The organism is Polymorphum gilvum SL003B-26A1 (assembly GCF_000192745.1).
GTDB lineage: Bacteria > Pseudomonadota > Alphaproteobacteria > Rhizobiales > Stappiaceae > Polymorphum > Polymorphum gilvum.
Genome location: NC_015259.1, coordinates 4026252 through 4081416, shown reverse-complemented (window position 1 = coordinate 4081416; position 55165 = coordinate 4026252). Strand labels below are relative to the sequence as shown.

The following is a 55165-nucleotide window of genomic DNA, read 5'->3' as shown; positions in this document are numbered from 1 at the left end:
CGATACCAGAGATCGGCACGCGAGATCCCACTGACCAGGCATGATGTGGCGGCCCCGCGCCGACCACGGACGGAAGCATGATACCGGCGAAGCGGCCCCGAAAGCGAAGACGGGGAACAGCACGAACCACCAGATGACGCCGCGATGACAGACCGCGGCGGTGCATCGTCGCGTGCCGGATCATGCCTCGATGGAAGTCAAGTCCATGTATTCGCTCGGAAACCAGATTGTTGACTTCACTACGCCCATTACGGAAGCGAACGTCCCTCCAACGAAGCGATGCAACTCACCAAGGAGCCACCCCGATGACCCGCCGCGCACAGGACAACACGAAAGCCCTCGACGCCTTCATCGCCGCCAAGACCGAGATCGACGCGATGCTCGCCCGCCTGCAGGCGCTCAGCGACGACCATTTCGAGACCAGCCCCGACGAGATCAACTGGGGCCATGTCGGCACCCTGAACCACTACCGCGCCAAGCTGCGCGAGATCACCGACATGGCCTTCCATGAAGGCGAACACGCCGAGTGAGATGACCCGCTCCCGGTCCCGCCCGCCGACTGGCGGGCTCGACCTCGTAGAAGGGCCCGCATTCCGCGCGCCCCGATACAGGAGACGACGATGACCCAGCTTTCCGACACTCAAGCAATCATTCTCAGTGCCGCCGCACAGCGCGAGGACCGCATCGCCCTGCCGCTGCCCGAGAGTCTGCGCGGCGGCGCCGCCGCCAAGGTGGTCGGCGCAATGCTCGCCAAGGGCTTCCTCGAAGAGGTCGACGCCGAAATGCGCAAGGGCGAGCCGATCTGGCGCGAGACCGGCGACGGCCACGGCGTCACGCTGGTCGCCACCGACGCAGGCCTCGCCGCCATCGGCATCGAGCCCGAAGACGCGAACAGCGCGCCCACGGGCGCGACGGACGCGCCGAGCGACGCGCCCGCAACGGACACCCCCACCGAGACCGAAACCGCGCCCAAGGCGCGCACGCCGCGCGAGGGGACGAAGCAGGCCACCCTGATCGCCATGCTGCGCGCGCCGGACGGCGCGACCATCGAGGAGATCAGCGCCGCGACAGGCTGGCAGTCACACACCGTGCGGGGCGCGATGGCCGGGGCCCTTAAGAAGAAGCTCGGGCTCGAGGTGACATCCGAGAAAGTCGAGGGGCGCGGACGGGTCTACAGGCTTCCGGCAGCCTGACTCCGTGAGACGATTGCTACGCCGCCGCCCCGACCGGGCGGCGGTTTCTCATTGCCACGAAAGCAGATCTCGGGCGGCGGCCTGCAGGATATCCTGTGCCATGCGCGGCTCGCAGGTGTAGATGCCGCCCGGTTCAGGTTCGCCGACATGTTCCGCAAACCAGTCCCGTCCCTCGTCCGAAATCGGACGCAGGATAACGATGGTCCCGTGATCGTTGATCTCGATATGTTGCCAGCCTTCGGACATGCGCCAAGGCTACCAGCGGGATGGCCGATCTGCCAGCGGCCGCATCAGACCCGCCGCAGCCGCTCGAACAGCCGCCGCAGGACGTAGGACCGTGCGATGCTCACCACGGTGAACACCGCGCCCATCTTGAGGTTCTGCGCCAGCGTCGTGTGCAGCCCGAAGACCGGGAAGATCAGGATCTGCGTGATGACAGCGATGCCGTAACCGACGATCACATTGGCGACCGCTTCGACCAGCGACATGAGGCGCGACTGTTTCATGTCGGTGCCTCATCCTTCGGCCAACAGTTCAGCTGCCAGAGTTCTGAGCGCATGCGCCGCAACCAGGGGGACCACACCGTTGCCACAGAGGCGAAGCCGGTCCACCCGATGGGCCAGCCCATCAGCGCCTCGACGAACAGCGGGTTCAAGGTCTGGCGCGGCTCGGAGGTATCGCGCCCAGCCATCGGCGTCACCAGGACCTGGCGGCCAAGCAGGCCGTTCACCGGCGTGTTGGCAAGGCTCGTCGCCCCGTCCTTGTGATCGCGCGCCGTCGGCGTCATCCACAGCCCCGCCGAATGCGTCAGGTCGGCCGAGCGACGGTTGCCGGCGCTCGGCTTGCAGCCGTCGTTCGCCATGGGCGTCGGCCAGAGCGCCGCCGTCGTCGCCAGGTTCATCCCATGCTGCCCCGCTTCCTGCGACGGCGTGGGTTTCGTCTGCCGGTTCTCGTTGGCGCTGGCTCTCGGCGTCGGCCATAGCCGCAGCAGTTCCGTCCGGTTCCCGCCACTCGACCGGGTGCCAGAGCAGGCGCGCGGGGTCGGCCAGCTCGTCCCCCACTCGGACGGCGAGGATGAACAGCCGCTCGCGCTTGTGGGGCGCGCCGACTTCCGCCGCAGTGAAGAGGCCTGCCGCAAGCTTGTAGCCCATGCCGACCAGTCCGCTGGCGACTTCGGGGAAGCCGAGGCGGAGATGATGGGCGACGTTCTCGAGGAAGACGAAGGGCGGCTCGACCTCGCCGATGATGCGGGCGACATGGGGCCAGAGGTGGCGCGGGTCGTCGGCACCCCGGCGCTTGCCCGCGACGGAGAACGGCTGGCACGGATAGCCCGCAGTGACGATGTCCACCGCGCCGCGCCACGGGCGGCCATCGAAGGTTCCAACGTCGTCCCAGACAACAGCCTGATCCAGGGACGCGTCTTCCATCCGCGCCACGAGAGTGGCTGCGGCAAAGGTTTCCCGTTCGACATGGCCCACAGCACGATATCCGGGGATGGCGATGGCGAGCCCGAGGTCGAGACCGCCCGCGCCGGAGCAGAGCGAGAGGCCGAAGAGGCATGCGTCTCCGGCTCCGGAAGCGACTCCGGAGGAAGGTAAAGCCAGGTCATGCATGTCACGCGGCGGTCTGGCGCTTTCGCGCGGGTTCGGGGGCGGCGTCCGGGTTCGGCGTATCCGTGTCGTCGCGCAGCCGCTCGGTTCTCACCTGCCCAAAGGTCCGACCGTCACCGTCGAGGATCGCGTCGCGGCCGGTCTCGGCCTGCCAGCGCTCGACGGCGACATCGACATAGGCCGGGCTGATTTCCATTGCGAAGACGCGACGGCCATTGGCCTCGCCCGCCATGATCTGCGAGCCTGAGCCTGAGAACGGCTCGTAGCAGAGGCCGCCTCGGGCAACGTGCTGGCGCATCGGGATCCCGAAGGCGTCGAGCGGCTTCGGCGTCGGATGGTCGGGCCGGTCGTCTTTTGCGAAGCTGGGCAGCGCCCATGTCGATGGCAGCGTTTCCTCGGCCACCTTCGGCGGGCGGTTCGGGCGGCGCCAGCCCATGAAGCAAGGCTCGTGCTTCCAGAGGTAATGCGACCGTGTCAGAACCCCGCGGTCCTTCACCCAGATGATCTGTTGATGGACGAAGGCACCCGCCTTTTCCCAGCAAGCCTCCAGCATCGCCTGGCGGCGCGAGGCGTGCCAGCAGTACCAGGCGGCGTCCTCGGCGATGGCCTCGGCCACGGCCGCCGCGATGAAACCGTCGTAGAGTTCCGCGCCCTGCGAACTGTCGTCCCACGTGGTGCCGTAGGACGCAGACCAGTCCTTGTTCCGGGTCGGATGGTTCGAGCCATCGTAATCCACCAGGTATGGCGGGTCGGTGGCGAACAGGATCGCCCGCTCGCCATTCATCAGGCGGCGCACGTCGGACGCGCTGGTGCTGTCGCCGCAGAGCAGCCGGTGGTCGCCAAGGATCCAGAGATCCCCGGTTCGTGATGCTGGATTGCGCGGTGGCTCGGGGATGGTCACCGGCGGCACGGAGCCCCCGGCGCCACCTTCTTCCCCGTCCCCCTCCGGCGCGAAGGTCAGAAGCTTGTCCAACTCGCCGTCGGAGAAGCCGACAAGCGACAGGTCGAAATCCTCGGCCAGCAGGTCGTTCAGTTCCGCAGACAGAAGCGCCTCGTCCCAGGTGCCAAGCTCCGTCAGCTTGTTGTCCGCGATACGGTACGCCCGGCGCTGCGCCTCGGTCAGATGGCCCAGAACTATCACCGGCGCCTCAAGCAGCCCCAGCTGCGTCGCGGCCAGCACCCGGCCATGACCCGCGATCAGTTCGCCATCCTCTGCCACGAGGCAGGGCACCGTCCAGCCGAACTCCGCCATGCTAGCGGCGATCTTCGCGACCTGGTCCGCGCCATGCGCCTTCGCATTGCGGGCGTAGGGCTGGAGTTTCGCCAGCGGCCACATCGCGATCCGATCCGGGGCAAAGCTCAGCGTCATCGGCGGGTCATTCCTCGGATCAAGGTGGATACCCCCGGCTTTCGGACTCCGGGGTCCAGACTGGACTCCAAGCGGGGTCCAGCGGCCACCAGGGGTGTCCAGAATCAAGGGTTTGAATTTGCAGTGTTTCAGGCGGGTCTAGTCGGCGCTGGCTTCCGGGTGGCTTCCCAAAAATCCGGCCCTGTCGCTAGCGATGTGCCGCGCTGCGCCCTCCCGTATACGGAATAGCGCAGAAGGAACCAGAAACTTCAACGGGTTGGCGGGTGGACCCCGTCTGGACCCCGGTGCGGAGTCCGGGGTCCAGCATGGAATCCGGTCACCGCTCCCGCGCGTCAGGATCGCGATTTCTCGGCCCGTACAGCTTCTCGCCCAGCTGTCTTATCAATTCCCGCTCGGGCCAGCTCAGACGCTCGTCGTCGATGGAGACGGCGAGCACGCCCTGATCCCGCCAGCCGTCGCGTTTGACGCGGTCTGCGTCTCGCCGCTCACCTCCATAGCCCGGGGGATGCCACCGCATGGTTTTCATGTCCGCCCTCCTTCCGGCTTGTCCTTTTCTGACTTAAGCGATCGGGGGCGAGCGTCTGCCGGCTGCCTCACCCCATCGGAAGGTGAGCCGGAGCTTTCGTCCTTTTCGGCAAATGCATCGGCGAGATCGGCGGCACGGCGAAGGCCGAGGCGCCGGCCATGCTCGCGGCGTGCCTCGCTAACCGGCCCGGCCCACGGATTCTTTCCCATCCGGAACGGCCAGCTCGGGCAGTCCACGGCGGTGCAGAGCCGCACCTCCCGCGCCGAGCCGTTGCAGCAATCGAGGCATTTCAGCCGCAGGGCGCGCAGGGGCGAGATACGGGCGTGACCGAGCCGCTCCAGGTCGTCGGTGGAAAGCCCGCGAGGATCGCGGCCGACGTCGTAGCCGTCCTGGCGCTCGAGGCCGATATGGCGATGCTGGCTCATGTCCGCCCCTCCCGCCGTTCGCGTTCCATCACCGCGCGGGCCTGCTGGGCGCGGCGACGGTCGCGGTCATTGGCGAGGTCGATCCGGCTCTCGCCCGTTTCGCGACCGATATGGGTGCCCTTGCCGTGGCGCGCCCAGGCGATGAAGGCGTTGCCGATCCTGCCGTGGAGCGCGATCAGGGAGCTCTGGTTGGCGACCCCGATGAGCGGCGCGAGATGGCGCGAGAGGAAGGGCAGCCAGTCGGCCGGGTTCGGGACGACGACCTGCTCGACGAAGGCCAGTGGGGTCTCGATCAGCACGAAGAAGCCGTGGATCTCGCTCGGCCAGAACCGGATCTCGAGCGCACCGCCCAGCAAGCCCTCCTCGGTCAGCAGCGTGTATTCGCAGTCGAGAACACGCTCGAGCGCGCGATGCCAGTCCACGCGTTCGGTCTCGCTGATGCGCACGGCCGCATGATACCAGTCGGGCAACTCCGTGTCGTGGAAGCGGCCGGCGTCGTAGAGGCGCATCCTGTCAAAACTCATGCCTCGGTCTCCTCTTCTGGTTGGGGGTGGTGGGTGCGGCGCAGGGCGGCGGGCTTCGCGGCGTCTAGCCGCGCAGACAGCGCGTCGAGGGCCAAGCGGCGCGCGTCGAGCACGGCCTGCATGCTGTCGGTCAGGCGGGATGCGAGGGCGTCGAGGCGCGCGGAAGCGGAGGCACCAGGCGCGTCGATGTCGGCGCCCTCGACGCGCCGCATCTCGAAGCTGGCGAGCGGCCCGAGGCGGTTGGTGAGCCAGGTTTCCGGATCGGGAATGCGGGAGAGATCGACGCGGGCGGTGCGGGCGCGATGGCCGGGACCCTCCGGGCGATAGGTCACCTCCGCCGAGGATGGGGACATTCTGCTATTATAGAGGTCTCTATAATAGCCATTTGTCCCCTTCCTCTGGCCGTCCTTCTTCGCGGCCTCGCGGGTCGGCCAGAACTCCGGGAAGCAGGCGGCCATATCGGCGGCGTTCTCGAGGACGATGCCGGTAAGGGACATCAGGTCGCGTCGGGTCGGGCGCAGGTCGGACCAGGGAACGAGCGCATCGACGGTGACCGGCAGGACCACGTCCGTGAGCAGGTCGATCTCGAGCGGCGTGGCGGCGGTGCGGTTGACGCCGCGCCCGCGCCCCGTCGCCTGGATGAGCTCGCCCTCGCAGATGCTCCAGCGCACGGACTCGGCAATGGGATCGGCATGTTCCTCCATCGTGAGCGGCGCGGTCCGGTCGCCCGCGAGCCGGATGCGGCGTTCGACCATGGGATACCACCAGCCCGCGTCCTCCGGGTTCGATGCGGGCATCCGGCCGGTCAGCGCCATGGCGATCAGTTCGACCGTGTGAGGCGCAGGCAAAGTGCGGCCGAGGATCACCATGCCGCCGATCCCGCCCCAGCGGTCGAGCCCGCTCAGCGCGTTGAAATGCACCGCCTCAACCCGCGGCGGCAGCCCCGCGGACCTGAGCGCATCAATGGCGGCCTTCTGGCCCACCACCAGCAGATCGATTGCCTGGCCGGGGCGATGGCACTGCCGGGCCCGGAGGTCGATCCAGGCGCGAAGATCGCGCAGACGGGTGGCGGCGGCCTTGCGGTCCCGTTCGGGCGCATCGGCGGAGGGCGACAGCGCGCGGGCCGAGGTCGGGCTGCCGGTCACCTGGCGGACGCGGACATGGGGCTGGCGGGCAGCGACGGGCGCGCCTAGACGCAACCGCGGCAGGTAGGTCTGCACGAGTTCCGGGCGCAGCGTCGCGTCGAGATGCAGGATCGGCGCCTGGGCCGCCCAGCCGGTCCGCATGCGGCTGCGCCAGCGCAGACGGAGCGCGCGGACCGAACCGGCCTCGGTTATCTCGTGAACGAGCTCGGCGCCGGCGGCATCGTGGCCGTTCTCCAGCGCCTCGGCGAGGATCAGCCAGAGCGTGGCGCAGCGACCGGGCGGCGCCCATGGCTCGCCCGCTTGCGGCAGGACCGCCTCGATCCGCTTGCGCCGCTCGACCGGCGACATGCCAGGGCGGAGGCCCGCATCGCGCATGCGGCGGCGTTCCAGCGTCGCAGCATGGCGGCAGTCGTCCGGCGTGAGACCGACCGCTTCCAGAAGGCCGAGGCGCAGCGAACCCGGCTCCGTGACCCGCAGCGCCTTGCAGAGCCGCTCCCGCGCAGCGACCAGGTCGGCCGTGGCGCCGACATCCATCCTGCCCTTGCCGGTATAGCAGGTGAGCGAGGTCCGGCCGGGCTCCAGCCCGTCCTGCGTGAGCGTCGCCTTGCCGTCGAGACCGCGCAGGCCCGACTGCCAGAAGGCCTCGTCGATGACGAGAAGCCCGACCTCGCCGATGGCCTGCGGCTTCATGTGAAAGAGACTGTCATGGGCGCAGACGATGACCTGCGCCGCCTGCGCCAGTGGCTTCTGGCGTTGGTAGCCGCAGTCGTGGAACCAGGGGCAGAGCAGCAGCTCCGCGCCGTTCTTGACCTTGCAGCAGCTCTGTTCGACCGGATGCTCGACCTCGAGCGCGTCGAAGGTAGCTTCGGGGTCGAGGCACATGAGTTGGTCGGGATTGCCCGGCGTGGGATCAGGCGCGGTGCGCCCCTTCCAGAGCATGGCGCTGAGACCCAATGCCTCGAAGGCCGTGACCTGTTCGGCCCCGAGATCGTGGCGCGGGACGGCGTAGACGACCTTGCGCGTGCCGAGCCCGCCCGCGGCGATCAACTCGGCAATGGCGGCGCGCGCGCTCGAGGTCTTGCCGAGGCCCACATCGACCGGCAGGCCGAGAAGCGGTGGCAAGGCGGCCCGCGCCACGATGTTGAAATCCAGCGGGTCGCGGTCGGCGTCGGCGCTCTTGGCCTCCTCCTGCGCCGCCTCGACGGCGGCCCAGTAGTCCGGGATCGCGGCCATGAAACCGGCGATGGCCTCGGCCAGGCGGACGCGGGCCTCGTCTGGCGTGAGAACAGGTGCGGGATAGGTGGGCGGTGACGGCGGGATCCGCGCCGCGCTGGCGACGAGCGCCGAAACGGCGTCCGGCCCCTCGGCGCAGAACAGATCGTTGGCGTCTCCGGGGCTCTCCGGCACGGCCAGACGGCCATCGACTGCGAGCGCGACCTTGCGCGCGGCCTCGACGCCGGGGTTGTCGTCGCGATCGGGCTTCGCGTCGTTGTCGGCGACGAGGACGAGATCGGCCGCCGGAAAACGCGCCCGCAACGCCTCGGCCACCGGCATCAGGTTGCCCGCGTCCATCGCCGCGATCACGGTATGGCCCGTGGCGATGTGCAGGCTCGCGCCGGTCGCCCAGCCCTCGCAGATCAGGACGGGGCCAGCGGGTTCGGCAATCGGCCCCGGCTCCGCGCCCGCCACCGCGAAATGACCCTTCTTGGCCCCACCGGCGAGGAAACGCTTGGCCCCATCGGGCGCGATGGTCTCGAGACTGTGGATCCGGCCGTCGATGTCCTGCAGCGGCACGACGAGCCGGCGGCCGGCGTCCATGCGCAGGGCGAGCGGCGCGGCCTGCTTGGCGATGAGATAGGGATGGTCCTCCGGGGCGGGACGGGCGCTGGTCCAGATCCGCTTGGCACGCGCGGCGGCCTCATCCGTGCGGTTCGGCGCGGGCGCGGCATCGCCATCGGGGTGTGGCTCGGGAGGTGCCGTGGCCAGCGCCAGTGGCGGCTCGGCCGGATCGTTCGCCGCCGTTGCGCCTGGTGTCGACGGCTGACGGGTCGGCCGGGGCAACGCCGCCATGCCGATCCGGTCGGCAATCCAGTCGGTCGCATCCTCCCGGGCCATGCCGAGGTCGCGGCCGACAAGATCCGAAAACCAGCCGCCCCGGCCTTCCTCGTGGTCGAACCACATCCCCGCCCGCGCGCCGGAGATGACGACCGAGAGGCTGCCTTTGCGACCCCAGCGCCATTCTTGCCCTGCACGAAAGGTCGGCTTGCCCAGAAGCTCCACCGCGAGTTCCGGCACGCGGGCACGCAGCTCGGCGTCGAAGGCCCGCCAGTCCCGCCCGCTCATCGCCGTCCCCGCGGAACGGGCGCATCGCCGGTCGGCCGGAGGGCCGCCGAGCCGGCAGGGCGCTGGAGATGGCGGAGACAGGCGGACACGGGTGCTGCGGAACCGGAATGAGGGGGTCGTTGCCCCCGGTTCTGCCGCGGATCAGACCGCCCTCGCGACGTCGGAACCGGTCCGCCCGGCCGCGCGCAGCCCTACCGGAAAGGGGTGACCCCTTCCGGCAAGGCGTTGAAATAACGTCAGATCATGGGTGGAGCCCAACGGGCCTAACGACTCCTGAAGAGCGCCCTGAGCGGCCGCGGCCGATCAGAGGGGTGATCCCGCGTCTGCGCGAACGGGGTGAACGGTTCCGCCCGTCTTCGGGCTGCCGCGGCCTTGGGGTCACCCCTTGGAGTTGGCCATTGTCAGTGCTGTTCGGGATCCTTCCGCGGACCCAATGACGCCAGCCGACGCGGCAGGTCCGAGCGGCTGTGCAGCACGTCCACCACGACCACCTGATCCGGCATCTCGACGAACACGATGAAATGCTGCCCCGCCCGCGTGAAGCGCAGGTCCTCCGGCAGGTCGGGATCGATCAGGCGGCGGCAGTCCTGCGAGGGCGCCTCACCCGCGGCGATGGCGGCGCAGCGGGCGATGAGATCGGCCTCGTAGGCCTCGGCCTGGCGCGGCCCGAAGGTCTCCAGCGTCCAGCGGGCGATCTCGACGAGCGACCGTTCCGCCTGCCGCGTCAGCCGCCACGGCTTCGGCATCAGGACGCGGTGCGCGCGGCGGCGAAGGCCCTGCGGATCGCGTCCTCACCGGTGCCCTCGGCGAGCGCACCCGAGCGCGCTTCGTCCAGTCCGGCGGCGAGCCGGTTGCGCAAGGCGGTCATCTCGGCTTCCTCGCGCTCGAGCAGCCGAAGCCCGGCCCGGAGCGCCTCCGACGCGTTCTGGTAACGACCATCGGCGATCAGTCGCTCGATCAGGTCGGTCTGGCTGTCGGTCAGGACGACATTGCGGGTCGGCATCGGCATCTCCCTTGGGCATATTGGCAATATATGCCAATGACGGTCATGTGTCGACCAGGTGCCGTCTCCCGCGTCAGCCGGTCTGCCGCAGATCCGGACCCAACACCCGCTTCGCACCGCCGCGCTGCGCCGAGGGCAACCGGATCAGCGTGGCCATGGCGTCGGCGAGCTTGTTCGACACCGGCTCGCCCTCGATCTGCTGCTCGAGAAACCAGTCCATGAGGCATTCCTTCTTGCCCTGGTTCCCCGGTGAAATTCCGAAATGTGCAATCGCGGCCTGCATCAGGTCGAGATAGGGCGTGGTGTATATTGCATCTGCTGCGCCTTGCGCGGGTCGCACCGGCTCCGGGATGTAATCCGGCCAGATCGCCTTCACGAGGAAACGCGCCACGCGGATGTCGATGAATTCCCAATCCCGCGCGGTCAGTCGCCCGAATGAATACTTGCCCTCGCGCCACTGCTCGGGACGTATGCTGGTGTGGTAGCCCGAATGCAGACCAAAGCCGCTACTACTGCCGCCGTTGCCCCAACCATGCGTCCGCTCCTCGGTGAAGCGCCCCTGCGCCAGAAGATCTCCGTCTCGCAGAGCGACGAGCAACTCGGTCTCCGCCTCCGCCTTCCAGGCCACTTTGGGATCCTGCGGCGGGTTCCAGGTCTGGTATGCCGGCACCGGTTTGGGCGGCAGCTTTGCCGCTTCCACCGCGCGCCGCGCGACCGTCACATTCTGCACATGGGCCAGCGCCTCTGCAAAACTCCATTGGGTACGGTCGAGCGATTGCAGCGACATGGGCGGCCTCGTGAATCGATTGGGGACAGTTCGAACATAGTGGGAACGCCCTGATCCCTCAACCCATCGCGGTGTTGCAACATCGGAGGGGTTCACCCTTTCCTGTCGGTCGCGGGCTGACCCGTTCCGAGGTCGCGGCCGGCGGCGCAATCCGACACCGATGGATCATGATGTTCGATCCCGGTCCCATTCGTCGCCCCAACCCACTCGCCCCTTCGGCGATGACCCCCGCCGAACGCCGCGCCGAGCTGTGCGGCCTGCTGGCGCTCGGGCTGGTCCGGTTGCGGCTGCGCGAACGCGGCGAACCTTCTGTCGATACTGGAGAAATTCGCCTACACTATCAGGCCGACCAATGCCGTCATGCAACCCGGAAGCCAACGGAGAAAGCATGACGACGCACGACCCCATCCCCGCGCGCCTGGCCGCGCTGAAGACCGCGCCGACGCCAGACCTGAAAAAGCAGTGGCGCGACCTGTTCGACGGCGAGCCGCCACCGTTCAACCGGCGCTACCTTGAATCCCGTCTGGCCTACCGCATCCAGGAACTCGCCTATGGCGGGCTGAAACCGGAGACGATCCGGCGGCTGGAACGCCTTGGCGAGGAACTGGATGGCGGCGACAGGAAAAAGCGCGGAATGCGCCTCGACCGCGATCGCCCCATCACCGGAACGAGGCTCCTGCGCGAATGGCAGGGCGTCGAGTTTGTCGTCACCGTCACAGCCGATGGCTTCGAATGGCAGGGGCGGCCTTACAAGTCGCTTTCTGCCATCGCGCGGGCCATCACCGGCACCCGGTGGAATGGATGGGTCTTCTTCGGTCTCAAGAACCATAGGGGGCGGACATGACGGAGCCCCCGGAGAAATCGAAGCTCGCCCGCAAGCTCCGCTGCGCGGTCTACACGCGGAAATCCTCCGAGGAAGGGCTGGAGCAGGAATTCAACAGCCTGCACGCCCAGCGCGAGGCTTGCGAGGCGTATATCGCCAGCCAACGGTCAGAGGGCTGGGTGCTGGTCCGCGATCAGTATGACGACGGCGGTATATCGGGCGGCACGCTGGAACGCCCCGGTCTGAAGCGACTGATTGCCGACATCGAGGACGGGCTGGTCGATGTGGTCGTGGTCTACAAGATCGACCGCCTCAGCCGCTCGCTGGCCGACTTCGCCAAGCTGGTAGATGTATTCGACCGAAACAGTGTCACGTTCGTCTCGGTCACGCAGTCCTTCAACACGACGACTTCCATGGGCCGGCTGACGCTGAACATCCTGCTGTCCTTCGCCCAGTTCGAGCGCGAGGTCACGGCCGAGCGCATCCGAGACAAGGTCGCGGCGAGCCGGAAGAAGGGCATGTGGATGGGCGGCGTGCCGCCCTACGGCTACCGCGTCGAGAATCGGAGGTTGCTGGTCGACGAAGACGTCGCCGAGCACGTGCGCTGGATTTTCGCCTGCTTCCTCGAGATCGGATCGGGCACGGAACTGGCCCGCGAGGTCGCGAAGCGCGGCATCCGCACGCCCCGCGGCAACCGGATCGACAAGAAGTACCTGTACCGGATGCTCAACAACCGCGCCTATATCGGCGAGGCGGTCCACAAGGGCGACAGCTATCCCGGCGAGCACGACGCCATCATCGACCGCGAGACGTGGGCCCGTGTCCATGCGATCCTGCAGGAGAGCCCCCGCAAGCGCGCCGCGCGTACCCGCGCCGAGACGCCAGCGCTGCTGAAGGGGCTGCTGTTCGGACCCGACGGCGCGGCCTTCTCGCCGACGCATACACGCAAGGGCGACCGGCTGTACCGCTACTATGTCAGCCAGACAGTACTGAAACATGGTGCCGGCTCATGTCCGGTCGGCCGCGTGCCCGCGGGAGAGATCGAGGCGGCCGTCATCGACCAGGTGCGCGCCGTGTTCCGCCAGCCCGAGATCGTGGCGGGGACATTGAAGGCCGCGCGCTCCCACGTGGACAACATCAACGAAGACGACGCCCGCGCGGCCCTGCAGCAGCTCGATCCGCTGTGGGACGAACTGTTCCCCGCCGAGCAGGCGCGTATCGTGGCGCTGCTGGTTGAACGGGTGGAGATAGGCACGGACGGGCTGAACGTCCGGCTCCGCGTCGACGGGCTCGGCAGCCTCGCGCGCGAGATGCTGGCCGGCGGCATCGAGGCGGCCGCATGAACCGCAGCACGCCGATCCCGGAGACTGTGACGCTCCACGTCCCGTTCCGGATCGTGAAGCGTGGCGGGAAGAAGGAGATGCAGTTGCCCGAGGGCGCCACGCAATCGCAGCGTACTGACAGCACGCTGGTCAAGGCGCTGGCCCGTGCGTTCCGATGGAAGCGGATGCTCGAGTCGGGCGAATACGCCACCATCGCCGAACTGGCCGAACGAGAGGGCATCGCGCCCTCCTACATGACCCGCGTCCTACGGCTCACGCTGCTCGCGCCTGACATCATCGACGCGATCCTGGACGGGAAGCAGGGGCCGGAGGTGACGCTCGCGCAGGTGCTGGAGCCGTTCCCGCTCACATGGCAGCATCAGGCGCTGCATTTTTCTCTGTAGGAAGAAAACTGCGCTTTGAAGGATTGACTCGAGGGACAGGATCGCATAGATCTCTGTAAATCGCCTTACAGAGGATTCTTTCATGCGGCTCGCGGAGCTCTCGGACATTCACTCCGGCTACACGGCGCGCGGCAGGCTCGATCCGCTGTCGGAGGGTGGCGTGCCGGCGCTTCAACTGCGTGACGTCGGAACGAACGGTGAAGCGCCAGGACCGGACTTCCAGAGGTACGACCTGGACAAGCTGTCCGACCGATACTTCGTCCGCGGCGGCGAGGTCGTCTTTCGATCGCGTGGCGAGCCGAACGCCGCGGTGGCCATTCCCGCTTCGCTGCCGGAGCCCGTCGTGGTCATTGTCCCGTTGGTGATCGTTCGCCCCGACAGGGACCGCGTTCTCCCGGAATACGTGGCGTGGGCCATCAACCAGCCCGATGCGCAGCGCAGGCTCGGCGCAGAAGCACAAGGCACAAGCCTCAGGATGATCCCGATGGCGGTCCTCGAGAACCTCGAGATCGCCGTGCCCGACCTGCCCACGCAGAAACGTATCGTCGAACTCGACGCCCTCGCCCGGCAGGAGGGACAACTGCTCCGTCAACTCGCCGCTCGCCGCGAAGAACTCGTAAGCGCCATTCTCGGCGATGCAGCGAAGGCCGCCGACCAGAAGGAAATTGCCTGATGACCGATCAGATTACCCAACAGCAGATCAACCAGACCGCCTGGGCGGCCTGCGACACCTTCCGGGGCGCCGTCGATGCCGGCCAGTACAAGGACTACATCCTCGTCATGTTGTTCCTGAAGTACATTTCGGACCTCTGGAACGACCACGTCGAGACCTACCGCAATCAGTACGGCGGTGACGAGGCCCGCATTCGCCGCCGCCTCGAGCGCGAGCGCTTCATCCTGCCAGAGGGCGCCAGCTTCTACGACCTCTACGCCCAGCGGAACGAGGCCAATATCGGCGAGCTGATCAACATCGCGCTGGAGAAGATCGAGGACGCGAACCGGGCCAAGCTCGAGGGCGTCTTTCGCAACATCGACTTCAACTCCGAGGCCAATCTCGGCCGCCCTAAGGATCGCAACCGCCGCCTGAAGAATCTTCTCGAGGACTTCGCCAAGCCTGCGCTCGACCTGCGCCCGTCGCGGGTGACCGAGGACATCATCGGCGAGTGCTACATCTACCTGATCTCGCGCTTCGCCTCGGACGCCGGAAAGAAGGCGGGCGAGTTCTACACGCCCACCGCCGTCTCGCGCCTGCTCGCCAAACTGGCGGCGCCGCAGCCCGGCAACACGATCTGCGATCCCGCCTGCGGGTCGGGCTCGCTGCTGATCCAGGCCTCGCAGGAGGTCGGGTCCGAGAACTTCGCCCTCTACGGGCAGGAGGTGAACGGGGCGACCTGGGCGCTGGCCCGGATGAACATGTTCCTGCACGCCAAGGACGCCGCCCGCATCGAGTGGTGCGACACGCTCAACAGCCCGGCGCTGGTCGAGGGCGACCACCTGATGCGCTTCGACGTGGTGCTTGCCAATCCGCCGTTCTCGCTCGACAAGTGGGGCGCCGAGAATGCCGCCAGCGACCCGTACAACCGCTTCTGGCGCGGCATCCCGCCCAGGTCCAAGGGCGACTACGCCTTCATCACCCACATGATCGAGATCGCCAGGCGGCAGTCCGGTCGCGTGGCGGTGATCGTGCCGCATGGCGTGCTGTTCCGGGGCGGGGCCGAGGGGCGCATCCGGCAGCAGCTGATCGAGGAGAACCTGCTCGATGCCGTCGTCGGCCTGCCCGCCAACCTGTTCACCACCACCGGCATCCCGGTCGCCATCCTGATCTTCGACCGCTCGCGCGAGGAAGGCGGCGCGAACGCGGGCCGGCGCGACGTGCTGTTCATCGACGCCAGCAAGGAGTTCACGCCGGGCAAGACCCAGAACGTGATGGACGAGGCGCATGTCGCCAAGGTGCTGGAAACCTACCGCAGCCGCGCCGAGGTGCCGCGCTTTGCGCATCGCGCCAGCCCCGAGGAGATCGCCGAAAACGGCTACAACCTCAACATCCCCCGCTATGTCGATACCTTCGAGCCGGAGGAGGAAATCGACGTGGCCGCCGTGCAGAAGGACATCCAGCGGATCGAGGCGGAACTCGCCGAGGTGCGGGCAAAGATGGCCGGATACCTGAAGGAGCTCGGCGTTGATGCTTGATGGCGGCGATACCTTAAAGCCGTTTCCCGATCTCGGACGTGCCTTGCCAAAGGGTTGGCGAAGAGCCCGGCTGGATGACGTTGCCGACCGCGCGAGCGGCCACACACCGGATCAAGGAAGACCGGAGTATTGGAATGGCGGCGTGGCTTGGGTCTCATTGGCGGATAGTGCCAAGCTCGACCAAGGATACATATCCGAAACCGACAAGCAGATTTCTCACCTTGGCATCAGACACTCATCAGCCGTCTTGCTGCCACCGGAAACGGTGATTCTGTCGCGGGATGCAGGGGTCGGAAAGTCTGCTGTCCTGAAGAGCGAAATGGCTGTCAGTCAGCATTTTATCGCTTGGTCCTGCTCCGCCAAGAGGGTTCTCGATCCGTGGTTTCTTTATGCGTGGATGCAGACGCAGAAGCCCTTCTTTGAGCGCATGGCTGTTGGCTCGACGATCAAGACCATTGGTTTGCCGATCTTCAAGCGCCTGACTATCGATTTCCCCCCCCTCCCCGAACAGCGCAGGATCGCCGCGATCCTGCGGACCTGGGACGAGGCGCTCGAAAAGGTTACCGCCCTCCACGCGGCGAAGGTGCGGCGGCTGGATGGCCTTGCCGCCTGGTTGATCCATGACGAACAAGCTGAACGCCTCCACCTCCGCGATTTCCTGAGCGAGGTTTCCACGCGTAACCGTGGCCAACAGGTCGAGCGCGTGCTCAGCGTCACCAATTCGGCTGGTTTCGTCCTCGCCGAGGATCAGTTCGCGCACCGCGTCGCATCGGCTGACCTGTCCAACTACAAGATCGTGCGACGCGGCCAATACGCCTACAACCCCTCCCGCATCAACGTTGGCTCCATCGCCCGCCTCGACGCATGGGAAGCTGGCGCGCTCAGTCCGATGTATGTCGTTTTCCAAGTGCGTGACGGGCTGGACTCGGATTTCTTCCAGCATTGGCTTCGCTCGGCCGAGGCCCGTCAGCGCATCGCTCTCGCAGCGCAAGGAAGTGTCCGCGAGACGGTGAGCTTCGGCGACCTAGGCTCAATCCTCATCCCGGTCCCGACCATCGAGCGGCAGCAATCGATTTCCCGCGCTCTCAACGCGGGCCGTGAGGAAATCGCCCTCATCGAAGCCGAGATCGAAGCCCTGACCCGACAGAAACGCGGCCTCATGCAGAAGCTGCTGACGGGCGAATGGCGCGTGAAGCTGGAGGCGCCGGTTGCCTGACTTCTGCGACTTCATCGTCTATGCCGACGAGAGCGGCGATCACGGGATGGTCAGCATCGACCCGCAATATCCCGTCTTCGCGCTGACCTTCTGCGTCATGCGCAAGGACGACTACGTCAACACCGTCGTGCCTGCCATGCAGCGCTTCAAGCTGGGCATCTGGGGTCACGATTCGGTGATCCTCCACGAACACGAGATCCGCAAGAGCCTCGGCCCCTTCGGCCTGCTTCGCACCGACCGCGCGTTGCGCAGCCGCTTCTTCGACGAACTGAACGCGCTCATGGAAGCCGCGCCAATGACGATCTTCGCCTCGGTCATCGACAAGGAGAAGCACCGCGCGAAGTATGTCAACCCGTGGAACCCCTACGAGATCGCCCTGCATTTCTGCATGGAGCGGCTGCAGGCCATGATGAACCGCTTCGAGCAGCACGGGAAGACGGTGCATGTCGTGTTCGAGAGCCGGGGCGCCAAGGAAGATGCCGAGCTTGAACTGGAGTTCCGCCGCATCGCCAGCAACCAGAGCCATTGGGGCTACCGCCGGCACGACTTCAGCCGCTTCGACTTCCAGCCGGTTTTCATCCCGAAGGCCGCGAATGCCTCGGGCTTGCAGCTGGCCGACCTGACGGCCCGGCCCATCGCGCTGTCGCGGCTGCGCCCGGGCCAGCCGAACCGCGCGTTCGAGATCATCGAGCCCAAGCTGGGAGGGCTCAAATGCTTCCCCTAAGCGCTTGTCAGACAGGAAAAAACAAAGGGGCCCCGGAAACTCCAGGACCCCTTTGTCGACCGGGAAATGCCCAATCCTTTGGTCCGTATATAGCCACAGAGCCCCTTGACCGCAAGTTAATCCGGGCCCGGGAGCGCGCCCCATGACCTTCAACGCCGCCGAGAAACACCAGTCCCAGGTGCCAGCACTGCAGCTGCTGGTGGCGCTGGGGTTTAAGCCGCTCTCGCAGGAGGAAGCCCTGCGCCTGCGCGGCGGGCGCCTGCGGAACGTGGTGCTGGACGACGTGCTCGCCGAGCAGCTGATGCGCATCAACCGCTTCACGCACCGGGGCCGCGAGTACGGCTTCGACCTCGAGGACGCGCACGAGGCGATGCGGCGGCTCAAGCCCACGCCCGATCGCCTGAAGGGGCTCCGGGGCACCAATCAGGACATCTACGACACGCTCGTCCTCGGCACGACGATCACGAAGTCCATCGACGGCGATTCGAAGAGCTACTCGTTCCGCTACATCGATTGGGAGCAGCCCGAGAACAACGTCTTCCACGTCACTGCGGAGTTCTCGGTCGAGAGGACCGCGTCGAGTCAGACCAAGCGCTGCGACATCGTTGCGTTCGTCAACGGTATCCCGATCCTGGTGATCGAGAACAAGCGGCCGACCGAGAGCCTGAAGAAGGCGGACAGCCAGCTGATCGGCTACCAGAACGAGGACAACATCCCGCAGCTCTTCCATTTCGCCCAGCTGCTAACGGCCATGAACCGCAACGAGGCGCGCTACGCGACGGTCGGGACGCCGCGGAAGTTCTGGCAGACCTGGCGCGACGAAGAGGATACCGACGAGGCCATCGCGCCCTTCGCCAACCGCGTGCTCACCGCGGTGGAGAAGGACGCCATCTTCTCCGGTGATTTCGCGGGCGCGCGCGCCTATTTCGACGCGATGGCCGCCGAGGGCGACCGCGCGGTCACGGTTCAGGACCGGACGGTGTACGCGCTGTGCCGCCCCGAGCGACTGCTCGATCTCATCCGCCGTTTCACCGTATTCGATGGCGGCGTCCGCAAGGTTGCGCGCCACCAGCAGTTCTTCGGGATCCGGCGCGCCGTCGAGACCGTCAAGCAGCATGATGTGAGCGGCGCCCGCAAGGGCGGCGTGATCTGGCATACCCAGGGCTCGGGCAAGTCGCTGACCATGGTGATGCTGGGGCGCTCGCTTGCTCTCGAGCGCAGCATCGAGAACCCGCGGATCATCATCGTCACGGACCGCGACGATCTCGACAAGCAGATCAAGGACACCTTCAAGTCCTGTGACCTCGAACCGGTTCGGGCGACGAGTGGGTCTCATCTTCTGGAGCTCGTCCAGAACAAGGCTCCGCTGGTCACCACGATCATCAACAAGTTCGACACGGCGCTGAGGAACAGCAAGCTGGCGGACGACGACCCGAACATCTTCGTGCTGGTCGACGAGAGCCACAGGACGCAGACGGGGCGCTACGGCGGCCACAGCCAGTTCGCCGCCAAGATGCGACGCCTCCTGCCCAAGGCCTGCTACCTCGGCTTCACCGGCACGCCCCTGCTGAAGAAGGAGAAGAACACGCTTTCGACCTTCGGGCGGCTGATCCACCGCTACGCCATCGACGAGGCGGTCGCCGACGGTGCCGTCGTTCCGCTGCTGTACGAAGGACGGCTTGTCGAGCAGCAGGTCTCGGGCGCAGTCATCGACCGCTGGTTCGACAAGATCAGTGAGGGCTTGACTGACAGCCAGAAGGCCGACCTCAAGCGCAAGTTCTCTCGGATGGATGCACTGGCCAAAACCGACCAGGCCATCCGAGCCAAGGCGTTCGACATCTCCGAGCACTATCGCCAGCACTGGCAGGGGACCGGCTTCAAGGCGCAGCTCGTTGCCCCCTCGAAGGCCGCGGCCGTCCGCTTCAAGGAGGTTCTCGACGAGATCGGCCATGTCTCGAGTGCGATCGTCATCTCCCCGCCGGATGAGAACGAGGGCAACGAGGAGGTCGACCAGGAATCCAAGGACCTCGTCCGCCGCTTCTGGTCGCAGATGATGGCGCGGTACAAGACCGAGGAAGAGTACAATCGCCAGATCATCGATGCCTTCAAGGGTTCCGGCGATCCGGAGATCCTGATCGTCGTCTCCAAGCTCCTCACCGGCTTCGACGCGCCCCGGAACACGGTCCTTTATGTCTGCAAGTCCCTGAAGGAACACAATCTCCTGCAGGCGATTGCACGGGTGAACCGGCTCTACGAGGACGGCGGAACGGAGAAGGAGTTCGGCTTCATCGTTGATTACGAGGGGCTGCTCGGCGAGCTGGACAGCGCCCTGACGACGTACAGCGCCTTTGAAGGCTACGAGGCCGCCGACCTCGCAGGGACGGTGCACGATGTCCGTGAGGAGATCCGCAAGCTGCCCCAGCTGCACGACCAGCTCTGGGATCTCTTCAAACCGGTTCGAAACAAGAAGGACATGGAGCAGTTCGAGCAGCACCTTGCTGACGAGGCGCTGCGCCACGATTTCTACGCGCGCCTCAAGGCGTTCAGCCGGTGCCTGCACATCTCGCTCTCGTCCGACAAGCTGTTCGATGTCTTCGACGAGACCAAGGTCGATGCCCTGAAACGCGACTGGAAACAGTTCTCCGAACTCAAGCGCTCGGTCCAGCTCCGCTACCAGGAGACGGTCGATGTCCGCGAATTCGAACCGAAGATCCAGAAGCTCCTTGATGACCACGTCGTGGCAATGCCGGCGGAAACCATCATCGAGGTGGTCAACATCAACGATCCCGACGCGCTGAAGGCCGTCGTCGAAGAGACGGGGGTGTCCGAGGCCTCGAGGGCCGATCGCATCGCCAGCGCGACCCGGCGGGCGATCACCGAGAAGATGGATGAGGACCCGACGTTCTACAAACAGTTCTCCGAGCTGCTCGAAGAGACCATCCGCGCCTACCGCGAGAAGCGGCTGTCCGAGCGCGAATACCTGAACAGCGTCGTGGACCTCGCGAGCAAGGTCGCGCGCAAGGATCGCGGCCGCGATGTTCCAGAAAGCATCCGGGGCGATGAGGATGCGCAGGCGTTCTTCGGGATCCTTGACGGTCAGCTCAAAACAAACGGCGATGAGCCGGTGGCCAGCGACGATTCCGCAGCGATTGCTCAACAGATCATCGAGATCGTCAAGTCACACCTGATCGTGGACATCTGGTCGAACGAGGTGGCCCAGAACAATCTGCGCAACGCCATCGATGACTACTTCTTTGACGTGCTTCGCGACGAGAGGGGCATCGACCTCCCCGTGGAGGTGCTTGACGACCTCGAGCTGAAGATCATGGACCTCGCCCGGGCCCGGTTCGCAGCATGACGCGGGAATTGCATTGCCTGCAGTACGGAGAGCAGGAGATCCAATACGAAATCGTCCGCCGCCCGAGGAAGACACTGGAGATCGCCGTCGAGCCGGATGCGTCGGTGGTGATCGCGGCCCCGGAGGATGCAACGCTCGACGCGATCGAAGCCAAGTTGCGGAAGCGCGCCGCTTGGGTGACGCGGCAGCAGAGGTATTTTTCCCAGTTCCTACCGCGGACGCCGGAGCGCCGGTTCGTCGCCGGAGAAACGCATCTTTACCTGGGGCGCCAGTACCGGCTGAAGGTCGTCCCGCATGTCCAGGAAAGCGTGAAGCTGATCCGCGGCTTCATCGTCGTGCAGACTCACCGGCCGACTCGCCCGGAGGTAACACGCGAACTGGTCGAAGCATGGTACCGGGACCGGGCCCACATCAAGTTTCCGGAACGGATCGAACTCTGTCTCGGTCTGTTCCCAGATCCCGAGGCATTCAGGCCGAAGGGGCTCATCGTACGTCAAACCCGGCAGCGATGGGGGTCCATGTCACCGGCCGGACGTCTGCTACTGAACCGCCGCCTCGTGCAGGCGCCGGTCGATGCCATCGACTACGTGATCACCCACGAACTCTGCCACGTGGCCGAACCCCATCACGGGGCAGCCTTCTTCGATCTCCTCGACAAGGTGATGCCCGACTGGGAGCGCCGGAAGCAGAGACTGGAACGGGCCATGGCCTAAAAACTTCCGAACCCGGTCGCGGCAGCCCCAAACGCGACTCCAATCCAAGCAATTTCAGGGGCTTATATTTCGTCAATATCTACAGTGGCTTATGAGAAATTCACCAAAATGGCGCAGTCATGAGGCCCGGAGAATATCGGCCCTGAGAGACCGCTTCCGGGCCACCTGGCGCAGAGGCCAGTGCTCAGCCCCTCCCGCATAACCCCCGAATACAACGAGAAAATCCGGCCGTAGCCGGATCGGGAGAACGCTTTAGCGGGGGCAAGTGGCGGACAGAGAGGGATTCGAACCCTCGATACGGTTGCCCGTATACACGCGTTCCAGGCGTGCGCCTTCAACCACTCGGCCACCTGTCCGTCGCGCGAACGGGAGCCCCGTCCGCGAGTTGCGCAATATACTCGCGCGCGGGCCCAACGCAAGAACCGGATCACGGTTTTTTTGCGCTCCGCACGGGCACGGGCGGTGATCGGCTTCGCCATCGGCCCGGGATCGCGGGCGCGCCGGCACGCCGCGCGCCTGTCCGTCGCCGTTCGCGCAGCCGTGTGCGCTCGGTCGTTGCGGGCGGTCGTTGCGGGCGGGCGTTGCGGCGCGGGCGTTCTCGCCTTAGGTATTGTCTGGAACGCCGGTGCAGCCGGTGCGGCCAATCGCAGGGGATCAACCGGTCATGGTCAGTCTGCTGAAACTGCTCGTCCGCTTCGTCGGCTTCCTGCTGCTGGCCGTCGCCCTGGTCGCTGCCGTGGTCGACGGCAGCAAGAGCATCGCGGCCTCGACGCCGGTGTTCACCCCGGTCGTTCAGGTCTGGCTCGAATTGTCTCCGGCGACGCTCGACGCCGCGCGGGCGGCGGTCGAGCACCACGCCGGCCCGTTCCTGTGGGATCCGGTGCTGAAGACCGTCTTGGCCTGGCCGGTGTGGGCGGTAGCCGCCGGCCTCGCCTTCGTGCTGATGCTCGCCGGCGACCGGCGCCGTCGGCGTGCCGCGGTGCTGTAAGGCCGGCCGCCCGCCGCCAACCGAGGAGATGATGCCATGTCCTTCATGACCATGCTGACCCGCAAGTTCGCCCTGCCGGAGGCGGGCGAGGCCCTGCCCGGGCGCGCCGAGGCGATCCGCCCGGCTGCGCCCCATGCGGTCAGCGGCCGCCCGCTCGAGGGGCCCTGGCCGGAGGGCATCCGTACGGTGCTGCTCGGCATGGGCTGCTTCTGGGGCGCCGAGCGCGTGTTCTGGTCGCTGCCCGGCGTCTGGATCACTGCGGTCGGCTATGCCGGCGGCCAGACACCGAACCCGACCTACAACGAGGTCTGCACCGGGCGCACCGGCCACGCCGAGGTGGTGATGGTCGCCTACGATCCCGCCCTGATGCCGCTCGCGAGCCTGCTCGCCGTTTTCTGGCAACGCCACGACCCGACCCAGGGCATGCGCCAGGGCAACGACGTCGGCACCCAGTACCGCTCCGCCATCTATGTCGACGACGCCGCGGCGCTGGCCGAGGCCGAGGCGTCGCGCTCGGCCTATGCTGCGGCCCTCAAGGCTGCCGGCCACGGCCGCGCGATCACCACCGAGATCGCCACGGGCCGCCGCTTCTATTTCGCCGAGGACTATCACCAGCAGTACCTGGCGAAGAACCCGAACGGCTATTGCGGCCTCGCAGGCACCGGCATCGCCTGCCCCGCGGCCCCGGCAGCGGATGTCGGCCAGCCGGCATGAGGACGCTGACGGCGGCTGGCGACCGGTCCGGTGCCGCGGCGACCGTGCCGCGGCTCACCGAAACCGCCGTCGGCGACCCCGTCGGCGTTGTCCTGCGCGCCCGCATGCTGGCGGAGATCGTTTCAGCGCGCGCCGCCCTTGCCGAGACCTGCCGGCCGCTCGCCGCGCGCCTGGCGCGGGCGCGCGGCCATGTCCGCCAGGCCCGCCTGATCCTGAAGCTGTGGAAGCGCCCGCTCGGCCCGTCGCATGCGCCGCGCGTGGCGCGGCTGAAGGTCTGTGCGCGCGGGCTCAAGGCGTTCGCTGGCGAAACCGGCAGCCCGGGCGGCCCGACCCTGGTCGCCGGCGCGCCGGGCAGGGATCGTGCGGCGGCCGAGGCCGTCTGCCGGATCGATGTCCTCGACGCCATGTTGCGCCGCTGCGAGGTCGACGCGGTGACGCTGGTCCCCGCGCTGATCGGTGCCGATGCGGTTGCCGGAGCGTTGCGCAAGGCGCGCAAGGCGGCGCGCTCCCGCGCGGCCGAGGCGCTCGCCCGACGCGATGCGGACGCCCTGCGCCGCTGGCACAAGGCGATCGACCGGCATGCACGTCTCGTCGTCCTGTCGGAGCTCTGCGGCACGCCGGCAGACCGCCGGACGGCGGAGCGGCAGCAGGAACTGCTTGAGGCCCTTGCAGACTATCGCCGGCTTGACGCTCTGCACGGCCGCCTGAAGGCGGCGTCCTGTCAGGCCCCGTCGCTGCAGCGCGTACGCGACGAGCGCCGGCGGCTCTGGCGCCGGCTGCGGCGCCGCGCGCAGCGCTTCCATGCGCTCGAGGATTGATCCTTTCGAGCCCAGATTCCGCAAACCATGCATTTCCGCCGAAAGTATTCTTCGGCGAAAACCCTACGGGAGATCCCGTAAGGATTTCTACTGGTTTTTCCGCATCGCAATAGAGCCGCGACCAGACCTTTGTGCGTTTCAGGAATTGTTAAGTCACGTCGCGGTAGAAAGGCTGACGAGGGAGAAACGGACCAAGACCATGGAGTGCACCAGGCGGCGCAAGACGGGCGGATCGAAACGGTTCGTCCTCGCCTATTTCCTGTTCGCCAACCTGCTGATGGTCTTCGCGGTGCTCCAGCCCGGCAATCAGGGTCCCGGCAAGCAGGGCATGGTTGCCGTCGTGTCCGCACCCTGGTCCGCCAGCGCCGCCGAGGTTTCGGCCCGGGCGGGCGGGCAGATCCTGTCAACGGGATTCGGGGGCTGGCTGGCCGTGTCGACGTCCGACGAGCCGGACTACCTGTGGCGGCTCTATTCTTCCGGAGCTTTCTACGTTGCTTCCGCTCTGGTGGCTGAAGCGTGTCTGCGGCTCGGCTCGAGCGGCTAAGAGGTGGAATGATGACTACTCAGGCAACCGGAATGTCCAGTCTGGACAGCATGCGCACGGCCTTCGCGAAGGCGATGATCTACTTCATCTGGTTCAACGTGTTGCTGGTCATCGCAACCGCCTGGTGGCACGGCACGGTATCGCTGGCGGCCGTGGCCGGTGCCGCACTGCTGCTTGGCGCGGCGGCCACGGGCACCTGGATGAAGTTCGGCATCGGCACCGAGACGCGGGTCGCCACGGCGGTGTCGCTCGCCGCCCTGGTCGCACTGTTCGTCGCCGCGCTCGCCGGCGACGATCCCGCGCTGTCGTTCCAGACCGACGGCCACATGTACTTCTTCGCCGTGCTCGCCATCCTCGCCGGCTGGGTCGACTGGCGCGCGCTGGTCGCCTATGCCGGCGTCGTCGCGGTCCATCATCTCGTTCTGAACTTCGCCTTTCCGTTCCTGCTGTTCCCGGGCGGCGCGAACTTCGCGCGCGTGGTGTTCCACGCCGTGATCGTCGTCGCCGAGGTGGGCGCCCTGTGGTGGACCGTCGCCCAGCTGCAGAAGGCCTTCGCCGTCTCCGAACAGGCCCGCAACGACGCCGAGGCGGCCCAGGTCCAGGCCCTGTCCATGCAGCGCGCCGAGGACGAGCGCGCCCGTGAGGAACGGAGCCGCCAGGCCCGCATTGCCGAGCGTATCGCCGCCTTCCGCGGCGAGATCGAGCAGAAGCTCGTCGGCGTCACCGATCGCGCCCGCTCCATGCGCACCGCATCGCATCAGCTCGGCGGCGTCGCCGAGGACACCTCGGCGCGAGCCAGCAACGTCGCGGCGGCGTCCGAGACGGCCTCGTCGAACGTCCAGACCGTCGCCTCCGCGGCCGAGGAATTGGCTGCGTCCATCGCCGAGATCTCGCGCCAGGTCGGCCAGACCACGACCATCGTCGGTCAGGCAACGGACGGCGCACGCACCAGCAACGCCAAGGTCGCCGGTCTTGCCGACGCCGCCAACCGCATCGGCGAGGTGGTGACGCTGATTCAGGCGATCGCCGAGCAGACCAACCTTCTGGCCTTGAACGCCACCATCGAGGCGGCACGCGCCGGCGAGGCCGGCCGCGGCTTCGCGGTCGTCGCCGCGGAAGTGAAGGAACTGGCCAACCAGACCTCCAAGGCGACCGAGGAGATCGGCTCGCAGATCTCCGCGATCCAGGCCGAGACCAAGGATGCGGTGGAAGCGATCGGCGCGATCGCCCGCACCATGGACGACGTCAACAAGTACACCTCCGCCATCGCCGCCGCCGTCGAGCAGCAGGGCGCGGCGACGAGCGAGATCTCCCGCAACGTTGCCGAGGCAGCGGACGGCACCGAACTGGTCGCCAGCAACGTCGGCGGCCTGAGCCAGGCGGCCGAGCAGACCACCGGCTCCGCCGCCACGGTGGCGCGGACCGCCGAGGAACTGGAAGCCCAGGCGCAGGAAATGCGCAACGCCGTCGACCGATTCCTCGCAGACGTCGCCGCCTGATCCGACCCCGCGGATGCGCGACAGGGCTGCCGCCGGCCGGGCGGCAGCCCTCAGACTGCCGACGACCCTCCAAGCTCGTCATCCCGCACGCAGGGAAGCGCAGATGCGGGATCGGTGAGCCGGGGGCTCTCGGTCTCCTTCATCGAGACCATCGACATCATCGACACCGTGACTCTCCGGTTCCGGCTCGCGCTCCGCTTGGCCGGAATGACAGCGGAGAGGCTGCAGGGTTGTCAATAAGCTGAGGGCTGCCGCCGGCCGGGCAGCAGCCCTTTTTCGTGCGACGCTTGCGATGGGGTGACGGCGCCGCCCGAGATCCCTATCTTGGAGGCATGAGTGCATCTCCGCACATCGACGAAAACCTCCGCCAGCGGCGCAAGCTGCAGAACAGCCTGCAAACGGCCTTGCTCGCCGGCGGCAGCGTCGGGCTGCTCGCGCTGTGCGCCTACATCATCGCCGGTCCGGAGGGCGTGTTCTGGGCGGCGCTCGGCGGCTCCTTCTCGCTCTACGTCGCGACCCATGTCTCGCCGCAAATGGTGCTTGGGCTCTATCGCGCCCGGCCGTTGCCCGCGTCGGTGTTTCCCGAGGGCCACCACATCCTCCTGGTCCTCGCCCGGCGCGCCGGCCTGCCCTCGGTGCCGGTGCTCTACTACGTGCCCAGCAAGATGATGAACGCCTTCGCTGTCGGGCGCCCGGAAGAGGCGGTGATCTGCGTCACCGACGGTCTGATCCGCAAGCTGACGGCGCGCGAGTTCGCAGGCGTCCTGGCCCACGAGCTGAGCCACATCCGCAACGGCGACGTGCGCGTCATGGCGCTGGCCGACATCGTCGCGCGCATGACCTCGACCATGTCCTTCCTCGGCCTGTTCCTGTTCTTCTTCCACATGCCGTCGATGCTGGAAGGCGGCGGCAACGTGCCCTGGCTGCTGATCCTACTGCTGGTTGCCGCACCGACCGTCGGCACGCTGCTGCAGCTCGCCCTGTCGCGCACGCGCGAGTTCGACGCCGATCTCGATGCGGTCGACCTGACCGGCGATCCCGAAGGCCTCGCCAGCGCCTTGCTCAAGCTGGAACGCGTCCAGGGCCGCATGTGGGAGGCAATGGCCCTGCCGGGCGCGCGCATTCCCGATCCCTCGATCCTGCGCACCCATCCCGCCACCGACGAGCGCGTGCGCCGCATCCGCGCGCTCACGCGCTCGGTCGAGCCGTTCGACTTCGATCATGCCGCCCCGATCTCGGGCAAGTCCTTCGTGCCGAAGATCGGCAACCCGCGCTTCCGCGCCCGCGGCCTCGGCCTGTGGTACTGAGCGCGCGCCGGCACGAGGCGCCCCCGGCCGATGCCGGAATGCCCCGCGGTTCCGTCGGGCCGTGCCGTCAGCCGCGCAGCGTGCCGCCGGTGGCCTTCTCGACGGCGGCGACGATCTTCTTGCCCACCGCGTCGATCTCCTCCTCGGTGAGCGTACGCTCCTTCGGCTGCAGGGTCACGTCGATGGCAAGCGACTTCCTGCCGTCGGCGATCCCCGCCCCGACATAGACGTCGAATAGCGTCACGTCGGCGATCAGCGCCTTGTCGGCGCCGCGCGCGGCCTTGATCAGCCGGTCGGCGGCGACGTCCTGGTCGACGACGAAGGCGAAGTCGCGCCGCACCGGCATCAGGTCGGCGATGTCGAGCGCGCCCTTGGAGCGGGTCGCCCTTGCCTTGGGCTCGGGTACCGCGTCGAGATGGATCTCGAAGCCGACCAGCGGCCCCTCGATGTCGAGCAGGCCGAGCGTGCGCGGATGGATCTCGCCGAACACGGCGAGCAGGTTCTTCGGCCCGAGCTTGAGCGTGCCCGAGCGGCCCGGATGGAACCAGGCCGGCGCATCTGTGTGGACCTGCAGCTTGTCGACCGGCGCGCCGATCGCCGACAGCACCGCCTCGGCATCGGCCCTGGCCTCGAACACGTCGACGGCGCCGGCCGACCCCGACCAGTGGCGCCCGGCGCCGGCGAAGCGTGCCGTGCCCCGGCGCACGCCGGCGGCGACCATGCGCTGGCCCTCGGGCGTGTCGTCGGCGAAGATCTGCCCGACCTCGAACAGGGCCGTGTCGGCAAAGCCGCGGTCGGCGTTGCGCTGGGCCGCCGTGATCAGCCCCGGCAGCAGGCTCGGCCGCATGTCGGACATGTCGGCGGAGATCGGGTTGGCGAGCGTCAGCGTGCCGGCGCCGCCGCCGAAAGCCTCCGCCTGGCCGCGCGAGATGAAGGACCACGTCACCGCCTCGTCGAGGCCGCGGGCGGCCAAGGTGCGGCGTGCGCGCGAGCGGCGTATCTGGCCGGTGGTCAGCACCCGCGCGCCGACGCTGCCGGTGCGCGGCAGCGGCGTGTTCGACACCCGGTCGAGGCCGACGATGCGCACGACCTCCTCGACCAGGTCCGCCTTGCCCTCGATGTCCGGCCGCCAGCTCGGCGCGGCGACCTTGACGGTGTCGCCGGCGCCGGAGAGCCAGAATCCGAGCGCCTTCAGCGTCACGTTGATCTCGGGGACGGACAGGTCGAGGCCGGTCAGCCGCTTCACTTCCGAATAGGGGAAGTCGATGATCCGGGCCGTCTCCGGCACGCTGCCGGCGACCACGACCTCGGACGGTTCGCCGCCGCACAGTTCCAGCACCAGCCGCGTCGCCATCTCCAGGCCCGGCAGCATGAAATCCGGATCGACGCCGCGCTCGAAGCGGTAGCGCGCGTCGGTGTTGACGCCGAGCTTGCGGCCGGTGCGGGCGATGTTGTCCTCGTCCCACAGCGCGCTCTCGATCAGAACGTCGGTCGTCGTCTCGTCGCAGCCCGACGGCTCGCCGCCGAGGATGCCGGCGATCGATTCCACGCCGTTGGCGTCGGCGATGACGCAGGTCTCGCCGTCCAGCTCGTAGCTCTTGCCGTTGAGGCCGAGGATCGTCTCGCCCGCGGCCGCCCGCCGCACGACGAGGTCGCCCTTCACCTTGGCCGCATCGAACACGTGCAGCGGCCGGCCCTGGTCGAAGGTCATGTAGTTGGTGATGTCGACCAGGGCGTTGATCGGCCGGAGCCCGATGGCGATCAGCCGCTCCTGCATCCATTTCGGCGCCGGGCCGTTCTTCACGCCCCTGACCAGGCGCAGGCCGAAGGCCTTGCACAGCGGCTTGTCGGCACCGAAGTCGAGCGTGACGCCGGTCGGGCAGGGATAGCCGCCGCGCACCTGCTCGTGGCGGCGCTCCTTCAGCGTGCCGAGGCCGGCGGCGGCGAGGTCGCGCGCGATGCCGTGGACGCCGGTGCAGTCGGGTCGGTTCGGCGTCAGGCCGATCTCGATGACCGGATCGTCGAGGCCGGACCAGGCGGCGAAGCGCGCGCCGACCGGCGCGTCGGCCGGCAGTTCGATGATGCCGGTGTGCTCGTCCGACAGTTCCAGCTCGCGTTCCGAGCACATCATGCCGAAGCTTTCGACGTCGCGGATCTTGCCGACCGACAGCGTCACGCCGAGGCCGGGGATGTGGTCGCCCGGCCGGCCGAGCACGCCGACCAGGCCGGCGCGGGCGTTCGGCGCGCCGCAGACGATCTGCAGCGGCTCGCCCGAGCCGGTGTCGACCTTGAGCACCTGCAGCCGGTCGGCGTTCGGATGCCGTTCGGCCGAGATGACCCTGGCGATGGTGAACGGGGCGAGCTTGGCGGCGCGGTCGGTGACCTGCTCCACCTCCAGGCCGATCATGGTCAGACGCTCGACGATCTGGTCGAGGCTCGCGTCGGTCTCCAGGTGATCCTTCAGCCAGGACAGGGTGAATTTCATGGCGGTGCTCTTCGTGTCTCGTCGGGGTGCGCGCGGCGCGGTCGGGATGTCGGTCAGTTTGCCCGGAAGCGTTCGAGTTCCGGCAGCGGCGTGGCGGCGCCGTAGCTTTCAGCGAAGCGCCGGCCGATCGCCTGCAGTTCGCCGGTCCAGCCGCGCACCATTTCCGGCGTGATCGCCAGGCCTGTTGCCATCGCCTGGGCGGCCTCGGTCTCGATCCGGTCGCGCAGGATGCCCAGTTCCAGTTGGGCGGCATATTCGGCCCGGTACTTGCCGAGCCAGCCGTTGGCGAGTGCCACGATGAGAACGAGCAGTGCCGCCGAGGTGGTCAGGCCGGCCCATTTCGCGGTTCCGGCCAGCCGCCGGTCGCCGGCGATCAGCACGATCGAGCAGACGGTGAGGAACGCGACGATGTAGATCGCGGTCAGGAAGCTACCGTATTTCTCCGCCGCCGCGGCCTCGTGCGCCGCCCGCATGCCGGTAATGCGGTCGCGCAGGTAGATGAGGGCGTCGGCCTGGTTGCCCAGCTCGTCGCGGAAATAGGCGTCGCAGAAGCGCAGCCGGCCGCGTTCGTCGATCTTGGCGGCGCAGGCGTCCAGGAACGACTTGGGCGCCGGCTCGGCGGTCTGCGCCAGCGCCGCACCGGCGAAGGCGCCGGTCAGCAGCAGGACGGCGAGGAAGACGCGGCGAAGAAGGGTCATCTCTTTCGTGCCTCGACGGGTAACCGGCCCGGACATAGCAGGGCGTCGTGGATCAGCTCGACAGGCCGCCGAACAGGGTTGGCAGGTCCAGCGGGCGGAAGCCGTAGTGCTTCAGCCAGCGCACGTCGGCATCGAAGAAGGCGCGCAGGTCTGGCATGCCGTATTTCAGCATGGCGATGCGGTCGATGCCCATGCCCCAGGCGAAGCCCTGGTACTCGTCCGGATCGAGGCCGCAGTTGCGGATGACGTTCGGATGCACCATGCCGCAGCCGAGGATCTCCATCCAGTCGCTGCCCTCGCCGAACTTCACCTCGGCGCCGGAGCGGTCGCACTGGATGTCGACCTCCATCGACGGCTCGGTGAACGGGAAGAACGACGGCCGGAAGCGCATCTTGATGTCGTCGACCTCGAAGAACGCCTTGCAGAATTCCTCCAGGATCCATTTCAGGTGGCCGAGATGGCTGCCCTTGTCGATCACCAGGCCCTCGACCTGGTGGAACATCGGCGTGTGCGTCTGGTCGCTGTCGCAACGATAGGTGCGCCCGGGAATGATCACGCGGATCGGCGGCGTCTGGCTGCGCATGGTGCGGATCTGCACCGGCGAGGTATGGGTGCGCAGCAGCAGGCGCTCGCCGTTTTCCTTCGGGTTGAAGAAGAACGTGTCGTGCATGTCGCGCGCCGGATGTCCCTCGGGGAAGTTCAGCGCCGTGAAGTTCAACTCGTCGGTCTCGATATCCGGCCCTTCGGCGACGGCGAAACCCATGTCGGCGAAGATCGCGGTCAGTTCGTCGATCACCTGGCTGACCGGATGCACCCGGCCCTCGTCGGCCGGGGCGGGGCGCAGCGGCAGGGTGACGTCCACGCGCTCGCGCGCCAGCTTCTCCTCCAGCGCCTTTTCCTGCAGCACCAGCTTGCGCGTCGCGATTTCCTCCGTGACGCGCGTCTTCAGGCCGTTCAGGGCCGGTCCCATCGCCTGGCGCTCGTCCGGACTCATCGAACCGAGAGTCTTCATCAGCTCGGAGATGCTGCCCTTCTTGCCGAGCGCGGCGATGCGCACCTCTTCCAGGGCCGCTTCCGTTGCCGCCGCGGCGATGGCGGCGGAGATGTGAGAATAGAGGGTGTCAATGTCCGACATGGGCACTCGGTCTCGGTTCAGCGGCGCGCTCGGCGCGCCTTCGTTCGGTCGAAGTCGAGGCGTCTTTTAGCAGAATTGCCGGACGATGCCACAGGCGGCGCGGCGCCCGATGCGCGATTGTGTGATGAGGAGGCGGACGAACGCCTGCCTGCTGGGGAAAGGCGGCGCGCCTCAGCAGGCGGCACGGACCTCGGCGGCGAACAGCGGCCGGGCGAGCGCACCGGCGCCCGACAGCTCGATCAGCGTGCCGGTCTCCACGGGCCGCCAGCGCGTGCACGGGCCCTCCAGCGGCTCCGACGCGAAGGCGCGCCCGCCGTGATCGAGGCATTCGGACAGGTAGAGGGTCGGCGCCAGGCCGTCGTCGGCGAAGCGAAAGGCGAAGATGCGCGAGCCTTCCGAAAACACGCAGGTCAGCCGCACCGGCACGGACCGGTCGGTGCGCCGCGCCGCGATGTCGAGCACCTGGGCCAGGGTGGTCTCCAGCGCGCCGTGCGGATCCTCGTCGAGGCCGTTGGTCAGCAGCATCAGGAAGAACAGTTCGGAATCGGTCGTTCCGCGCCGCGCGGCGTAGTAGTCGTCGCCGATCAGCGCCTCCATGTCGCGCCGGATCGCGGAAAAGGCGCCGATGCCGCCGTTGTGCATGAAGGCCCAGCGGCCGTGGGTGAACGGATGGCAGTTGTCGCGCGAGGTCGCCCCCGTGGTCGCCGCGCGCACATGGGCGAGGAACAGGCGCGAGCGCACAAGCCGGCAGACGCTCGGCAGGTTGGTGTCCGACCAGGCCGGCAGCACGTCCTTGAACAGGCCGGGCTCGGGCAGGTGGCCGTACCAGGCGATCCCGAAGCCGTCGCCGTTGACGCGCAGCTTGGCCTCCTGCGCGTCCTGGCTCTGCACCAGCAGCGAGTGCCTGGGCTTGGCGATGATGTTCTCGAGTGGGATTTCGGTTCCGAGATAGGCGGCGAGGCGGCACATGGGCGATTCATCCGGGGTCGAAGCACCACGGGTCACTATGGGCCGAATTGGTTTAAATTGTGCCAAGCGCCGCGCGACGCTCCGCCGCTCGCACATCGCGGCACAAGGGCCCGCTTCACGACACCTCGTAGACGGTGACCCGGACGTGGTCGGTGAAGCGCCCGCCGGTGCCGACGCAGATCATGCGGTTGAGCCACTGGTAGCGGGCGTCGCCGGTCTCGAAGCGCGGATGGGTGCGCATGTAATAGTCCGAGGGGTCGACCCGCTCGCCCTTCGCCACCCGGGCAAGCACCTCGGGCGGGCCGTGACGGAAGCCGAAGTTGCGGATGTCGATCAGCGCGCCGTCGTGGCTCTCGATGGCGTAGCGGGTATCGAGCTCCGCGGTGCCGTCGGCGAGGATCGTCTGCCAGTCGGCGCCGAGCGCCAGGATGCGGCCCGACAGGCGTTCGCCCGCGACCGTGCCGCCGACGATCGGGATGATCCGGCGCAGGCCGCGCGGCGACGGGCCGAGTTCCATCGGCGCGGCGAGGTCGACCTTCAGGTCGCACAGGTGGCGCAGCTCCGGTTGCTTCATCGCGGCTCCTTTCGATCCCCGGCCTCGATCCCCGGCCTCGATCCCTGGCCTCGTTTCGTGTCTTCAGTCGTCCGTCAGTTCGCCGCCGACCTTGCCTTCGATCCAGCGCACCATGTCGGTAACCGCGGCGCCGGTGCCGAGGTCCGCGTCGGCCTGGCGCCACAGCGCCTCGCCGAGGCTCAGCAGCGGCAGCTCTAGCCCCATCTCGCGCCCCAGCGCGTTGGCGATGTCGACGTCCTTGCGCATCAGGGTCAGCTTGAATTCGTCCTTGAAGGCGCGGTTGAGCACGTCCTGCTTCAGCCGCTCGGTGGTCCAGAAGCTCTGCCCGGTCGAGACGTTGAGCACGTCGGCCATGGCGCTCGGAATGAGGCCGTAGGCCTTGCCGATCAGCATCGCCTCGGTGGTCGAGATGACCGTCATCGCCGTGATGACGTTGTTGATGGTCTTCATGGCGTGGCCGGCGCCGAGCGGGCCGACGTGATGCGCCGCCTTGCCCATCAGGGCCAGCAGCGGTCGCACCCTGGCAACCGCCGCGTCGTCGCCGCCGACCATGAACACCAGCTGGGCGTCACGCGCGCCCCAGCTCGCGCCCGAGACCGGCGCGTCGACCATGGTCACGCCGCGCGCGGCGAGCCTGTCCGCCGTCTGCTTGGTCAGCCAGGGTTCCGAGGAACTCGTGTCGACGAACAGGCAGCCTTCGGGCAGCGCGTCGAGGATCTCGTCGATCACGCCGGCAACCGCGCGTCCGTGCGGCAGCATGGTGAACACCACCTCCGCGCCCCGGACGGCGTCGGCTGCCGAGGCCGCCCTGGCCAGCCCGGCGCCGGCGTCCGGCGACAGGTCGAAGCCGGTCAGGTCGTGGCCGGCGCGGGCGAGATGGCCGGCCATGGCGCCGCCCATGACGCCGAGGCCGATGAAACCGATTTTCATGGATCGCTCACTTCATCGTGTGGGGGAGGAACAGGACGATCGCCGGGAAGGCGATCAGCAGGATTAGCCGGACGATGTCGGCCGCCACGAACGGCAGCACGCCCTTGAACACCGTCGGCAGGCTGACTTCGCGCGCCAGCGTGTTGATGACGAACACGTTCATGCCGACCGGCGGCGTGATCAGGCCGAGTTCGACGGTCATGACGATGATGACGCCGAACCAGATCGGGTCGAAGCCGAGCTGGATGACGACCGGGAACACGATCGGCACCAGCAGGATGATCATCGCCATGGCGTCTAGGATGCAGCCCATGACGATGAAGAACAGCAGGATGATCGCCAGGGTGCTGTAGGCGCCGAGGTCGAGGCCGACCAGCAGCGCGGTGATCTTCTGCGGCGTCTGGGTGATGGCGAGGAAATAGCCGAACAGGATGGCGCCGATCAGGATGGTGTAGATGGCGACCGAGGTGCGTAGCGCCTCGACCAGGCTGTCCATGATCGAGCGGAACCCGAGCCGTCCGCGCAGGATGCCGATCAGCGCGGTCAGCACCGAGCCGGCCGCCGCCGCCTCCGTCGCCGTCACCAGGCCGAAATAGATGCTGCCGATGATGCTGACGAACAGCAGCAGCACCGCCCACACGCCCGACATGGAGCGGATCGCGGCCATCAGGTCGAATGGCGTGCCGTCCGGCAGCGAGCGGGCATAGGCGATGCGTACCGTCAGCATGTACATGACGATGGCGAGCAGGCCCGGTACGACGCCGGCGATGAACAGCCGGCCGACGTCCTGCTGGGTGATGAAGGCATAGACGGCGAGCACCACCGACGGCGGGATCAGGATGCCGAGCGTGCCGCCGGCGGCGATCACGCCGGTGGCGATGTCGTCGCGGTAGCCGACCCGCTTCATCTCCGGCAGCGCGATCTTGGTCATGGTCGCGGCGGTCGCCACCGACGAGCCGCAGATGGCGGCGAAGCCGGCGCAGGCGCCGATGGTCGACAGCGCCATGCCGCCCCGGAAGCTGCCGAACCAGGCCTGGCCGGTGCGGAACAGCTCGCGCGACATGCCCGAGTTGGTCGCCAGCACGCCCATCAGGATGAAGAACGGGATCAGCGACAGGTTGAAGTCCGTCACCGTGCGGATCGGCGACTGGGCGAGCAGGTTGAGCGCCGGCCCGATGCCGGCGACCGAGGCGAAGCCGCCGATGCCGACCAGCCCCATGGCGACGCCGATCGGCACGCGCAGGATCATCATGGCGAACAGGGCGAGGAAGCCGGCGACGGCGATGAGATCGGCGCTAGCCATGTCTGCTGTCTTCACCCGTCAGGGCGCCGGCCGTGTCCTCGTCGTCGAGGATCGCTTCGGCGCGTTCGAAATGATCGAGTCCGGCCCCGTGCAGGGCGATCAGCGTCAGCCGCGCCGTGACGCCGACGAGCGACACGGCGACGCCGGTCCAGATCAGCGCCACGAAGGGCCAGTGCGGCAGGCGCAGGTCCATCGTGCCCTCGCCGGCGCGCCACACGGTCAGCACCCGCTCGCCCATCTTCCAGGTCAGCAGCAGGGTGAAGACGAGCAGCACGCTCCAGGCCAGGAAGTCGACCGCCCTGCGCGTCCTGGCGCCGAGCATCTCGGCGAACAGGTCGACCTTGATGTGCGAGCCGCGGTAGGCGACGCTGGCGAAGCCCCACATGATCGCCGCGCCGAGCAGCAGCCGCGACAGGTCGAAGGCGTCGGGGATCGGCCAGGCGAGGAAGTAGCGGCCGATTGCCGAGGCGACGACCAGCAGCGTGATCAGTCCGAGCAGCGCGCCGGCGACCTTCTCGATCGCCAGCGACGCCCGTTCCAGGAATCCGGTCCGGTGCATGGCTCCGCCGTGTCAGGGGGTGGGAGGGCCCGGCGGACGGCTCCGCCCGCCGGGTCTGATCTCAGTAGCGGATGCCGTGCTTTTCCAGCGCGGCGAGATAGCCGGCGTAGATCGCCTCCGCGTCGCCGCCCTTGGCCGCGACGTCCGCCTTCCAGCTGTCGAGCAGCGGCGCCGCCGCCTCGCGCCACAGCGCGACTTCCTCGTCGGTCGGCTTGTACAGCGTGTGCTCGCCGGACTCGATCATCTTCTGCCGGCCGCTCGCCTCGTTCTCCGCCCAGCCGGCGGAGAACCTGCCCGACCATTCCGGCGTGCAGTGATCGTCGATGACCTTGCGGTCCTGCTCCGCCAGGCCGTTGTACTTGTCCTTGTTGATCAGCAGGACCTGGCCGGACAGGTAGAACGGCATGTCGAGGTGGTGCTTGGTCTCGCTGTCGATGCCGAAGATGTAGATCGAGTTCCACGGGAAGGTGATCGCGTCGGCCGCGCCCTTGGCCAGCGCCTCGCGCGCCTCGGGCGCGGGCACCTGCACGCTGCCGCCGCCGAGCAGGTTGACGAAGCGGGCCATGGTGGCATGCGCCGGGCGCACGTTCAGGCCCTTGACGTCCGCCGGCACCCTGATCGGCTTCTTGGAATGGATCGTGCCCGGGTCGTGCGGGTTCATCAGGCAGAACTTGACGTCCGCCATCTCCTTTTCCGCATGGGGAGCGTACCACTCGTGGATGGCGGTCGCCGCCTTGGTGGCGTCGGTGGCGTGGAACGGCACCTCCAGCATGCTGTAGATCGGGAACCGGCCGGCCGTGTAGCCCGGGTTGACATAGCCGATGTCGGTGATGCCGTCGCGGGTCATGTCGTAGTGGTCGGGCGCGGCGCCGAGCTGCTGGGCCGGGAAGATCGTGATGTTGATCCGCCCGTTCGAGGCCTGCTTGATCGACTCGACCCACGGCTCGATGCCGTACTGCTGGATCGGATGCGTCGGCGGCACCCAGTGCGCCAGGCGCAGTTCGACTTCCGCCGCTTGCGCGGATGTGACCGTCATGGCAGCCAGAGCCGCGCCAAGAGTGTACTTGACCAGTTTCATGAGCTTCCTCCCCTGGTGCGTGCCGCAGTTCGTCCTCGCGGTCACGCATGAAGTCGCCGCTTGGGCGCTTCTGGGGAGAGAGTGTTGCGCAGGAAGGGCGTTCCGGCAAGCCTCGCTAGCATTGTCCACCGCCGGCCCGTGTCCGCCAGATGGTAAAAAGGAGTATATATTGCAAGGCCTTGATAAGGGTTAATAGCATGTTAACTATTTTTTCGGAGCCTGCTGGGCGACGGGAGTCGCGGTCGTCCGGCCGCCTTCGCCGCGTCGTTTCAAGCCCGCGCGGGGCCGCACCATGCAATTGACCATCGAGACCACGACGACCACCGCCACGCTGTTTGCCGCCGGCCAGTCCGGTTCGGGCCAGGGCAAGGCGGCGGCCACACGGTCTGACGCTCCCGACGCCCCGGCCGTCAGCGCCCTGCAGGCGGCGGCGGAGAAGGCCGAGGAGGACGCGGTCGTCATCGCCGCCCTGCAGGCGGCGGTCGACAAGGGCAAGGGCAGGGACGACGACGAGGACGGCGCGCTCGCCACCGTCGAGGACTACCGCAAGGCCGCCGGCCAGTTGAAGGCCGCGCTCGGCGAGGACGAGGGCGGCGCTGCCGCGTCCGCCGCCTACGAGAGCGCGACCGTCACCCGGACCACCGTCGAGGGCGAGATCGGCGGGCAGACGATTTCCGCCTCCTTCGTCTCCTTCGAGCGCGTCTCCTACGACAGCGCCACCGGCCTGTCGGCCCGCTCCGCCAGCGCGCTCGACGTCGAAGTCTCCGGCAACGGCGTCACGTCCGTTTACCAGGGCGCTTCGGTGTCCTCGCTTTATGCGGGTACCGGCAGCCAGCTCGGCAACCTCCTGTCCGGTATCGCCTGACCCCTGTCCGGCCGGCCTCGTCGGTCGCCCGTCCTGCGCCTACGCATTCGCCCCGCTTGAGCGGGCACGGTCCCTCCTGTAAACCCGGCCCGACCCGATCGACATGCCAAGCTGAGGGACGAGGCTCGTGGACAATCTCAAGGCGGAACTCCTGCGCGGCCTGTGGTACGTCGCCTGCCCGGGCGCCGAGATCAAGGCCGGTGCCATGACCGGCCGCAAGCTGATGGGCGAACTGGTGCTGATCGGCCGCGACCGGCACGGCAAGGTGTTCGCGCTGCGCGACATCTGCCCGCATCGCGGCATCCCGCTGCGCCACGGCTGGTTCGACGGCGAGCACGTCCAGTGCTGCTATCACGGCTGGAAGTTCGACACCGACGGCGCCTGCGTCGACATTCCCTCGACCCACGAATACCAGACCATCGACTATTCGAAGATCACCTGCGGCGCCTATCCGGCGGTCGAGCAGCAGGGCCTGATCTGGATCTATTTCGCCGAGAAGGGCGAGAAGCCGGAGGACGGCCGCCAGCCGGCGCCGCCGCTGCTGCCGGACTTCGCCGCCGACCAGGGCCCGAGCGTTGCCATCATGCAGCCCTTCGTCTGCTCGGTCGACCATGCCGCGCTCGGCCTGATGGACCCGACCCACGCCGCCTTCGTGCACACGTCCTGGTGGTTCAAGAAGAACGGCGCGAAGCTCCGGCCGAAGGAGAAGGTGTTCGAGCCGTCGGAGCTCGGCTGGGCCATGGTGCGCCACAAGATCCCGCCGCAGAACATCGCCTATCGCTATCTGCTCGGCGACAACGTCACCACCGAGATCAGCTACCGCCTTCCCGGTCTCAGGATCGAGCACATCAAGGGCGACCGGCATTGCGTCGTCGGGCTGACCACGATCACGCCGGTGACGGAGGACGAGACCGAGGTCCGCCAGCTGTTCTGGTCGACGATCGGCTGGCTGAAGCCGTTCAATCCGCTGGTCCGCTACCTGATGAACGTCTTCCTCGACCAGGATCGCCGCGTCGTCATCCAGCAGCGCGAAGGGCTGGAGTACAACCCCAAGCTCATGCTGATCAACGACGCCGACACCCAGGGCCGCTGGTGGATGCAGCTCAAACGCGAATGGGCCACCTCCCAGGCCGAGGGCCGCGCCTTCGACAATCCGGTCAAGGCCAGGACCCTGCGCTGGATGAGCTGAACCTCAAAGCATGCTCTTTCGTGTCATCCCGGCCTTCGCCGGGATGACACGTCAATCGTCCCCTGCGCTCACGCCCGTTTCAGATAGGCCGCGATGATGTCGCGCGCGGCTTCCAGGTCGGACTTGTGGATCATCTCGGTCACCGTGTGGATGTAGCGCGTGCCGACCACGATGCCGACTGCCCGGGCGCCGGCCGCCGCCTGCTGCGCCGCCGCGCCGTCCTGGCCGCCGGCGAGCAGCATGGTGCGCTGGTAGGGGATCTTCTCTTCCTGCGCGATCGCCTCGATTTCGGCGACCAGCGCCCGGTCGGCGATGAACGAACTGTCCTTGACATGCAGGCCGAAGCCAGCGCTCTGCACCGTCGTGCGGTCCTGGTCGGGCACGCCCGGCGTGTCGCAGGCGAGCGTGGTGTCGATGCCGAGGCCGATGTCCGGCTTGATCGCGTAGGCCGCCGTGCGCGCGCCGCGCAGGCCTACCTCCTCCTGGGACGTGAAGGCGACGTGGATCTCGCAGGCGTGCTTGGCCTTGCCGAGCGCGCGGATCGACTCGATGCCGAGCCAGCAGGCGATCCGGTTGTCAAGCGCCTTGGAGACCACCTTGTCGCCGATCTCGATCAGCGGCTCGTCCAGCGTCACCATGTCGCCGATCTTCACCTTGTCCCTGGTCGCCTCGCCGAAACCGAGGTCGACGACGAACTCGGTCACCTCGGGCACCTTCTTGCGCTCCTCCGGCGTGGAGATGTGCACCGGCTTGCCGCCCGGATTCATGACGCCCTTCAGGTCGCCCGCGTCGGTCGACACCAGCACGCGGCGCGAGAACAGGTTGCGCGGGTCGAAGCCGCCGACCGGCTGGACGTAGACGAAGCCCTTGTCGGTGATGTGCGAGACGAGGAAGCCGATCTCGTCCATGTGGCAGAGCAGCATGACCTTCTTCGGCGCCGTGCCCTTCTTCTTCGGCTCCTTGCGCGGCGCGCGCCGGCACAGCAGCGATCCCATCGGGTCGATGCTGACCTCGTCGAACAGGCCCTCGATCTCGGAGCGGATCAGATCGCGCACCCGGTGCTCGTGGCCGGGCACGCCGGGGGTCTCGCAAAGGCGGCGCAGAAGGTCGATGTTCATGGATGGTCCCGCTTGTAGGAATCGCAAGGCCCCGACTCTAGGCCGAACGCAGCGGGTCGGAAAGGGGGCGCCGGGACGCCGCTGCCGCCATCGCTTCGTCGCAATTGCGCGCGAGCCTTGGCGATCGCGAAAAGCACCGAGGGAGGCGAGAACATGGAGGGCGCAGGCAAACGGATCGTCCTGTCGATCGACGGCGGCGGCATGCGCGGGCTGATCCCGCTCAGGATCCTGGAGAGTCTGGAAAGCCGGCTGGCGCAGCGCGGACTGGCGCGGCCGCTGCATCGGGTGTTCGACCTGATGGCCGGCACCTCGACCGGCGGGCTGATCGCCGCCGGCCTCGCCGCTCCGCGCCCCTCCGGCGGCCGGAGCGAGGCGGCAGCGACCGTCGCCGAGCTGCGCGCCCTATTCGAGACCGAGGCGCGCGAGATCTTCCAGCCGAGGCTGAGGACCCGCCTCGTCCGCCTGATCGGCAACCCGCTGCGCCCCGCCGACGAACGTCTCGACGCACGCCCCTTCGAGCGGCACCTGAAGGAGCGCTTCGGCTGGACCTCGATGGCCAGCAGCCTGACCCGCCTGCTGCTCACCGCCTACGACATCGGCAACCGCCGTCCGTTGTTCCTCGGCGCCGGCCAGCCCGACGGCTCGCCCGCCGACGACTATTACCTCTGGCAGGCTGTGCGCGCGACCACCGCCGTGCCCGCCTTCTTCGAACCGGCGCGGGTCGAGAACCTGTCGCAGAAGCGCGAGGAAGCCCTCATCGACGGCGGCGTGTTCCTCAACGATCCGACCCTGGCAGCCTACGGCGAGGCGCGCCGGCTCGGCTGGGCGGCGGAGGATCTGGTTATCGTCTCGCTCGGCACCGGCTTCGCGCCGTCCCGCGGCTTCGCCTTCGAGGACGCTGTGCAGTGGGACGGCGGCGCCTGGATGCGGGCGTCCAGGGGCGCGCCGCTCCAGGCGATCGCCACCCATGCCCAGTCGGCGGCCGGCTCCCTTCTGGCCGGACGGCTGTTTTCCGATCTCGGCGGCGTCACCTACCATCGCTTCGACGGCGAGATCCCGGCCGAGGCGGAGGACATGGGCAATGCCCGGCCCGGCAACATGCTCGTCCTCAACGGCGCGGCCGACCGCATCCTGCGCGACAACACCCTGCGCCTCGACGCGCTCGCCGATCTCATCGTCGCCGTGCACGCGCGGCGTACTCCGGCCGGCCTGGAGCGCGCGGCCTGACGAGTGTCCCGGCACGCCGAGAGCCGCGCCGGGATGTTTAACGAAGCGTAAATCCGGCCGGTGCAGGATCGAGTCCGAACGCGAAAGATCTCCGGCAGGCGTCCGGCGGGTCTCCGGCGGCTTTCCGGAGGGTCTTAGGACAGTCTTAGGACAGTCTTCGGACGGGATGTAGCGGGCCGGCCGGCGGCAGCGATGGAAGGCGGCAGGATGGCGATGCTGGTGGACAAGGTCATGATGCGGGCGCTGCGGCGCGTAGGCCGCGCGGATGGGGCAGGGCTCATTGTCCCCGTTTGTGGTCCCATCCGATCTGCGCGCCTTGCCGCCGCTGCGAGCCTGTGCCTCGTCGTGGCCGCTGCCGTCGGTGGTCCCGCTCCGGCCGCGGCGAACCCGCTGCCGCAAGCCAAGCCGGCTCCATCGGCCGTGGGCGGACCAACCGCCGTCCCGGTGCCCGCGGCCGTCCCGCGAGCCGAGGTCAAGCCACTGACGAAACAGGCGAATCTGGTCCTGCGCGGGGATACGCCGGCCAGGGACTACTTCGGTGCCGCGGCGACGCCGGCGCCGCTTGCCGCACGCGCCATCGGCTCCTACGCCAAGGGCTGTCTCGCCGGGGCGGCCGCTCTACCGGTCGACGGACCGTCCTGGCAGGTCATGCGCCTGTCGCGCAACCGCAACTGGGGCCATCCGGAACTTATCCGCTTCCTGGAACGGCTGGCGGCCGACGCGCCGGCGCTGGGCTGGCGGGGATTGCTGGTCGGCGACCTCGCCCAGCCGCGCGGCGGGCCGATGACCTCCGGCCATTCCAGCCACCAGATCGGGCTGGACGCCGACATCTGGCTGACACCGATGCCCGATCGCCGGTTGAGTTCCCGGGAAAGGGAAGAAATCTCAGCGATTTCAATGCTGAAGGGCCCTCTGGACATCGCCGGTGCGGACCGCCGGGTCGATCGGAAGAAATGGACCGACGGCCACGCCCGGCTCATCCGAAAGGCGGCACAAGCACCTGAAGTTGCAAGGATTTTCGTCAATCCGACGATCAAGAAGGCGCTCTGCGACTTCGAGACCGGCGACCGCGCCTGGCTGCGCAAGGTTCGCCCCTGGTGGGGCCACGACTATCACTTCCACGTCCGGATATCCTGCCCCCCGGGCAGCGTCGGCTGCTCGGACCAGGACGCGCCGCCGCCCGGTGACGGCTGCGGATCGGAGCTCGCCTGGTGGCTGTCCGACGAACCGTGGGTGCCGAAAAAGCCCAAGGATCCCAATGACAAGGAGCCGGTGGTCAAGAAGCGGCCGCTGGCGCTCGCAGCCCTCCCCAAGGCCTGCGAGCAGGTGCTTCTGGCCGACTGAGCCGGCCTCACGCGCTGGGTGGCTCGGATCGGTTGTCCAACACCAGCGTCATCAGAACGAGGTCGAGCCATTGGCCGAACTTGATGCCGACCTGGGGCATCCGGCCGACGGTCTCAAAGCCGAACTGCCGGTGCAGCGCGATCGAGGTCTCGTTCTCGCCGTCGATGGCCCCGACCAGGACGTGATATCCGTCGGCGCGCGCCAGTTCGATCAGGCGCTTGAGCAGGGCCTTTCCGACGCCGCGTCCCTGCGTCGCCGGGTCGACATAGACCGAATGCTCCAGCGTCAGCCGGTAGCCGTCCTTGGCCCGGAACGGTCCGTAGGAACCGTATCCGACCACCCTGCCGGCCGCGTCCTCGGCGACAATCACCGGAAATCCCGCCGCCCGGCGTCCGTCGAACCAGGTACGCCGGTCCTCCAGCGTCTCCGTCTTGTCGGTCCAGATCGCCTTCAGCGTACGGACAGCATCGTTGTGGATGGCAAGCAGCGCCGGCAGATCGGCGGCGGTGGCGTCGCGCAAGTGCATGAAAAACATCCCGGAACGGATCGGGCCTGGAACGGCCGGCGTGAAGGTGACGGCATCAGCCTCCTCCCGTCGCGGCCGGAATGCAAGCCCGTCCGGGAGGGCCGAAATGGGCGCCGGGCGGCCCGTAATTCCCTTTGCGAGCGGGCGAGGGAATGATAAACGCTCGCCCATGACCAGCGAGCCCATTTCCAATATCCGCAACTTCTCCATCGTGGCGCATATCGACCACGGCAAGTCCACCCTCGCGGACCGGCTGATCCAGATGACCGGCACGCTGACGGATCGCGAGATGACCGAGCAGGTTCTCGATTCGATGGACATCGAGCGCGAGCGCGGCATCACGATCAAGGCGCAGACCGTGCGGCTCGTCTACAACGCCCGCGACGGCAAACAGTACATCCTGAACCTGATCGACACGCCGGGCCACGTCGACTTCGCCTACGAGGTATCCCGTTCGCTGGCCGCCTGCGAAGGCTCGCTGCTGGTCGTCGACGCCAGCCAGGGCGTCGAGGCGCAGACGCTGGCCAACGTCTATCAGGCGATCGACAACGACCACGAGATCGTCACCGTCCTCAATAAGATCGACCTGCCCGCGGCCGAACCCGATCGGGTCAAGGAGCAGATCGAGGAGGTCATCGGCATCGACGCGTCCGAAGCGGTCATGATTTCGGCCAAGACCGGCCTCGGCGTTGACGAGGTGCTGGAAGCCATCGTCAACAAGCTGCCCGCTCCGACTGGCGACCGCGACGGTCCCCTGAAGGCGATGCTGGTCGACAGCTGGTACGACCCTTACCTCGGCGTGATGGTTCTCGTGCGTATCATCGACGGCACGCTGAAGCGCGGCCAGCGCATCCGCATGATGGGCACCAATGCCGCCTACGAGGTCGACCGGGTCGGCGTGATGACGCCGAAGTTCCTGCAGGTCGACCAGCTCGGGCCCGGCGAGATCGGCGTACTGACTGCCTCCATCAAGGAAGTGGCCGACACCCGCGTCGGCGACACCATCACCGACGAGCGCAAGCCCTGCGCCGAGGCGCTGCCGGGCTTCAAGCCCGCGCAGCCGGTGGTGTTCTGCGGCCTGTTCCCGGTCGATGCCGCTGATTTCGAAGACCTACGCGCCGCCGTCGGCAAGCTGCGCCTTAACGATGCCAGCTTCTCCTTCGAGATGGAGACCTCGGCGGCGCTCGGCTTCGGTTTTCGCTGCGGCTTCCTCGGCCTCCTCCATCTGGAGATCATCCAGGAGCGGCTGTCGCGCGAGTTCGATCTCGACCTCATCGCCACGGCGCCCTCGGTGGTCTACCAGATGACCATGACCGACGGCACCGAGCGTGAACTGCACAATCCGGCCGACATGCCGGATGTGGTCAAGATCAAGGAAATCCGCGAGCCCTGGATCCGCGCCAACATCATGACGCCGGACGAGTATCTCGGTTCCATCCTCAAGCTCTGCCAGGAGCGGCGCGGTGTACAGGTTGATCTTGCCTATGTCGGTTCGCGCGCCATGGTCACCTATGACCTGCCGCTGAACGAGGTCGTGTTCGATTTCTACGACCGGCTGAAGTCGATCTCCAAGGGTTACGCTTCCTTCGACTACACCCTCTCCGACTATCGCGAGGGAGATCTGGTCAAGATGTCGATCCTGGTCAACGAGGAGCCGGTCGACGCGCTGTCCGTGCTGGTGCACCGCTCCCAGGCCGAGCGCCGCGGTCGCGCCATGTGCGAGAAGCTTAAAGAACTGATCCCCCGGCACATGTTCAAGATTCCAATCCAGGCGGCCATCGGCGCCCGCGTGATTGCCCGCGAAACCCTCGCCGCCCTGCGCAAGGACGTGACCGCCAAGTGCTACGGCGGCGACGCCACCCGCAAGCGCAAGCTGCTGGAGAAGCAGAAGGAAGGCAAGAAGCGCATGCGCCAGTTCGGCAAGGTCGAGATCCCGCAGGAAGCCTTCATCAAGGCCCTCAAAATGGACGAGTGAGTCGGGCTGCCTCGAAAATATTGGAAGCGGTTTTACTGTCGCCAGCAGTAGAGGGGCGTGATGTGGAGAGGTTGGATCTCTGCGCTGTAGAGTGAAGGTCAATTGCGTCAGGATATCCTGGGAATTTTCCTTCCGGAAATTCTATACTCAGTACGTTAAATAACGAATCCATGCCGCATGTGTCGTTTCTCATGAAGGGCACCAAGTGAACAGTTTTGGTTAGGTGAACCGCAGGGTTTAAATGCCGGAATGACGACCGAAGCTATTCCGGGTGTTTGCCGGCACAGCTTCGATCGGTTCATAAGCGGTTAAGTTTCTTCGTTCTACGATCCACCGAACGACTCGGCTTGGACTGAAGGCGTCGAAAGACGTTGATGGCCGAAACGGGAGGGGAATGGCAGTTGCGGACGGAGGCGCATCCGGACTGCGGACGAGGTTTCTGAGAGCATGTCAAAGTATAAAGTGCAGCCGACGGGAGTCGAGCGGTTCTTTGACGAGAACGATCTCATCGTTTCGAAAACGGACCTGAAGGGCAGGATCACCTATACCAATCACGTCTTCAGGGCGATCGCCGGCTATACGGGAGCTGAGCTGGACGGAGCGCCGCACAGCCTTATCCGTCACCCGGACATGCCGCGCTGCGTATTCAAGTTGCTGTGGGACACGATTGCCGTTGGCGGTGAGGTCTTCGCCTACGTGAAGAACATGACAAAGAACGGGGACCATTACTGGGTGTTCGCCCATGTGACTCCGTCCTACGACGCCAACGGAACCATGGTCGGTTATCATTCCAACCGGCGCGTTCCGAACCGACGCATCGTCGATGAGGTGATCGTGCCGATCTACCGCCAGCTTCTGGACGCCGAGAACAAGACGGCCGACCGCAAGGCCGGGATGATGGCCGGCCATGCCCTGCTGACCGGCGTGCTCAAGGACAAGGGTGTGAGCTATGACGAATTCATCCACACTCTCTAAGGCCCTGCTCGGGGTCGGGCTGGGCATGGCGGGCTCCATGGTTGCCACCGTCCTGGCTCTCGCCGGACAGGGGCCAACGGCTGCGGGCCTTGCCGCTGCCGCCGTGATCTTCCTGGCCTATGCGGCCATGATGCTCCTGCGCACCAAGCGGACAATAGCCCATGCCGTCGACGTGTGCTCCAAGGTTGGCTGGGGCGACTTCGAGGTCCGCGCCAACGACCTGATGGCGCAGGGCGATCTCGGCAAGCTGCTGATCGCGCTGAACCATCTCATCGACAGAACGGACGCGTTCATGCGCGAGGCGGCGGCGTCCATGTCCGCCATTCACGAGAACCGCTACTACCGCCGCATCCAGCCGGGCGGGCTCGCCGGCGCCTTCCTGCGCGGTGCGCAGATCATGAATACCGCCACCGAGACCATCCAGGGGCGCGTCGGCGCCTTTCATCATTCAACCGCGTCGTTCGAGGCCGCCGTCAGCGAGATCGCGCACAACCTGGAGGACTATGCGGGGCGGATGACCGGAACGGCCCACGAGATGGAGAACGTCGCCTCGCACAACAGCGAGCGGATGGCTACGGTGGCCGCAGCGGCCGGCGATGCCAGCGACAACGTCCGCTCCGCCTCGGAGGCAACCGACCGCTTGTCGAATTCCGCCCTGGAGATCGGCGGCCAGATCAACCGGTCCGCGACCATTGCGCGCCAGGCGGTCGAGCAGGTGCGCCAGGGCCAGTCGAAGGCCCACGGCCTGAGCGCTTCCACGGAGGCGATCAGCCAGATCATAGCCCTGATTTCCGACATCGCGGACCAGACCAATCTTCTCGCGCTCAATGCCACAATCGAGGCGGCCCGCGCAGGCGAGATGGGACGCGGCTTTGCCGTGGTGGCGAACGAGGTCAAGACGCTGGCCGGGCAGACCGCCAAGGCGACGCAGGAGATCACCGCATCTCTGGCGGAGGTGGAATCCTCCAGCCGGGAGGCGGTCATAGCCTTCGATACGGTATCGGAAACCATTGCGGAGATAGAACGGATCACCTCCGTGATTGCCGAGGCGTCCGAGGAGCAGAGCCGCGCGACCTCGGAGATTGCCGCCAACGTCGAACGAACCGCCCATCGTACCGGCGAGGTCTCGGAGAATGTCCAGCGCGTGACCGAGGGCGTCCGCCTGACGCGCGATTCGGCCCAGACGGTGCTTCAGTCCGCACATCAGGTCACCGAGACGGCCACCCAACTGACGGACACGGTCGCCAGGTTCATTGCCTCGCTCAGGCGCGGGCCGCTGGAAGACAGGAGCAGCGAGGCGGCCTGACCCCTCAGGCAGCCGGTTTCCCGCCTATTCGGCGGCGATCAGCTCGGGCGGGGTCCAGCGCCCGCGCTCGATGTCTTCGATCTGCGCGTCGATCTGCTTGACCACGAAGCGCGAGAACGGCCCCAGGTGGACGTAAAGCGCCAGCATCATCATGACCGGTTTGATCGCCCGGAAATTGCGGAATGCGGTAAAGGCGAGGGTGCGCCAGAACGGCCCGCGATACTCCGGATGCCTGAATGTCATCGACCACATCAGCCTGGCGAATTGCTGCAGGTCATGCCAAAGGCCTGCGCCGAGAATGGCGCCGTTGGCTCCCTTCAGGTCGAGCATACTGGCCACCTTGCGCACGCGGCCGAAATAGGCCTCGGGCGCGTAGATGCGCTCGACGATGGACCTGTAGTCGGAAAGGATCCTTGCCCGTTCCCGGCGCGTCTCAAAATTGAGGCCGGAGGTGCACTGGTCCCCCATCTGGTCCTGCGAGGCGTCCGAGACGTCGAAGTCGGCATGCAGCCGGCCTTCCCTGGCGAGACGGCGGGTCAGCTGGGTGTTCGGCAGCGCATAGAGCAGCCCAACCATCGAGACCGGGATCGCGGCCTCCTCGATGAGCGCGCTGATCTCGTCGGCGACCTTGTCGCTTTCCTCGTCGAAGCCGACGATGAACCCGGCGAGCACCCAGATCCCGGCGTCGTAGATCCTGTGTACGCTCTTGGCGATGTCCCTGCGAGTGTTCTGCTTCTTGCGCGTGGCGACGAGCACGTCCGGGTCCGGGCTCTCGATGCCGATGAAGACGGAGAAGAAGCCCGCATCCTGCATCTGGGCAAGCAATTCGTCGTCGTCCGCGAGGTTCAGCGAAGCCTCGGTCGACATCTCGAACGGTCGGTTGCGTTCCTTCTGCCAGCGCGCCAGGTCGGGCAGAAAAGCCTTCACGGCCTTTTTGTTGCCGATCAGGTTGTCGTCGACGAAATCGACGTGGCCGCGATAGCCCAGTTCGTGGAGCCGGCTCAACTCGGCCAGCATCTGGTCATTGGTCTTGGTGCGCGGTTTGCGGCCATAGAGCTCGATGATGTCGCAGAATTCGCAGGTGAACGGGCAGCCGCGCGAGAACTGGACGCCGATCTGAACATAGTGCTTGAAGTTCAGCAGGTCGAACCGCGGCACCGGGCTGGTCGTGACGTCGGCCTTGAACTTTTCCGCCGTGAAGGTCCCCGACCGCTCGCCGTTCCGCCACGCCTCGACGAAGCGGTCGAGAATGCCCTCGGCCTCCCCCAGCACGCGGAAATCCGCCTCTGCGTAGATGTCCGGACTGGAGGTGGCGTCCGGTCCCCCGACCACCACGGGGATGCTCTTCTCCCGGCACAGGCGGATCAGCGCCAACGCATCGCCCTGCTGAGGCAGCATTCCGCCTGTCAGCACCAGATCGGCCCAATCAAGATCAGCGTCCTGGAGGTCGTCCGTGTTACGGTCGATGAGACGGATATCCCAGTCCTGCGGCAGCATCGCGGCGACGGTGATAAGACCGAGCGGCGGCGCCGGATATCTGGCGCCGATCAGTTCGCAGGTGTCACGATAATTCCAAAACGATCCGGCGTTGAACCGCGGATAGATCAGCAGCGCCCTGCATGTTGGTCCGGTCATCGAATTCCCTTCGCTCGCATGCATGCTCGTTCACGGTCGCAACCTTATGGGCGACCCATCCGTCCATAGTCTAGTTGAATGCTGCAATGAGGAAAGGGGAAGAGAGAAATAAAGAAAAAGGGCGGAAGCTCCGCCCTCATCCGCAGGTCATGGACACTGCCTGCCTGTTCGCTACAGGACTTTTACGTCCTCGGCGAGACTCCGTCCGGCGCGCCAGGCCATGTCGAAGGCAACAAGCTGGCCTTCCTTCAGGGACTCGATCCCCGACCGGCGCAGGCTGTCCAGTTCGACGATGACGTCATCGCCCTCATGCGGTTCGATGGCGCCGATTCCCCGGCGCGAGTCGAACCATTTTACGTTTCCATGGTTCATGGAGGTTTCTTTCTTCTTGCTTATCGCAAACGTCTTGTATCGCCAGCCCGATAGCTGGCTTGTTCAACGTCCTGATGACAGTTGTTAATGAAATGCCCCTGCGCTGGTCATTGTGTGCCGCTTCAGGGACGAAAAGCAGCATCGCACGGCTCATATTAACGTAGCTTTAAATATGAGGGCCACTCGACCTTTTGGCTGTAGAGGCCGAAAGGTGGCGTCCGGCAACCCCGTTGTTCACGATATGGGGAGCCAGTCCGATATTGCAAGGGGGAGGGACAGGGCCGATCTCGTGCCAGCAACGGGCTGCCGCTTTCGCGAGACCGGTCCCGTCAGGCTCTTCCGCCCCGTTTCCGGAGGTCCCTATGCCGGCCCAGTTGAAAGGTCGGAGAGGACATGACCATGTCCGGGGGAGTGTCCGACACGAGACCTGTGAGGGTCCCCCACGGCAGGAAGACGCTGAAACACTACCTGCCCGTCGTGCCGCAGCCGAAACACCGCGTCCGGTCGCGATGAATGAAGAAGCGCCCGCGAACTCCGTTTCGCGGGCGCCGCTGTGCGGGGAGCCGGGCCTGGATCAGGCGGCGCGAACCTTCTGCAGGAACTCGTTCATCGCCTGGCGCATGCGCGTCGAGCGCTCGTGCAGTTCGTGGATGGCGCTGCGCATTTCCTGGCTCAGAGAGCCGGTCTGGTTCGCAGAATCGCTCACGGTACCGATCGCGCTGGTGACGTTCTGGGTGCCGCTGGCGGCCTCCGCGACGTTGCGGGCGATCTCGTTGGTGGCCGCGTTCTGCTCTTCCGTGGCTGCGGCCATGGCCGCAGTCCGCTCGGAGATCTTCCGGACCATCTCGGCGACGGACGCCGTGGCATGGATGGACTCCGACGCGGCAAGCTTCATCTCCGAAATCTGCAGGTCGATCTCCTCGGTCGCCTTGGCGGTCTGCTCGGCCAGGGCCTTCACTTCCGAGGCCACCACCGCGAAGCCGCGGCCCGCCTCGCCGGCGCGCGCCGCCTCAATTGTGGCGTTCAGCGCCAGAAGGTTGGTCTGCTCCGCGATGTCGGTGATCAGGCTGGTGACGTCGCCGATCTTGGCGACCACGCCCTGCAGCTTGGCGACCGCCTGGTTGGACCGGTCCACCTCGTGTTCCGCATCGGCGGCGACCTTGGAGGCGGAGTGCACCTGCTCGTTTATTTCCGCGATCGAGGCGGACAGTTCCTCGGTGGCGCTGGCGACGGTGTTGACGTTGTTGGTCGTGTGTTCCGAGGCAGACGAGACCGCGACCGCCTGTTCGGTCGTGCCCGTGGCGATCTGGGCCAGGGTCGATGCCGTGCCGTTGAGCGAATCGAGGCCCGTGATCATCTGCTCGGTGATCGACAGCACCGTTTCCTCGAAGTTGTTGGCAACCGTGTCCATCTCCACCCGCCGCTGTTCGGCGGTGAGCTGGCGCTGGCGCTCGGTTTCAGCCTCCAGCTCGCGGGTGCGGATCAGGTTGCTGCGGAACACGCCGAGTGCGCTGCCCATCCGGCCGATTTCGTCCGTGCGGGTGCCGAAATCGACTTCCTCGTCGATCTTGCCGTCTGCAAGGGCGCGCACGACCACGGCGAGGCGGGCCAGGGGTTTGGAGATCAGGCGGTAGTTGAGGAAGCCGAACAGTGCGGCGAAGGCGGTGATCAGCACCGCGCTGCCGAGCGCGATGGTTTGCGCCTGCGCGAGTTGCGACTGTTCGAGCGCGATCAGTTTCGCGGACATGTCCGCGAGATCGCGATGCAGCGCCGCATTGGCGGCGACAATGCCGTCCATGAGCGTACTGCCCTCGCTGGTCAGTTCCATCGCGCGGGCCAGGTCGACGGTTTCGGGAACCCGCATCAGGGTGATCTGCTTGCTGGCGTAGGTTTCCAGCCAGGCGGTCCAGCTGGCCCGGATTGCTCCGGCCTTGGCCGCCTGGTCGGGCGCGTCCTTGGCGATCTTCGCGCTCAAGTCGGTCATCTTGGCGTCGATATCGGCCGTCAGGGCCTCGACGCGATCCACCCAGTCCCGGTTGCCGGTCAGCAGGAAGTTCTTGACGGCCAGAGCCTGTTCCAGAATCGTCGACTCTAAGGTCTCCGTGTCGCCGGCGATCGAAGTGATCGCCTCGACTTCGTATACGGCGGCCGCCGTTGCGACCGTCTTCTGATAGGTGCTGAAACCGGCGACCGCCCCGATCAGGGCGAGGCCGAGGAAGGCGAAGGCGCCTTTTTTTGTAACGGAAAGATTGGCAAACATCGTCATTGGTTCCCGGTTCTCAGCTGGCCGGCGCATTGCGGCGCTGCAGTTCGGTCAGGTTCACTTCGACCGTGGCTGCGCCGATCGCTTTCGAACCCGTTGCATCGGCGAGCGAAAGGTTCAACTGGACGGCCCAGATCTTGTGCTCGTCGTCCCATTCCGGTTCGTCGATGAAGACGGCCTGCGGCCCGACGGGGAAGGTCTTCTGGAACTTGGCTTCGTCGCCCTGCCAGTAGTCGCCGGTGATGGCGCTCTGACCGACATTGAGGCCGTTGGCGTCCATCACGAAGATTTCCGTGTAGAGGCCGAGGTTCTGGGCCTGGATGCGCAGCAGATAGGTCGACAGCGGCGCGGACAAGGTGGCCGAAATGAGCGGCTTGTCCTCGGACTTGCGCTCGTCGACCCACTGCTTGTCCAGAGCGTCGATCATTGCCTGATCGACCTTGCCGCGCAACTCGTTCTGAGCCGTTACGGACAGCGGGACGATCGGGTTGGCGAGCCATTCCCGTGTCTGGGCGATGAACTCGGCGGTGATAAGGGCCTTGACGTCGGGAGCGGCCGGTTGCGCCGCGACGGACGGAGCGACCAGCAGCAGACCGGCGAGGATGGGGATGCCTGGAAATTTCATAGTTGGCCTCGAGCGTTCTGTATTCGTCCAGAGTCCTCCTGCGGCCTTAATTAAAAGTGAACTTAAAATATCCAGGTGCGAATAGGTTAGTAAAATATGGATGCAGTCTCAGAAAATATAGATCGCAAGTTGATGGGTTTTGTGGCGTTGCAACAAATCTGACTAAGGGTAAATACGAAACATCCGCAATTTTACCGAAATATACCTAGAGATGCATTCACTAAGAGTGATTACCTTGGGTGGTTGAGTCGATCTCGGCTTTCAGGTGTTCAAGGGCGATGCGGTAGGTCGAGAATCGGAAGTTGAAGCCGAGTTCGGCCTTGATCCGCTGGTTCGAGACCCGTTTGTTCTCCCCGTAGAAGGAGCGCGCCATGGGCGACAGGTCGGCGCTTTGGAACGGGATTTCCGGCGGCGGTTCGACGCCGAGCAGATCCGCTGCATAGGCGACCACGTCCTGCGGTGGCGACGGTTCGTCGTCCGTCACGTTGTAGATCCGTGTCCGGGGCCTCGCGAGCGACGCCTCCAGTGCGCCGGCGATGTCCTCGACATGGATCCGGTTGAACACCTGACCGGGCTTCACCAGTCGCCGCGCCGTGCCGCTCATCAGATTGACCAGTGCATTGCGTCCGGGGCCGTAGATGCCCGACAGTCGGAAGATGGCCACCGGAACGCCGTGCTCATCGGCAAAGCGCAGCCACGCCTGTTCGGCGGCGACCCGCTGCACCGAGCGCTTCGAAACGGGCCTGCAGGGCGTGTCTTCGTCGACCCATTCTCCGTGGTGGTCGCCATAGACGCCGACGGTGGACAGGTAGCCGATCCAGTGCGGACGCCCCGCTGCAATGTCCGCGCCATGGTGGATGAGAGCAGGATCGCCGGCCTCATCGGGCGCGATCGAAAGCAGCACATGGCTTGCCTGCGCCAGGGCATCGCGGATGCCCCCGCCGGGCTCGGTACCGTCGAACAGGAACGGTTCCACGCCGACATCCTTCAGCCGCGCCGCCTTTTCCGGAGACCTGGTAGTCCCGCCGATCCAATCGAAGCGGTCGCGAACGCGGTCGATGAAGGCCCTGGACGAATAACCGATGCCGAAGATGAACAGACGCATGCCCGAGGGATCCGATCAGAGTGACAGATGCTTGCGGCGGATTTCGTAGAGCGCGATGCCGGTCGCGACGGCGAGATTGAGGCTGTCCGCCTGTCCGACCTGCGGAATGCGGACGAGATGGGAACAGCAGGCGGCCATGTCGGCGGGCAGCCCCTGCTGCTCGTTGCCCATGAGCAGAAGTGCTGGTTCCGAGTAGTCGAGGCTCCGGTAGTCGACCGATCCCTCCAGATGCGTGCCGACCACCATGCCCGGCCATTTTGCGGCCAGGGCCTTGAAGGCGTCCGTCGACAGCCGGGCCAGCGGCACGTGAAACAGCGACCCCATCGTGGCGCGAACGGCCTCGACCGCGAAGGGATCGGTGCAGTCGCCGACCAGCATGACGCCGGAGGCGCCGACCGCATCGGCGGTGCGGATGATCGTGCCGAGATTGCCCGGGTCACGCACCCGGTCGAGGGCGATCCAGACGGTTGCGCGCGCAGGATCGATGGCGTCCACCGGCGTCAGTTGTTGTTCGTAGACGCCGACCACCATCTGCGGGTTGTCGCGCCGCGTGATGGCGGCGAGCACTCCGGTGTTGACTTCCAGGATGAGGGCGCCGCGCGCCTTGGCGCTCGCGGCCGCCCGCTGTGCGACCGGGTTGTCGCGTGCCTCCGGACCGAGCGCCAGATAACGGACCGACCATCCGGCCGCCAGAGCATCGGTGGCGAGTTTCAGGCCTTCCGCGACGAACAGTCCCGACTGGCTGCGGTGCTTGCGCAGGGTCACCAGCCCCTTGATCTCCTTGACGATCGGATTGGAATGGCTGGTAATCTGCTTGACCGCCCCGACGCGCGGCCGGCCTGATTGATCCGTCATTGGCCGCTCCAGCGCGAGAACAGGGAGGTCGACAGGCAGCGCGTGCCGTTTTCTTCCCGGATCACCAGTTCCCCTGATTCCAGCAGTCCGCCCTGCTGCGCCAGCGTCTCGGCCATCAGCTCGTGGATCGACAGGAACGAGGCCCGGATCGCATAGGCGGTCAGGATCATGAACAGGGCGTCGGGCGACAGCAGCTGGCGCAGCATGGCGAGCATCTCAGGCAAATCGGTGAACAGGTCCCAGACCTCTCCCTTCGGTCCGCGGCCGTATTTCGGCGGGTCAAGGATGATGCCGTCATAGGTGTTGCCGCGCCGGACCTCTCGGGCGACGAACTTGGATGCGTCCTCGCAGATCCAGCGCACCGGAAGCTCATCCAGCCCCGACAGGGCCTGATTTTCGCGCGCGTAGGCGATCGCCTTCTTGGAGGCGTCGACATGGGTGACCTGCGCGCCGGCAACGGCCGGCAGCAGGGAGGCGAGGCCCGTGTAGCCGAACAGGTTGAGCACTCT

54 protein-coding genes, 1 tRNA gene and 1 pseudogene (1 of these 56 running past the window's edge) are annotated in these 55165 nt (G+C 66.8%); 25 read left to right on the top strand and 31 right to left on the bottom strand.

What is annotated here, in order from left to right; all coding sequences use genetic code 11:
- Nucleotides 1-305: 305 nt before the first annotated feature.
- A complete protein-coding gene (locus tag SL003B_RS19015; protein ID WP_013654499.1) occupies nt 306-530 on the top strand; it encodes a hypothetical protein in 225 nt (74 codons plus the stop codon).
- 90 nt (nt 531-620) lie between these two features.
- Nucleotides 621-1193, top strand: a complete 573-nt coding sequence (locus SL003B_RS19010) for a DUF3489 domain-containing protein (RefSeq protein ID WP_013654498.1) — start codon at nt 621-623, stop codon at nt 1191-1193.
- 48 nt (nt 1194-1241) lie between these two features.
- Here the strand turns inward: SL003B_RS19010 and SL003B_RS19005 are convergent, their stop codons facing one another.
- The 12 genes and pseudogenes from SL003B_RS19005 to SL003B_RS18945 form a co-directional block, all read right to left on the bottom strand.
- On the bottom strand, nt 1242-1439 hold the full coding sequence (locus SL003B_RS19005; protein WP_013654497.1) for a hypothetical protein: 198 nt from the start codon (nt 1437-1439) through the stop codon (nt 1242-1244).
- Nucleotides 1440-1483: 44 nt separating this feature from the next.
- Nucleotides 1484-1699: a DUF7220 family protein gene (locus SL003B_RS19000; protein WP_013654496.1), complete on the bottom strand. Its 216-nt coding sequence runs from the start codon at nt 1697-1699 to the stop codon at nt 1484-1486.
- On the bottom strand, nt 1696-2094 hold the full coding sequence (locus SL003B_RS23880; RefSeq protein WP_013654495.1) for a hypothetical protein: 399 nt from the start codon (nt 2092-2094) through the stop codon (nt 1696-1698). Before SL003B_RS23880 ends, SL003B_RS19000 begins: the two co-directional genes overlap by 4 nt.
- 205 nt (nt 2095-2299) lie before the next feature.
- Nucleotides 2300-2806 (bottom strand): annotated as a pseudogene (locus tag SL003B_RS23875) (DNA cytosine methyltransferase); the annotation flags it as partial.
- Nucleotide 2807: 1 nt separating this feature from the next.
- On the bottom strand, nt 2808-4172 hold the full coding sequence (locus tag SL003B_RS18985) for a site-specific DNA-methyltransferase (protein WP_013654494.1): 1365 nt from the start codon (nt 4170-4172) through the stop codon (nt 2808-2810).
- Nucleotides 4173-4488: 316 nt separating this feature from the next.
- Nucleotides 4489-4698, bottom strand: coding sequence for a hypothetical protein (locus SL003B_RS18980; RefSeq protein ID WP_479687517.1), 210 nt, complete (start codon nt 4696-4698; stop codon nt 4489-4491).
- Nucleotides 4695-5123, bottom strand: coding sequence for a hypothetical protein (locus SL003B_RS18975; RefSeq protein ID WP_013654492.1), 429 nt, complete (start codon nt 5121-5123; stop codon nt 4695-4697). The genes SL003B_RS18980 and SL003B_RS18975 overlap by 4 nt, the downstream gene beginning before the upstream one ends.
- Nucleotides 5120-5647 (bottom strand): hypothetical protein, encoded by a 528-nt coding sequence (locus SL003B_RS18970; RefSeq protein ID WP_013654491.1) that lies wholly within the window; start codon nt 5645-5647, stop codon nt 5120-5122. The genes SL003B_RS18975 and SL003B_RS18970 overlap by 4 nt, the downstream gene beginning before the upstream one ends.
- A complete protein-coding gene (locus SL003B_RS18965) occupies nt 5644-9135 on the bottom strand; it encodes a toprim domain-containing protein (RefSeq protein WP_013654490.1) in 3492 nt (1163 codons plus the stop codon). The genes SL003B_RS18970 and SL003B_RS18965 overlap by 4 nt, the downstream gene beginning before the upstream one ends.
- A 401-nt stretch (nt 9136-9536) precedes the next feature.
- Entirely contained in the window at nt 9537-9881 is a 345-nt protein-coding gene (locus SL003B_RS18955; RefSeq protein ID WP_013654489.1) for a type II toxin-antitoxin system RelE/ParE family toxin, read from the bottom strand.
- Nucleotides 9881-10138, bottom strand: a complete 258-nt coding sequence (locus SL003B_RS18950) for a type II toxin-antitoxin system ParD family antitoxin (RefSeq protein WP_013654488.1) — start codon at nt 10136-10138, stop codon at nt 9881-9883. The genes SL003B_RS18955 and SL003B_RS18950 overlap by 1 nt, the downstream gene beginning before the upstream one ends.
- A 73-nt stretch (nt 10139-10211) precedes the next feature.
- On the bottom strand, nt 10212-10925 hold the full coding sequence (locus tag SL003B_RS18945; RefSeq protein ID WP_013654487.1) for a hypothetical protein: 714 nt from the start codon (nt 10923-10925) through the stop codon (nt 10212-10214).
- A 167-nt stretch (nt 10926-11092) separates the two neighbouring features.
- On the opposite strand from SL003B_RS18945, the gene SL003B_RS22890 reads away from it, so the two are divergent.
- The 10 genes from SL003B_RS22890 to SL003B_RS18900 all read left to right on the top strand — a co-directional run bounded on the left by SL003B_RS22890 (nt 11093) and on the right by SL003B_RS18900 (nt 21675).
- A complete protein-coding gene (locus SL003B_RS22890) occupies nt 11093-11317 on the top strand; it encodes a hypothetical protein (RefSeq protein WP_013654486.1) in 225 nt (74 codons plus the stop codon).
- Nucleotides 11314-11769 (top strand): DUF2924 domain-containing protein, encoded by a 456-nt coding sequence (locus SL003B_RS18940; RefSeq protein ID WP_013654485.1) that lies wholly within the window; start codon nt 11314-11316, stop codon nt 11767-11769. Before SL003B_RS22890 ends, SL003B_RS18940 begins: the two co-directional genes overlap by 4 nt.
- On the top strand, nt 11766-13091 hold the full coding sequence (locus SL003B_RS18935) for a recombinase family protein (protein ID WP_013654484.1): 1326 nt from the start codon (nt 11766-11768) through the stop codon (nt 13089-13091). Before SL003B_RS18940 ends, SL003B_RS18935 begins: the two co-directional genes overlap by 4 nt.
- Complete coding sequence (locus tag SL003B_RS18930; RefSeq protein WP_041375641.1) at nt 13088-13474, top strand: bacteriophage-like protein; 387 nt, start codon at nt 13088-13090, stop codon at nt 13472-13474. Before SL003B_RS18935 ends, SL003B_RS18930 begins: the two co-directional genes overlap by 4 nt.
- Before the next feature lie 82 nt (nt 13475-13556).
- Complete coding sequence (locus tag SL003B_RS18925; protein WP_013654482.1) at nt 13557-14147, top strand: restriction endonuclease subunit S domain-containing protein; 591 nt, start codon at nt 13557-13559, stop codon at nt 14145-14147.
- A complete protein-coding gene (locus tag SL003B_RS18920) occupies nt 14147-15664 on the top strand; it encodes a type I restriction-modification system subunit M (RefSeq protein WP_013654481.1) in 1518 nt (505 codons plus the stop codon). Before SL003B_RS18925 ends, SL003B_RS18920 begins: the two co-directional genes overlap by 1 nt.
- Entirely contained in the window at nt 15657-16880 is a 1224-nt protein-coding gene (locus SL003B_RS18915; RefSeq protein WP_083812128.1) for a restriction endonuclease subunit S, read from the top strand. The genes SL003B_RS18920 and SL003B_RS18915 overlap by 8 nt, the downstream gene beginning before the upstream one ends.
- Nucleotides 16873-17604 carry a DUF3800 domain-containing protein gene (locus SL003B_RS18910; RefSeq protein WP_013654479.1) on the top strand — a complete coding sequence of 244 codons (732 nt, stop codon included), beginning with the start codon at nt 16873-16875 and terminating at the stop codon, nt 17602-17604. Before SL003B_RS18915 ends, SL003B_RS18910 begins: the two co-directional genes overlap by 8 nt.
- Nucleotides 17605-17746: 142 nt before the next feature.
- The gene (locus tag SL003B_RS18905; protein WP_013654478.1) at nt 17747-20962 is read left to right on the top strand and encodes a type I restriction endonuclease subunit R; all 3216 of its coding nucleotides are present in this window, start codon (nt 17747-17749) and stop codon (nt 20960-20962) included.
- Nucleotides 20959-21675 carry a M48 family metallopeptidase gene (locus SL003B_RS18900; protein ID WP_013654477.1) on the top strand — a complete coding sequence of 239 codons (717 nt, stop codon included), beginning with the start codon at nt 20959-20961 and terminating at the stop codon, nt 21673-21675. Before SL003B_RS18905 ends, SL003B_RS18900 begins: the two co-directional genes overlap by 4 nt.
- Nucleotides 21676-21941: 266 nt before the next feature.
- On the opposite strand, the gene SL003B_RS18895 is transcribed toward SL003B_RS18900, so the two are convergent.
- Nucleotides 21942-22031 (bottom strand) — tRNA-Ser (locus tag SL003B_RS18895).
- 308 nt (nt 22032-22339) lie between these two features.
- On the opposite strand from SL003B_RS18895, the gene SL003B_RS18890 reads away from it, so the two are divergent.
- From SL003B_RS18890 to SL003B_RS18865, 6 genes are all read left to right on the top strand, one after another.
- Nucleotides 22340-22663, top strand: coding sequence for a hypothetical protein (locus SL003B_RS18890; protein WP_013654476.1), 324 nt, complete (start codon nt 22340-22342; stop codon nt 22661-22663).
- A gap of 45 nt (nt 22664-22708) precedes the next feature.
- On the top strand, nt 22709-23377 hold the full coding sequence (gene msrA / locus SL003B_RS18885) for a peptide-methionine (S)-S-oxide reductase MsrA (RefSeq protein ID WP_206772016.1): 669 nt from the start codon (nt 22709-22711) through the stop codon (nt 23375-23377).
- Nucleotides 23374-24195 carry a hypothetical protein gene (locus SL003B_RS18880; RefSeq protein WP_013654474.1) on the top strand — a complete coding sequence of 274 codons (822 nt, stop codon included), beginning with the start codon at nt 23374-23376 and terminating at the stop codon, nt 24193-24195. Before msrA ends, SL003B_RS18880 begins: the two co-directional genes overlap by 4 nt.
- A gap of 199 nt (nt 24196-24394) precedes the next feature.
- A complete protein-coding gene (locus tag SL003B_RS18875) occupies nt 24395-24739 on the top strand; it encodes a hypothetical protein (RefSeq protein WP_013654473.1) in 345 nt (114 codons plus the stop codon).
- 32 nt (nt 24740-24771) lie between these two features.
- Entirely contained in the window at nt 24772-26238 is a 1467-nt protein-coding gene (locus tag SL003B_RS18870) for a methyl-accepting chemotaxis protein (RefSeq protein WP_013654472.1), read from the top strand.
- A gap of 332 nt (nt 26239-26570) precedes the next feature.
- Nucleotides 26571-27545, top strand: coding sequence for a zinc metalloprotease HtpX (locus SL003B_RS18865; protein WP_013654471.1), 975 nt, complete (start codon nt 26571-26573; stop codon nt 27543-27545).
- A gap of 67 nt (nt 27546-27612) precedes the next feature.
- Here the strand turns inward: SL003B_RS18865 and pheT are convergent, their stop codons facing one another.
- From pheT to SL003B_RS18820, 9 genes are all read right to left on the bottom strand, one after another.
- Nucleotides 27613-30030, bottom strand: coding sequence for a phenylalanine--tRNA ligase subunit beta (pheT, locus tag SL003B_RS18860; protein WP_013654470.1), 2418 nt, complete (start codon nt 30028-30030; stop codon nt 27613-27615).
- A 53-nt stretch (nt 30031-30083) separates the two neighbouring features.
- Nucleotides 30084-30728: a hypothetical protein gene (locus tag SL003B_RS18855; protein WP_013654469.1), complete on the bottom strand. Its 645-nt coding sequence runs from the start codon at nt 30726-30728 to the stop codon at nt 30084-30086.
- 52 nt (nt 30729-30780) lie between these two features.
- A complete protein-coding gene (pheS, locus tag SL003B_RS18850) occupies nt 30781-31854 on the bottom strand; it encodes a phenylalanine--tRNA ligase subunit alpha (RefSeq protein ID WP_479687520.1) in 1074 nt (357 codons plus the stop codon).
- A 180-nt stretch (nt 31855-32034) separates the two neighbouring features.
- Entirely contained in the window at nt 32035-32832 is a 798-nt protein-coding gene (locus SL003B_RS18845; RefSeq protein ID WP_013654467.1) for a class II glutamine amidotransferase, read from the bottom strand.
- 115 nt (nt 32833-32947) lie between these two features.
- On the bottom strand, nt 32948-33406 hold the full coding sequence (locus tag SL003B_RS18840) for a DUF3237 domain-containing protein (RefSeq protein WP_013654466.1): 459 nt from the start codon (nt 33404-33406) through the stop codon (nt 32948-32950).
- A gap of 63 nt (nt 33407-33469) precedes the next feature.
- A complete protein-coding gene (locus SL003B_RS18835) occupies nt 33470-34336 on the bottom strand; it encodes an NAD(P)-dependent oxidoreductase (RefSeq protein WP_013654465.1) in 867 nt (288 codons plus the stop codon).
- 7 nt (nt 34337-34343) lie between these two features.
- Nucleotides 34344-35639 carry a TRAP transporter large permease gene (locus tag SL003B_RS18830; protein WP_013654464.1) on the bottom strand — a complete coding sequence of 432 codons (1296 nt, stop codon included), beginning with the start codon at nt 35637-35639 and terminating at the stop codon, nt 34344-34346.
- Nucleotides 35632-36198 carry a TRAP transporter small permease gene (locus SL003B_RS18825; RefSeq protein WP_013654463.1) on the bottom strand — a complete coding sequence of 189 codons (567 nt, stop codon included), beginning with the start codon at nt 36196-36198 and terminating at the stop codon, nt 35632-35634. The genes SL003B_RS18830 and SL003B_RS18825 overlap by 8 nt, the downstream gene beginning before the upstream one ends.
- Nucleotides 36199-36259: 61 nt before the next feature.
- Complete coding sequence (locus tag SL003B_RS18820) at nt 36260-37276, bottom strand: TRAP transporter substrate-binding protein (RefSeq protein WP_013654462.1); 1017 nt, start codon at nt 37274-37276, stop codon at nt 36260-36262.
- Nucleotides 37277-37568: 292 nt separating this feature from the next.
- On the opposite strand from SL003B_RS18820, the gene SL003B_RS18815 reads away from it, so the two are divergent.
- Nucleotides 37569-38141, top strand: a complete 573-nt coding sequence (locus SL003B_RS18815; protein WP_013654461.1) for a hypothetical protein — start codon at nt 37569-37571, stop codon at nt 38139-38141.
- Between the two features lie 127 nt (nt 38142-38268).
- On the top strand, nt 38269-39330 hold the full coding sequence (locus SL003B_RS18810) for an aromatic ring-hydroxylating oxygenase subunit alpha (protein WP_013654460.1): 1062 nt from the start codon (nt 38269-38271) through the stop codon (nt 39328-39330).
- Nucleotides 39331-39398: 68 nt separating this feature from the next.
- Here SL003B_RS18810 and SL003B_RS18805 read toward each other — a convergent pair whose 3' ends face one another.
- Nucleotides 39399-40448, bottom strand: coding sequence for a M42 family metallopeptidase (locus SL003B_RS18805; protein WP_013654459.1), 1050 nt, complete (start codon nt 40446-40448; stop codon nt 39399-39401).
- Nucleotides 40449-40601: 153 nt separating this feature from the next.
- Here SL003B_RS18805 and SL003B_RS18800 point away from each other — a divergent pair, with 153 nt between their 5' ends.
- Both SL003B_RS18800 and mepA read left to right on the top strand, forming a co-directional pair.
- The gene (locus SL003B_RS18800) at nt 40602-41675 is read left to right on the top strand and encodes a patatin-like phospholipase family protein (protein ID WP_013654458.1); all 1074 of its coding nucleotides are present in this window, start codon (nt 40602-40604) and stop codon (nt 41673-41675) included.
- Nucleotides 41676-42119: 444 nt separating this feature from the next.
- The gene (mepA, locus tag SL003B_RS18795) at nt 42120-43019 is read left to right on the top strand and encodes a penicillin-insensitive murein endopeptidase (protein WP_013654457.1); all 900 of its coding nucleotides are present in this window, start codon (nt 42120-42122) and stop codon (nt 43017-43019) included.
- Between the two features lie 7 nt (nt 43020-43026).
- Here the strand turns inward: mepA and SL003B_RS18790 are convergent, their stop codons facing one another.
- Complete coding sequence (locus SL003B_RS18790) at nt 43027-43545, bottom strand: GNAT family N-acetyltransferase (RefSeq protein ID WP_013654456.1); 519 nt, start codon at nt 43543-43545, stop codon at nt 43027-43029.
- Between the two features lie 169 nt (nt 43546-43714).
- Between SL003B_RS18790 and lepA the strand changes: the two genes are divergently transcribed.
- From lepA to SL003B_RS18775, 3 genes are all read left to right on the top strand, one after another.
- On the top strand, nt 43715-45520 hold the full coding sequence (lepA, locus tag SL003B_RS18785) for a translation elongation factor 4 (RefSeq protein ID WP_013654455.1): 1806 nt from the start codon (nt 43715-43717) through the stop codon (nt 45518-45520).
- A 447-nt stretch (nt 45521-45967) separates the two neighbouring features.
- On the top strand, nt 45968-46495 hold the full coding sequence (locus SL003B_RS18780; RefSeq protein ID WP_041375640.1) for a PAS domain-containing protein: 528 nt from the start codon (nt 45968-45970) through the stop codon (nt 46493-46495).
- On the top strand, nt 46470-47801 hold the full coding sequence (locus SL003B_RS18775; RefSeq protein ID WP_041375639.1) for a methyl-accepting chemotaxis protein: 1332 nt from the start codon (nt 46470-46472) through the stop codon (nt 47799-47801). The genes SL003B_RS18780 and SL003B_RS18775 overlap by 26 nt, the downstream gene beginning before the upstream one ends.
- Before the next feature lie 24 nt (nt 47802-47825).
- On the opposite strand, the gene SL003B_RS18770 is transcribed toward SL003B_RS18775, so the two are convergent.
- From SL003B_RS18770 to SL003B_RS18740, 7 genes are all read right to left on the bottom strand, one after another.
- The gene (locus SL003B_RS18770; RefSeq protein WP_041375638.1) at nt 47826-49436 is read right to left on the bottom strand and encodes a B12-binding domain-containing radical SAM protein; all 1611 of its coding nucleotides are present in this window, start codon (nt 49434-49436) and stop codon (nt 47826-47828) included.
- A 171-nt stretch (nt 49437-49607) separates the two neighbouring features.
- Entirely contained in the window at nt 49608-49808 is a 201-nt protein-coding gene (locus tag SL003B_RS18765) for a cold-shock protein (protein ID WP_013654451.1), read from the bottom strand.
- A 574-nt stretch (nt 49809-50382) separates the two neighbouring features.
- Nucleotides 50383-52068, bottom strand: coding sequence for a methyl-accepting chemotaxis protein (locus SL003B_RS18760; protein ID WP_041376309.1), 1686 nt, complete (start codon nt 52066-52068; stop codon nt 50383-50385).
- 19 nt (nt 52069-52087) lie between these two features.
- Nucleotides 52088-52696 carry a hypothetical protein gene (locus SL003B_RS18755; protein WP_013654449.1) on the bottom strand — a complete coding sequence of 203 codons (609 nt, stop codon included), beginning with the start codon at nt 52694-52696 and terminating at the stop codon, nt 52088-52090.
- 220 nt (nt 52697-52916) lie between these two features.
- Nucleotides 52917-53801, bottom strand: coding sequence for an SDR family oxidoreductase (locus SL003B_RS18750; protein ID WP_013654448.1), 885 nt, complete (start codon nt 53799-53801; stop codon nt 52917-52919).
- Between the two features lie 15 nt (nt 53802-53816).
- Complete coding sequence (locus SL003B_RS18745) at nt 53817-54656, bottom strand: TrmH family RNA methyltransferase (RefSeq protein WP_013654447.1); 840 nt, start codon at nt 54654-54656, stop codon at nt 53817-53819.
- On the bottom strand, nt 54653-55165 hold the 3' portion of the coding sequence (locus SL003B_RS18740) for a class I SAM-dependent methyltransferase (protein ID WP_049792687.1). 432 nt of this gene lie beyond the right edge of the window; 513 of the gene's 945 nt are visible here — the last part of the coding sequence; the start codon falls outside the window, past its right edge — the gene reads right to left on this strand; the stop codon is at nt 54653-54655. The genes SL003B_RS18745 and SL003B_RS18740 overlap by 4 nt, the downstream gene beginning before the upstream one ends.

Excerpts from the sequence above, each read along its gene's own strand:
- SL003B_RS19015 (WP_013654499.1), top strand. The coding sequence starts at position 306 with ATGACCCGCCGCGCACAGGACAACACGAAAGCCCTCGACGCCTTCATC.
- SL003B_RS19010 (WP_013654498.1), top strand. The coding sequence starts at position 621 with ATGACCCAGCTTTCCGACACTCAAGCAATCATTCTCAGTGCCGCCGCA.
- SL003B_RS19005 (WP_013654497.1), bottom strand. The coding sequence starts at position 1,439 with ATGTCCGAAGGCTGGCAACATATCGAGATCAACGATCACGGGACCATC.
- SL003B_RS19000 (WP_013654496.1), bottom strand. The coding sequence starts at position 1,699 with ATGAAACAGTCGCGCCTCATGTCGCTGGTCGAAGCGGTCGCCAATGTG.
- SL003B_RS23880 (WP_013654495.1), bottom strand. The coding sequence starts at position 2,094 with ATGAACCTGGCGACGACGGCGGCGCTCTGGCCGACGCCCATGGCGAAC.
- SL003B_RS18985 (WP_013654494.1), bottom strand. The coding sequence starts at position 4,172 with ATGACGCTGAGCTTTGCCCCGGATCGGATCGCGATGTGGCCGCTGGCG.
- SL003B_RS18980 (WP_479687517.1), bottom strand. The coding sequence starts at position 4,698 with ATGAAAACCATGCGGTGGCATCCCCCGGGCTATGGAGGTGAGCGGCGA.
- SL003B_RS18975 (WP_013654492.1), bottom strand. The coding sequence starts at position 5,123 with ATGAGCCAGCATCGCCATATCGGCCTCGAGCGCCAGGACGGCTACGAC.
- SL003B_RS18970 (WP_013654491.1), bottom strand. The coding sequence starts at position 5,647 with ATGAGTTTTGACAGGATGCGCCTCTACGACGCCGGCCGCTTCCACGAC.
- SL003B_RS18965 (WP_013654490.1), bottom strand. The coding sequence starts at position 9,135 with ATGAGCGGGCGGGACTGGCGGGCCTTCGACGCCGAGCTGCGTGCCCGC.
- SL003B_RS18955 (WP_013654489.1), bottom strand. The coding sequence starts at position 9,881 with ATGCCGAAGCCGTGGCGGCTGACGCGGCAGGCGGAACGGTCGCTCGTC.
- SL003B_RS18950 (WP_013654488.1), bottom strand. The coding sequence starts at position 10,138 with ATGCCGACCCGCAATGTCGTCCTGACCGACAGCCAGACCGACCTGATC.
- SL003B_RS18945 (WP_013654487.1), bottom strand. The coding sequence starts at position 10,925 with ATGTCGCTGCAATCGCTCGACCGTACCCAATGGAGTTTTGCAGAGGCG.
- SL003B_RS22890 (WP_013654486.1), top strand. The coding sequence starts at position 11,093 with ATGATGTTCGATCCCGGTCCCATTCGTCGCCCCAACCCACTCGCCCCT.
- SL003B_RS18940 (WP_013654485.1), top strand. The coding sequence starts at position 11,314 with ATGACGACGCACGACCCCATCCCCGCGCGCCTGGCCGCGCTGAAGACC.
- SL003B_RS18935 (WP_013654484.1), top strand. The coding sequence starts at position 11,766 with ATGACGGAGCCCCCGGAGAAATCGAAGCTCGCCCGCAAGCTCCGCTGC.
- SL003B_RS18930 (WP_041375641.1), top strand. The coding sequence starts at position 13,088 with ATGAACCGCAGCACGCCGATCCCGGAGACTGTGACGCTCCACGTCCCG.
- SL003B_RS18925 (WP_013654482.1), top strand. The coding sequence starts at position 13,557 with ATGCGGCTCGCGGAGCTCTCGGACATTCACTCCGGCTACACGGCGCGC.
- SL003B_RS18920 (WP_013654481.1), top strand. The coding sequence starts at position 14,147 with ATGACCGATCAGATTACCCAACAGCAGATCAACCAGACCGCCTGGGCG.
- SL003B_RS18915 (WP_083812128.1), top strand. The coding sequence starts at position 15,657 with ATGCTTGATGGCGGCGATACCTTAAAGCCGTTTCCCGATCTCGGACGT.
- SL003B_RS18905 (WP_013654478.1), top strand. The coding sequence starts at position 17,747 with ATGACCTTCAACGCCGCCGAGAAACACCAGTCCCAGGTGCCAGCACTG.
- SL003B_RS18900 (WP_013654477.1), top strand. The coding sequence starts at position 20,959 with ATGACGCGGGAATTGCATTGCCTGCAGTACGGAGAGCAGGAGATCCAA.
- SL003B_RS18890 (WP_013654476.1), top strand. The coding sequence starts at position 22,340 with ATGGTCAGTCTGCTGAAACTGCTCGTCCGCTTCGTCGGCTTCCTGCTG.
- msrA (WP_206772016.1), top strand. The coding sequence starts at position 22,709 with ATGACCATGCTGACCCGCAAGTTCGCCCTGCCGGAGGCGGGCGAGGCC.
- SL003B_RS18880 (WP_013654474.1), top strand. The coding sequence starts at position 23,374 with ATGAGGACGCTGACGGCGGCTGGCGACCGGTCCGGTGCCGCGGCGACC.
- SL003B_RS18875 (WP_013654473.1), top strand. The coding sequence starts at position 24,395 with ATGGAGTGCACCAGGCGGCGCAAGACGGGCGGATCGAAACGGTTCGTC.
- SL003B_RS18870 (WP_013654472.1), top strand. The coding sequence starts at position 24,772 with ATGTCCAGTCTGGACAGCATGCGCACGGCCTTCGCGAAGGCGATGATC.
- SL003B_RS18865 (WP_013654471.1), top strand. The coding sequence starts at position 26,571 with ATGAGTGCATCTCCGCACATCGACGAAAACCTCCGCCAGCGGCGCAAG.
- pheT (WP_013654470.1), bottom strand. The coding sequence starts at position 30,030 with ATGAAATTCACCCTGTCCTGGCTGAAGGATCACCTGGAGACCGACGCG.
- SL003B_RS18855 (WP_013654469.1), bottom strand. The coding sequence starts at position 30,728 with ATGACCCTTCTTCGCCGCGTCTTCCTCGCCGTCCTGCTGCTGACCGGC.
- SL003B_RS18845 (WP_013654467.1), bottom strand. The coding sequence starts at position 32,832 with ATGTGCCGCCTCGCCGCCTATCTCGGAACCGAAATCCCACTCGAGAAC.
- SL003B_RS18840 (WP_013654466.1), bottom strand. The coding sequence starts at position 33,406 with ATGAAGCAACCGGAGCTGCGCCACCTGTGCGACCTGAAGGTCGACCTC.
- SL003B_RS18835 (WP_013654465.1), bottom strand. The coding sequence starts at position 34,336 with ATGAAAATCGGTTTCATCGGCCTCGGCGTCATGGGCGGCGCCATGGCC.
- SL003B_RS18830 (WP_013654464.1), bottom strand. The coding sequence starts at position 35,639 with ATGGCTAGCGCCGATCTCATCGCCGTCGCCGGCTTCCTCGCCCTGTTC.
- SL003B_RS18825 (WP_013654463.1), bottom strand. The coding sequence starts at position 36,198 with ATGCACCGGACCGGATTCCTGGAACGGGCGTCGCTGGCGATCGAGAAG.
- SL003B_RS18820 (WP_013654462.1), bottom strand. The coding sequence starts at position 37,276 with ATGAAACTGGTCAAGTACACTCTTGGCGCGGCTCTGGCTGCCATGACG.
- SL003B_RS18815 (WP_013654461.1), top strand. The coding sequence starts at position 37,569 with ATGCAATTGACCATCGAGACCACGACGACCACCGCCACGCTGTTTGCC.
- SL003B_RS18805 (WP_013654459.1), bottom strand. The coding sequence starts at position 40,448 with ATGAACATCGACCTTCTGCGCCGCCTTTGCGAGACCCCCGGCGTGCCC.
- SL003B_RS18800 (WP_013654458.1), top strand. The coding sequence starts at position 40,602 with ATGGAGGGCGCAGGCAAACGGATCGTCCTGTCGATCGACGGCGGCGGC.
- SL003B_RS18790 (WP_013654456.1), bottom strand. The coding sequence starts at position 43,545 with ATGCACTTGCGCGACGCCACCGCCGCCGATCTGCCGGCGCTGCTTGCC.
- lepA (WP_013654455.1), top strand. The coding sequence starts at position 43,715 with ATGACCAGCGAGCCCATTTCCAATATCCGCAACTTCTCCATCGTGGCG.
- SL003B_RS18780 (WP_041375640.1), top strand. The coding sequence starts at position 45,968 with ATGTCAAAGTATAAAGTGCAGCCGACGGGAGTCGAGCGGTTCTTTGAC.
- SL003B_RS18775 (WP_041375639.1), top strand. The coding sequence starts at position 46,470 with ATGACGAATTCATCCACACTCTCTAAGGCCCTGCTCGGGGTCGGGCTG.
- SL003B_RS18770 (WP_041375638.1), bottom strand. The coding sequence starts at position 49,436 with ATGACCGGACCAACATGCAGGGCGCTGCTGATCTATCCGCGGTTCAAC.
- SL003B_RS18765 (WP_013654451.1), bottom strand. The coding sequence starts at position 49,808 with ATGAACCATGGAAACGTAAAATGGTTCGACTCGCGCCGGGGAATCGGC.
- SL003B_RS18760 (WP_041376309.1), bottom strand. The coding sequence starts at position 52,068 with ATGTTTGCCAATCTTTCCGTTACAAAAAAAGGCGCCTTCGCCTTCCTC.
- SL003B_RS18755 (WP_013654449.1), bottom strand. The coding sequence starts at position 52,696 with ATGAAATTTCCAGGCATCCCCATCCTCGCCGGTCTGCTGCTGGTCGCT.
- SL003B_RS18750 (WP_013654448.1), bottom strand. The coding sequence starts at position 53,801 with ATGCGTCTGTTCATCTTCGGCATCGGTTATTCGTCCAGGGCCTTCATC.
- SL003B_RS18745 (WP_013654447.1), bottom strand. The coding sequence starts at position 54,656 with ATGACGGATCAATCAGGCCGGCCGCGCGTCGGGGCGGTCAAGCAGATT.